The sequence below is a fragment of the Shimia sp. R9_1 genome (assembly GCF_017743775.1).
Lineage (GTDB): Bacteria > Pseudomonadota > Alphaproteobacteria > Rhodobacterales > Rhodobacteraceae > Shimia.
The window spans coordinates 173,015-230,685 of the sequence record NZ_JAGHRN010000006.1 but is presented as its reverse complement, the minus strand read 5'-3'; the positions used below and the strand labels follow the sequence as shown (position 1 = coordinate 230,685).

The window sequence follows — 57,671 nt, the reverse complement described above, 5'->3', positions numbered from 1 at the left end:
CGTCTCGGGCTGCGGGGGCCGGTGCTGATGAGGCCGCGATCATGCAGGCGGCCGATGAGATCGCGGCTGATGTCTTTGCCAAAGATATCCTTGAGACCGTCGCGGGTGATCGGTTGGCGGTAGGCGATGGCGGCGAGCACGGCAATTTCAAACTCGCCAAGGTCCACCAGATGCGCGCCCAGATGCGCGGCGGCATGGATGGCGGGCGCATAGGCCGGGCGGGTGCGCAGGATCCAGCCGTCATTCACCGCGGCAATCTCAAAGGCGCGGCCCTCAAGATCGGCGGCCAGATCATCAATCAGCAGATCCACAGAGGCCCCCTGCCCCACCACGCGGGCCAGATCCTCCTTGGGCACCGGGGATGCGGAGGCAAAGAGCACCGCCTCGATCCGGCGCATCCATTCGCGCCAGCGCAGGGCGGGCTCAACGCCTAGAAGTTCGCGATCCAAAACAGGTTCTGTGCGGTCTTTCATCGGCTCAGATCCCGTAAAGCCGGAAGCTCTCGCGCCCGGTCAATTCGCGTGCGACGCCAAGGCTCACCAGCCGGTCACAAAACCGCCGCGCGGCACGATCTGACATGAGATGGGTCAGCGCCTGAGGCGCCACGGCATCATGAGACAGAAAGAGGTCGACCGCCTGCGCCGCCCCTTTGGCGCGCAGCTTTGGCGCAATCGCGCGCAGAGCCTCCGACTTGCGGATCAGGCCAAGCGCCAGCCCGATGGCCTGCTCTGCACCGGAGGCTGCGGCCTGATGGCAGGCCATATGCAGCGCATCGCCAGTTTTGCGCAGATCGCGGGGCGTGAGGCTGAGCGCGAGCAGCGGGATCTGATAGGACCAGCGCATCTTTTTTGACAGGGTGGCATCCGCAAGCGCCAGCGCCAAGGCCTCGGCCTTTGGCTGAGCGCGCAGAACCGCCTCCAAAGTCGACGCCGCGCTGGACAGCGGGTTGCGCGAAGCCCCCTCTCCCTCAGCGGTCATCCAGGTTTCGATCTCCGCCGTGTCATATTGCGGAAAGGCCCTATGCAAGGCGACCGCGCTCAGAGGTCTTGCCGCCGCACGCCGCCAGCTTTGGTAGGTATCTCCGGCGGGACCGGCTTGATCCTCAGGGCGCAGAAACAGAACCGCGTCCCGCAGCTCCGCCAGACGCTCCGGCCGACCGGTTGCAATCACACAGGCTTCGGCCGCGCGTAGAGCCAATCGTTCACGCAGCAAGGGCTGTGGCAGAGCCGCCTGAGAAAGAACAATATTGAGCCGTGACAGCGCTGTGCCTGAAAGAAAAGCGGCATCTTCCAGCGATTGCGTTGCCAGAGAAGAGGCCGCGCGCCCCTGATCGAGCGGAGGCAGATCAAGGCTCAAATCCTGCAAAGAGAGAGAAGACGGCGCGACTATCATGTTTGAGAGCCTAATCGCACGCGGCGCTTATGGCCAGAATTTTCCAAGAAAAGCGCCGCAACATGCAAGACCCAGTAATGTCCAATAATCTTGATTTATCGGTCACAGTAGGCGAATCTCACGCTTATGAGGCCTTTAAACCGCTCATATGCCATTTATCAGGATGTCCAACGCCCTCTTCAAGGGCTCTTTATGCGCCGCCAGAGAGCCCAGAGGGCCGCTCAGCGCGCCTTGTGGCACCGCTTGCACCTCCGGCACACGCACAAGCCACTGAGCACCCTCAAACGCGACCTCAGGGGTCAAACCCGGCAGGGTCGTGAACTGCGTGGCCTCCCGCAAGGGCGCGACGATGCGCGAGGCTTCAATGCCGATCAGATCGGTCTGCAGATCCACAACCAGTTGCCCGTCCGCAAGCTGGTAGACATCAAACTGCGCCATGGCCCCCTACCCCCGATTTGGCCCCTGCTTTGGCGCCCGTGTTGGGACCGTTTCAGACGGGCTGACAGGCCCGCTGGCAACCTCCTCACCATAGGCCTCAATCGCGGCACGGTTTTCCTCGCGCCAGCGGCGGTTTTGCTCCGCCTTGCAGGCGTCAACGATGGCCGCCTCCGCAAGACGCGACATGTTCAGGCCCAGATCCCGCGCTTTGGCGACCACCTCTGCCTCCAGCGTCAGATTGACTTTGATACGGCTCATCACGGCCCTCGATATTTATACGTATGTTTTAGGAGTATATTGTGACAGAGACCTCCAAACAAGCCACGCCTTCTTCGGAAAACACCAGCAAAGCCTATGCTGCTGATTGGCGGCATTTTGCGCGGTGGTGCCGGTTGAACGGGGTGGAGCCCCTGCCCCCTGCCCCGCCGATCGTGGCGCAGTATCTGGCTGATTTGGCCAAACCCTCGGGCGGCACCCCTGCCCTGCAAAGTACGAGCATTCGGCGGCGGCTTTCCGGGTTGGTCTGGAACTATGCGCAACGCGGGCTGACCCTTGATCGCGCAGCGCCTGAAATCACCGCGGTGCTCGACACGCTGCGCCGCGCTGAGGCAACGCCGAAGCGCAAAGACCCGATCCGTCCGGATGAGATCCTAATGATGACCGCCACCCTGCCCTTTGATCTGCGCGGGTTGCGGGATCGCGCGCTTCTGTTGATTGGCTATGTCGGCGGGCTGAGCCGCTCAGAGATTGTCGGGCTGGATCTTGGCGATGCGCGCGGACCGGCGGCCACCGGCTGGATCACGATCCTTGAGGGTGGCGCGGTGCTGACCCATGCCACGCGCACCGGCTGGCGAGAGGTTGAAATCGGGCGCGGCTCTGGTGAGCAAAGCTGCCCTGTTCATGCGCTGGAGCAATGGCTGCATTTCGCAAAGATCCAATCCGGCCCGGTGTTTGTGCGCACTTCGCGCAATGGCAAACGCGCGCTGGAGACGCGGTTGAATGACAAACATGTGGCGCGGTTGATCAAGCAAACAGCCCTCGCGGCGGGCCTGCGGCCGGAGCTTTCGGAAAAGGATCGGATGGCCCTGTTTTCCGGGCATAGCCTGCGCAGCGGGTTGGCCCATGCGGCGAAGGTTGATCGAACTGTGGGGGTAAATGCGACCGGCGTGACATCCGCCGAAATGACCCGCCCCTCTGAGGACAACCGCGTCCGGTTTCAGGTGAACCTGACCAAAGCGGCGGGTCTGTAAATTTGGGTCCGCGAAACCCGCACACAGGTTTCGCGGCGAAACCCTCTTAGGGGCGTTCCAGGAAAACGCGGATCTCTTCGAGCAGGTTTTCCATCATTTCACCGTCTAGCTGACGGCCTTCAAAACGCAGCGAATAGCCATCCGCATCGGCCTGACGACGGATCGTAATGCCGTTGGATGTGACCAGTGTTTCCGCGTCGCGCCAGCCAGATACCGGCGTTGTGCTACGCGGACGACCACCGCGTTTGGGATCCCGCTCTGGCGCGTCCAGAGTTGAAATCACCCCTTCGATCACCGCCCATTCCTCATCGGCTGTGGCCGAAGACGCCGCCGCGAGGCCGTTGCGAATGCGAGTCTCGCCCCCCTGACGCAGCGCCTGCGCCAGTTTCAAGCCGCGCTTTTCGCTGAGCGCATCGGGGAATTCCAGCATGTCGCCAAGCTCTTCAAAGATCAGAGCAAAGCTGCGGACCTTGGAACGCTTGGCCTTGGAGCCGGTTGCAAAGAGCTTGTTCACCGCGTCCTCGACATTGAGGAACGCGCCTTGCTGCGCAGAGATCACCGCGATGCGGCCGCGCTCAAAATGGCTCAGCTCGGAGCGTACTTCGTTTTCTTCGACCATAGCGACAAAGGCGGCATCGGTTTCCGCCGGTGGACGGATGATGGCGCGAATGGATTTAAACTGCGCTTCCTCTGTCAGCCCCAGCAATTCGCGCACCGCCATCAGACGACGGTAACCGGACAGCAATCCGTAGCGCGGCGCGTCGGCCCGATCACTCGCGGGCAGCTCATAAACCTCGATGGGCAGACGCAGGCCGTTGGCGGAGATCGAGAGACGCAGCTCCAGCATATCGTCGGCATCCAGCGCGGCGCGGTCACGGACCATGGCGTCGGCGTCAATCTCACCCACAGGTATGTCGACCAACAGGCGGCCATCTGTCTCCGCTTCCTGCAGCTTTGCCTCGCTGGCCTCAAGTTGCGCCTGACGCGCGCGATCTGCAGTACTGGCCGGTTGGGAGACCGCAGCGGCCTCCGCAGCAATCTTGGCAATGGGGGCCACGCCGCGCACCTGCGAAGCTGCGGGTTCGGGGACGGAGGTTTCGCGGCGAAACTCCTCTTCCAGTTTGCTCAGGTCGGCGCTGCTTGGCGCCACAAGTTTTCTGCGTTTAGCCATCGTTTGCCTCCGTGTTCATCTGTTCTGCTTTGAGGTCTTCGAGATCGCGCCACCATGTGCCGACGATGATCTCTTTCACCTCGGCCCATGTGCGGTCGAAAGTTTCGCGGCCGCGTACATAGGTGTCGCGGTTGAATTCGCGATAATCCGCCTCGTAGATGCCGTTCACCTGTTCGCCGGCCTGACCAACCATGGCGGTCATGTCCTGACGGTAGGTTGTCATGAAGTCGCCGAAATAGGCCTGAATGACGTTAGCGAGGTCGGTCTGTTGCCCCGCATCAAAGCGGGTGATCAGCGCGCGCACCGCATCCCATTCAAACTTCACCTCCGGCAGGCCATCGCGGCGGCGGGCGGCGTTTTCGCCTTCTTCAACACTGGCGAAGGTGGAATAGAGCATGTCAAAGAACCGGCCCGTGGAGTCAAACTCTAGGAAAGACGCGCCGAGCGGGACCAGCAGGATGTCGGCCGCGGCAAGCGCGTTGATGGTGAGGTAGCCGAGGGCGGGGGGGGTATCGAGGAAGATGATGTCATAGTCATCCACAATGCTCTCGTTGGTCAGCGCGTTGGTGAGCGCGTCCCACAGCGGCCAGCTGCGCAGCCCCATGCGCCAGACAGGGATCTGGAATTCCGCCCAGTAGAGATTGAGCTGTGCACCGAGCAGGTCGATGTTGGGCCAGTGGGTTTCCTGAATGATGTCGCGCGCGGTGACATTGAGCGCTTCGGTCAGGGTTTCATCGAAGGGCAGGGGGGTGTCGCCGGACGCTTCGCGCACGCTGTTCTCTGCCAGAACCGCTTGGGCGTAATCTTTGGCCATGAGCGGGAAAGCGGTGGACCATTCGTCCTGCACATCGCCCCCCATGATGGAGGTGAGCGAGCCCTGGCTGTCGAGATCGATCACCAGCACCTTATAGCCGTCAAGCGCGGCCGACATGGCGAGGTGCGCCGTGGTCGTGGTTTTCGACGTGCCGCCCTTGAAGTTGGAGACAGCGACGATTTTCGCGGGGAGACCCTCAGGGCGCCAAGGCTGGTACTCACGGTCTTGCGCGCCTTCAGCGGCGAAATGTGCGCGAAGGGCCAGAACGTCCTCCAGAGAGAACCACTTGGAATTTCCTTCGCCCACGCCCTGGGGAAGTTCCGGATATTTCTTCAGCACGCGCCGGAAGTGGGCCGGTGCCACCGGGATCAGAAACTTGCAGATCTCCCAAGTGGAGAATCGGCGGAGCCTTTTCTTGCCGTCAGGGGCGTAGCCGCGTCGAGCGAGATCTTGTCGCCCCTTCGTTGCGAAGGCCGCCGCTTTCGCGAATCGGGCGGTGTCGATAGGGTCAGATAGCTTGGCGGCGGCTTCGGCTGGGTTGATGTTGAAATATGGGGGCAGGTTATCTTTGCCTGATACCATCTCAGTTCCTCTGCGATGTACTGCTTCGATCGTGATTTTGCCGGAACTATCGCACATGAATTTGCCAATGTGAATCAAAGATGGCGGTTTCGCGGCGAAACCTTCCAAAAATCACAAAAAACAGCGACGTAAAGCTTGTAGAGTCTTTAGGATATTTAGAATCTTTAAGATCAGGATCAAAAATGAAATCAAAGACTTAGACAATTTTGGGGACCTGCCTACGGGATCAAAGGGACCCAACTACAGGATAAGAGGTGCCTGTTTGCAGGGGGTAGGGGCCCGATTCGCGGGAATAGGGGTACCAGAGTCCAGTTTTGGCTCTTTCAGCCCTAGATTTGGCAAAATCCTGTGGATAACTCAGTGGGGCATCCCGTATTTGGGTCCCTTAAGGGGGGTGCCGGTCCCGGTGGAAATCCTATAGGTACCCGCCTACGGGATCAGTTATCCACAGTTTTAAGCACCCATATTGAGTTTGCGTTAAGGTTCCTTTCAGCGCATAATGTGCGTAAAAAAGGGCAGAGCGATGAACGATATTCCTCGCGACCAACTCACAGGCGCATTGCGGCGTGGAGCGGTGAAAAAACATGTGGCGGCGATTCACGTCTCCGGCAAACTGTCGCTGTTGCAGCGGAAGTTGTCGAACGTGCTGTTGCTGAACGCCTATGACACACTCACCAGCCAGAGCAAACACTCAATTGATGCGCGCACCCTGTGTATGATGATTGGTTACAACTCCAATGACATGGAAACACTCAAGGCCTCGCTGCGCGGATTGGCGGAAACGGTGGCCGAGTGGGACATGCTGGACGAGAAAGGCCAGCAGGAATGGGGTGTGTCGAGCCTTCTGAGCTATGCCAAGCTGAAAGGCGGCGTCTGTGAATACTCCTATTCCCATGCCTTGGCCGAGAAACTGCATGACCCGAAGGTTTTTGCGCTCATCAATCTCAACATTCAGCGCAAGTTCACCTCGGGCCACGCGCTGGCGCTTTATGAGAACTGTTATCGGTTTATCCGCACCGGCAGCACCGGCTGGTGGTCGATGGAACTGTTCCGGCGGCTGATGGGGCTGGATGGTTCGAGCTATTATGAGAGCTACAAGCATCTCAATGCGAAGGTCATCAAACCGGCGGTCGCAGAGGTGAACAAGACCAGCAATATTCTGATCGAACCTGAGACCCGCAAACAGGGCAGGGTGGTCACCGATATCCGCTTCCGCATCAAAGAGAACCCGCAGCTGGCGATTCTGGACATTGATGACGGGGAAGGAATGCGCCACGGGCCGGTTTATGCACGGCTGCGCGAGCTTGGGGTCAGTGACCGTCTGGCGCGGCAATGGCTGGGGGCCTATGGCGAAGAGCAGGTCATGGCCAAGCTGGACTATGTGCGCCAGCGCAAAGATGTGAAAAGCATGGTGGGATATCTGACCGCTGCGCTTAAAGAAGACTACAAAGAGGTCGAAGAGGTGGCGGCGCCTGTGGTGCCCCGCTCGGAACGGGCCGAACGGCTGCGGCGTGTTCAGGCGGCAATTGAGGCGCGCACCCCAACGCAGCGGGATGCGGACAAACGCCTGTTTGCAAGCCAACTTGAAGATGATGTGGCGCGCGGAGACTTTGAGCGCTTTGGCTGGGTGTCACCGCTGAACATCCGCGCGATCTTTGCCTTCTGGGAAGACATGGATCCGGAGATTTTTGAGGGGTTGGAGGCCGAGCCGGTCTCCTGACCCCGATTTCTGTGCGGATTACCCGCGCGCCGCTTTCTGAGCGGCGACGTTTTCGGCCACCAGCTCTTTGTAAAGCGCGCGAATGCGGGCCATCACCGGACGCTCGCCGGTGCCAATGGGCTTGCCGTCGATCTCTGCCACCGGGGTTTGCGCGCCAAAAGTACCGGTGAGAAAGGCCTCATCTGCGCCGTAAGCCTCGTAAAGGGAATAGTTTTTCTCATGCACAGGGATGTCGTTGGCGCGGCAGAGGTCGATCACCTTCTGACGGGTCACGCCGTTCATGCAGTAATCCCCGGTGGAGGTCCAAACCTCGCCCCGGCGCACAATGAAGAAGTTGCAGGCGTTGGTGGTGTTCACAAAGCCGTGCGGATCAAGCATCAGCCCTTCGTCTGCGCCCGCCTGTTCGGCCTGAAGGCAGGCAATCACGCAGTTGAGCTTGGAATGGCTGTTGTATTTTGCGTCCTGGCTCATCGGCAGGCCGCGCACCTGCGGCACGGTCGCCAAACGGATGCCCGCGTTTTGCAGGCTGTCGACCGGCTTGGAATGTTCGATGATGGCCACGATGGTGGGCCCCCATTGGGAGAGGGCAGGGTGCTGGAACGGTTTGGCCTTGCGGCCACGGGTGATCATCAGGCGGCAATGAGCATCGCCGGTCATGCCGTTGGCGGCAGCGGTGTCGTCGAGGATCTTGCGGATGTCCTCTGGGCCCATGTTGATATCAATCGACACCGACTTCAGCGAGTTGAAAAGACGGTCCATGTGTTCGTCAAAGAAGGCCCATTGCCCGTCATAAAGCCGCATTCCTTCCCACATGCCGTCACCCAGCATGAAGCCGCTGTCATAGACAGAGACCTTTGCCTCGTCCTTGGGGACGATTTCCCCATCCACATAGATCTTGATGTGATCGTTGCGGTCGTCTGACTTGGCGTCATGGGTGGAGTGGCGATCTGTGTCGGTCATGGGCGGCTCAAAGCTGATTGATGGGCAATCTGCGCCTGATGGGCACAGCTATGAGCGAGACCTTAGAGCGTTGAAATTGCTTTGGAAAGGGCGATGTTGGCGGGGGTACTCCCGGTTTGGGGGATAGAATGGCGTCAGTGGGCGACACCGGTTCCAAATGCGGTTTTGGGCCCCGCTTGCAACGGTTTTTGGCCGTCGTGACGCAGCGGATCGCGTGAGGGGGCGGGCGCACAAAACACTTGCGTGGTCTCTGACGCGGCACTAGCGTTAACTTATCTGCGCGAAATTAAATTTCGCATAGCGGAAAAGACATGTCAAGGGAGGAGTGATATGTTGAAGATCAAACAATTTTTGGGAGCCGCCGTTCTGGCGGGATGCGCCGCCACAGCCGGGGCGGAAACAGTCTTGATCCACGGTGAAGCCGGGCCGAACCGCGGGGCGCGGGCGGCGGCGTTGTCGTGGTATGCCGAACAGGTTGCGGCGCGCTCGGAAGGCGACATGCGCATTGATGTTCAGTGGGGCGGGGCCTTGTTCAAAGCCAACGCAGCCCTTGCAGGCGTGAAAGACGGCATTGCGGATCTGGGCACGGTTATTGCGGTTTACTACCCGCAGGAGCTGGTGGGCTATGGCATCGCAGATTTGCCGCTGAACAACCCGGACGCCTGGGTTGGCATGCGCGCAACCGATGAGTTCATGCGCACGAACGCGGCGATCCAGGCGGATCTGGACGCCAAGAACCTTGTCTATATCGGCACCTGGACAACCAGTCAGGTGAACATTGGCTGCAAAGACGCCGCCATCCGCACCGCAGAAGACGTCGAGAACCTGAAAGTGCGCGGTGTGGGCGCTTATGGCAAGGTCTTTGGCGAGATGGGCGCAAATATGGTGCGCATGTCAATTTATGATGCGTATCAAGGGCTTGATACCGGTCTGATCGATTGCTCGCAGGGGTATTCCTATGCGGTGGCCGCGCTGAAGCAATATGAGGTCATGGACAGCTATACGATGCTGAACTGGGGTCAGGTTGGCGGCGTTGGCATGTTCATGAACAAGGACAGCTATCAGTCGCTGAGCGCGGATCAGCAGGCGCTGTTGATGGACGTTGGCTCGGACATGGCGGATGAGTTTGGCCGCATCATCACCGCAGCCAATGAAAAAGCCATCACCCAGATGAAAGACAACGGTGTTGAGGTGATCGAACTGGCGCAGGAAGAACGCGCCGCGCTGGTGGAAAAAGGCCAGCAGTTTGTTGCGGCCTGGTCTGAAAATGCCGCCAAGGCGGGCATGCCGGGTGAAGAGATGCTTGCGGAATATCAAGCGCTGATCGCCAAGTGGACCGAAACACGGGACAGCGAGGGCTATCCCTGGGACCGTCAGACGAACTGAGCTGAAGATGATCAAGCGATGCGAGCGGGCGCTGCTGGCTTGCGCGGCATTGGCGGTGATCGGGATGGGTGTCCTGATCACAGCCAATGTGATTGCGCGGAGCTTTGGCGGCAATATCCCTGACAGCAATATCATTGTCGAAGAGCTGATGGTGGCGGCGGTGCTGCTGCCGCTGGCGATTGCAACCGCGCAGCGCGCTCATGTGGTGGTGGAGTTCGTCTCCAACCGTTTCCCGGCGAGGCTGAGATCTTGGCTGATCGTGTTTGGCTCCCTCGTCGGGCTGCTGGCGCTGGCGCCGATGATCTATGCCGGTGGGCGGGCGTTTTTGGCGGAATGGAGCTCGGGGAGCTTCTATTTTGGCGATCTTGGTCTGCCAAAATGGCCGGGGCGGCTGTTGTTTGTGCTGGGGCTGTCGGCCTGTTGGCTGAGGCTTCTGATGCTGGCCATCTCTGATATCAGAACGATCCTGAACGGGCAGACCGTTAGTGACCAAGGAGGCCATTGATGGATCCGGCAACGATTGGGCTGATCGCCTTTGCGACCGTGTTGGTTTTGCTGGCGCTTCGGGTGCCGATTGCCTTTGCGCTTGGCGCGGTGGCGGTTGTGGCGACCTTTGTCATCTTTGCGTTTCGCACCGGCACCTTCATGCCGGAACGCGCGATCCGCGCCACCACGTCGATGGTGTTTAACAACGCCTTTGATCTCATACACTCTTATTCGCTGTCGATGATCCCGCTGTTCGTGGCGCTGGGACATATCGCCTATCGCGCGGAAATCACGACAAAAATCTACTTTGCTGCCAAGGTCTGGATGACCCGCATTCCGGGTGGGGTGGCCATGGCCAGCGTGATTGGCTGTGGCGGGTTTTCGGCGATCACCGGATCCTCGATTGCCTGTGCCTCGACCATGGGACGGATCTGTACGCCGGAAATGCTGCGGATGGGGTATGATCCGCGACTGGCCACCGCCAGTGTGGCGGCCGGGGGCACGCTGGGATCGCTGATCCCGCCGTCAGTGTTGTTCATCATCTTCGGGATTTTCACCGAAACCTCGATTTCAAAGCTGTTTCTCGCAGGCATTCTGCCCGGATTGCTGACGCTGCTGGGCTTTGTCGCGGTGATCTGGATCTGGGTGCTGCGCGCGCCGCATATTGCGCCGGATGTTGGCGAAACCTACAGCACGGAAGAGCGCAAGGCCGCCGCAATTGCCGCTTGGCCCGCGCTGTTTCTGTTTGTGGTCATTGTGGGCGGCATCTATGGCGGGATTTTCACCGCGACCGAGGCGGCGGCGGTCTGTGTGTCGGCTGCCACGGTGATCGGGTTTGCCCAAGGCACGCTGACCTTGCAGGGGCTTTGGGACAGTGTGAAGGAGACTTGTGTTCAAACGGCGGCGATCTTCTTTATCGCGGCGGGGGCCAAGGTCTTTGTGTCCTTCATCGCGCTGACCGGCATTGCGCCTGCGATTGTGGAGTTTGTGTCGGCGGCGGATATGTCCGTGGTGGTGCTGATGATCTGTATTGCGCTGATCTATCTGGTGCTGGGCATGTTCCTTGACCCGATTGGCATCATGGTTCTGACTTTGCCGCTGTTGGTGCCGCTGGTGGAGAGTTACGGGTTGAACCTGATCTGGTTTGGCGTTGTGGTGATCAAGCTGCTGGAGATCGGGCTGATCACGCCGCCGGTGGGGCTCAATGTCTTTGTGATTGCCAATGTGGTGGGGAAAGAGGCGCCGATTGACCGGATTTTTGCCGGGATCGCGCGGTTCCTGTCTGTGGATATCATTGTGCTGGGGCTGATCATGGCCTTCCCGATCCTGTCACTGTGGATTCCCACCGGTGCGGGGTAAGGCGCGGAGTAGGGCGTGAACTGGCGGCCCTTGATCTGAGAGAGGATCGGGGCCGGTCGCCTAAGAGGCGGCTTTCAGGCAGCTGTCGATCTTGCCAAAAAGCACGTCGCGGCGGACCGGTTTGGCCACATGGCCGTCACAGCCCGCGTCCAAAGCGTCGCGCACATTGTGGGCCATGGCGTTGGCCGAGAGCATCAGAATGGGGGTGCGCTGTTTGTCGGTCTGGGCCTCAAAGGCGCGCATCCGGCGCACCGATTGTTCGCCATCCATGACCGGCATCCGCATGTCCATCAACACAAGATCAATCGGCTTCTTGGGGGCTTGAAAGATTTTCAAGGCCTCCAAGCCGTTGGAGGCAAAGGTGATTTCGCATTCGGCAGATTGAAGCACGAGGCTGATGACCTTCTGATTGACCATGCTGTCCTCGGCAATCAGTACGTGGCGTCCGCGCAGGTTCATATCATCGGCGATCCCCACTGGTGCTGCGACCGTGGATGTGGCGGGCTGTGCTGGTTGAAGCGGGAGCTTCAGCGTGAAGGTGGCGCCTTTGCCCGGCGCTGAGGTCACAGTGAGCGCGCCGCCCATATTCTGCGCCAGAGCGGAGCTGATCGCGAGGCCCAGACCTGTGCCGCCAAATTTGCGGCTGTCGCTTTTGCGTTGCTGCTGGAAGCGTTCAAAGACGTTGCCTTCCGATTTTGCGGGAAAGCCGATGCCGCTGTCGGCGATGACAAACGTGAGCGTGGGTTTGCCGGCGGTTTTCTTGAGGGACAGCGTGCAGGTGATTTGCCCCTGATCGGTGAATTTGACGGCGTTGGAGGCGAGGTTTGAAATGATCTGCCGCAGGCGGAGCGGGTCGCCGCCCGCAAGGTCGGTTTCGTCTAACTCACTGGTCAAAGAGAAGGTGACACCTTTGGCATCGGCCTGTTCCCGGTGCAGCCTGAGCGCGGCGGACACCTCTTTCAGCGGGGCGAAAGGAATGGTCTCAAACTGCAGTTTGCCTGCTTCGACTTTGGAGAGATCCAGAATGTCAGACAGCAGCCCTTCGAGCATGTCGCCGGATTCATAGATTGTCTGCACGAGATCCCTTTGTCGTGCGCTGAGGCCTTCGTCGCGGTGGAGACTGTCGGCAATGCCGATGATCGCGTTAAGCGGCGTGCGGATTTCATGGCTCATATTGGCAAGGAACGCGGTTTTGGACTGGTTCGCTTCTTCCGCGGCCTTGCGGGCCTGCGCCAGAGACTTTTGCCGCTGCCATTGCTCTGTGATGTCGTTGGCGGAGCCGAAGATCTGCCCCTCAAACCGGGTGAAACGCAGATCCAGAATGCGTTTGCTGCCGTGGCGATCCTGCAGCGCAGTTTGCAGGGCATTGGCCTTCTGTCCAAGCCGCGCTTTGCGCAGAGCCTTGGTGACCTTGTCGTGGTCATGGGGCGCGATGAAATCGCTGATGTGGTGATGCAGCAGGTGGTTTTTGGAATGGCCGGACGCGGCGCAGAAGGCCGGATTGACCCGCTGAATGCAGCCGTTGTCATCTAAAATGACATTTGGGGCGTGCGACACATCAAAGAAGGCTGAGATCAGCCGACTGGTGCGCACCTTCTCCGTGATGTCAAAACGTAGGGCAATAAACCGGATCGGGCGGCCATTTGGCCCCATTACGGGATAGATAATTGTGTCAAACCAGATGGTTTCGCCTTGCTTGCTACGGTTGCAAATCTCTCCGCGCCAGATTTTTCCGCGTGAGATGGACTGCCACATATGGTGAAAGAACGCCTTGCTGTGATGGCCGGAGTTCATCAGGTTGTGGTTTTTGCCGATCAGCTCGTCTTTTGTGTATCCGGACACGCGCAGCAGGTTCTTGTTGACGTGCAGAATTCTCCCGGCGGCATCGGAGACTGACAGGATCGCGGTTTCGTCAACAACGGCGTGCAGCTCCCTCAGGTCGTCCAGCGTGAGTTGGTCAGAAGGGCGATGGGTCTTGGCCGCAATGTGCTGGCCGGTTTCCAGAGGTTCGAAATGGCCAATGAGCTGTGTGGTTTTCCCATCTTGGCAAACGGGGTGGCCTGCGCTTGCGAGCTTGATTTCCTGACCATCGGGGCGTTTTGCGACAAATTCAAACCGCCAGGGCGTTGCTTCCTGAATGCTGCGGTGCAAGGCGTTTTGGATGACCTCACGGTATTGGGGCAGGCAAAATTCAAAAGCGTTTTCAAACCGTGGCTGATAGCTGGGGTCGACGCCGTGAAGCGCCTGTGCAGCGGGGCTCCACCAGACGGTTTTCTCTATCAGATCCACTTGCCAGAGCGCGGAGATCGGGGTGGAGGCTGGGTCAAAATCATCTGCCACGTCCGGCGCAGGCGCGCCAAAAAAGTCATAGGCAGTGGTCATCCAGGTCACCTCTCAGAACTTCGACCAAGTAAGGAACTCTCGGCCCAAATGAGAGCCAACCTCACGTGTCACCTTCTGGAGACCCGCAGTACGTGTGTAACAAGTTATCTATAGGGGGAAGAGAGGCTCAAATCCATGATGAATACTCGCGAAAACGTAATTACTTCAATGAGTTAAATCTGTATTTGGGGCACATGTTTTATCCGCATTTTGCTCGAAAACTGAGCGGTGCGAGACCCGCGTTTGACCCTGCGGGCGCTATGATCCCGCAAGCTTTTTCTCGATGCCGACATCCAGCAGCCTCCAGACCTCCTGACGGTCAAAGCCACGGATGTCTTTTGCGCCCAAGGCTTGCAGATCAAACTGATCTTTTAGGGTTGCGGCGACCTCGTCCTGTACAGAAATCTGCATCGGTTCGGCAAATTCCTGTAGCCGCGTGGCGAGGTTAACGGCTGGGCCGAAGATGTCATAGACGTATTTCTGGATGCCCACGACAGAGCCAACCACGGCGCCGGAGGCGATGCCGATGCGGCAGCGCCATTGGTTGGGGTGGCTGGTGTTGCGCCGCTCCAGATAGCGCACAAACCGGATGGCGGCGTTTGCCACGGCGCGGGCGTGATCCGGGGTGGGATCGGGAAGCCCTGCGACGGTGATATAGGCGTCGCCGATGGTTTTGATGCGCTCGCAGCCAAATTGCTCGCCAATCCGGTCAAAAGCGCTGTAGATGTCGTTGAGTTCGGTCACCGTGACGCTGGGATCTGCGGAGGCCACCATGTCGGTGAAGCCGACAAAATCCAGCATCAGGACGGAGACCGGATCATAGAGCTGGGGCGTGACCACGCCGAAGGCCTTATATTCCTCATAGACCGAACGGGGCATGATGTTGAGAAGCAGCTTCTCCACCTGCTCCTTTTCGCGTTTGATTTCGCGCGTGTTGCGCTCAACCATCATGGAATAGGAATCGATCATCGACTCCAGCTCGCGGATGCGGGTGATGTTCTGGCAGACCAGCACGATCAGCTCCTGATCGCCATCGGTGGCGGAGGTGAAATCCGCTGCGATCACCAGCTGGCGACGCTTTTTACGGTGGCGGATTTCAGCGGTGTATTGGCCCGCGTCATCGAGGGCGGCGTGAAGCTCCTCCGTGTTGAGATCCTCAAACACTTTGAGCAGCTCGTCGGTTTCCAGCCGGTCCTCAAACCACTCCTCAAAAGTGTTGTTGTAAAACAGGAACTTAAGGTCGCTGCGGCCGACAAGGGCGACGCCAACACCAATCGCGCGCAGGAGCTGTTCGTTGATGGCTTCGATGGTCATCTCAGGGGCTCACAATCAGGGGGCGGCGGGATTCAAACTCTTGCAGGACTGCGGTGATGTCTCTTTCGTCAAAGCCGTGATCGCGCAGGGTGCCTGACAGCACGACTTTGAGCTCGTCAAAATGCGGGTCCTGAATGTCGAGATGGGAATGCAGCTGGCGCAGCTGGTGGTCGGTGTAGGAGGCCGGACCGCCGAGCAGGGTGGCGACAAATTTTGTCTGGTGGTCGACCATCTTGGACATGTCGATGTCATCAAAGAAGGGGCCGATATCGTCGCTGTCCAAAAGCGTGTCGTAAAAGGCCATGACCACGCGGCTGACGTTGGAAAACCCGCCGTATTTCTCGAAAAGTGATTGGCTTGACATAGTCCCCCCCTTTTCAAAGCCCGAATGCTCGGTGTCTTGCATCATACAAAAAATGGTTAATTTAGGAACCCTGCGGATATCGGGGGCATTGCCGTGAGGCAGTACAGCGCGATGTCCGCAGGGGGGAGGCATGTCGTCAAGCGGGTGCCGTTACCGTTTGGTGATGACGATTTCCGCGTATTCGGATGGCACGATCATGGAGCCGTCGGTGGCGACGTTGAACTGTGCGATAGTGGCGCGCATGTCTGTTTCCAGCGCCTCTGCCGCGTCGCCAACCGCGAGGAAGGCTTTGTGCACGGGGCCATAGTAGGTGCGGAAGAAATCGATGAAATGATCCGGTGAAGCGTAGCGGAAATTGAAGTTTTTCAGTTCAAAAGCAATGGTTTCGGCAGTTGGGCCAAATTGTTCCTCGATCCAGTCGCGATTGCCCCAGCGCGCGGGAGACTGCACCCCGGCAGGGGGTGGCACATGGCGGCCAAGCGTTTTGAAGAGATGGCCGATGAAGCTGTCCGGGGTCCAGTTGGCCATGGCGATTTTGCCACCGGCGCGCACCACGCGGGACATTTCGCGCGCGGACTGTTCCTGATTGGGAGTGAACATCACCCCGAAGGTGGAGGTTGAGATGTCAAATTGCCCATCCTCAAAGGGAAGGTCTTCGGCGTCTGCCACCTGAAAGGTGACCTCAAGCTTATCAGCCTTAGCACGGATGCGGCCCGCCTCCAAAAGCGCGGGAACGTAGTCGGTGGACGTCACGGCGCACCAGCGGCGGGCAAAGGCCAGAGTGGCGTTGCCGTTGCCGCCAGCCACATCGAGCACGGTTGCGCCATGGGCGGGGGCGGTGGCCTCGGCCAGCATCTCGCCGGTGATCTGCAGGGTGCTGCCGATTTTGGCGTAGTCACCGGAGGACCAAGCGGCGTTCTGCTTGGTTTTGATGGCTTTGTAGTCAGGGGCTTGGGTGGTCATGGTGCTGTCCTTTCGGGGGGAGGTTTTGGTCAGGTTGAAGAGAGGGTTTGCGAGGGTCATGAGGGTCTCCTTTGATGAGAGGGCGGGGCGGGATCAGGCCGCGACACGCGCAGGCCAAGTGACGGGGCGCGCGGCTTTCTGAACACGCGCGATGTGCTGCAGGATGCGGGGATTGACCCAATCGGGATCAAAGATCGGCGCCATGTGGCCCATGGCGGGGAGCAGGGCGAGCTCGGCGTTCACGACCTCCTGCGCAATCATCTGTGCGGTGGCCTGCGAAAGGGTCGGAGATTCCATCCCGACCATAATCAGCGTGGGGATGCGCAGGCTCTGCAGATCGCTGAGGTTCCATTGTTCGCTTTCCAGATCCCGGAAATCCTCCAGCAGTTTGGGGGCAAGTTCGACCAGTTTGTCCTGACGCTCCGGAGGCAGGGAGGCCCAGCTTTGCGGGACGGTCCAGTAATCGACGAAACCTTGAAGATCAGAGGCGGACTTGGGCTGAGACAGCTGTGTTTCCAAGGCGCTGAACCCCTCCAGCAGAGAGCGGCCCTCGGCGTCGGCGGCTTTCAGAACATGAAAGGCTGCGGGTTCATAAAGCGTGAGGCTTTTCACCAGTTCGGGACGCAGCAGGGCGATTTTGAGCGCCACGCCGCCGCCAAAACAATGGCCGATCAGATGCACGGGCTGCTTGAGCGCCTCGATTTTGCGGATGATCGGAAGGGCGGCGCGGGACACGCCTTGGCCCTCATCGGCGCGGCCGTCTGCGCTGCCATAGCCGGGCAGATCCCAGGCGTGCAGCTCAAAGCGATCGGAAAATTGGGTGCGCAGGTCGTCCCACTGATGGGCGCCGGAGGCTGAAGAATGCAAAGCGACCACCGGAGCCGTTTCGCGGGTGAGGCTGTTGGGAAGGGGGTGCATCATCATTACTCCAAACACTGGTTACGGACCCAGATTTGGCCTGTGGCTGTTTCACTGTGATGTCTGTGCAGGCGGGCTGATGTTTCAGTTGTTTCGCGGGTCAAATGCGGGGAGATGCGGGGTAGGGCGCAGGGATTTTTGGCGTTTTTGCCTGTGGCGTGCCAAACTGCGCCCAATTACTGAAACAATTGAAACACGCGAATTTGCTTCTGAAAACCAACTGAAACCTGGGCCGGATAGGGATAAGCCATGGCCTCTGAGACAGACATGGACACAGACGTTGATACGGGTTCGGATCGTTTTCACGAGCTGCTGAGCGATGCGATTGAAAGTCTGTCAGAGGGGTTTGCGCTCTATGACGACAACCGCAAGCTGGTGGTCTGCAATCAGAAATACATCGAGATGAATGCGGGGGTTGCCGATCTGCTGCATCCCGGGCTGGATTGGGAAATCCTGATGCGCGAAAGCGCGCGGCGCGGGATTTATCGCGATGCGATTGGGCGCGAGGATGCCTGGGTCTCTGACCGGTTGCAGACCACCCATGACTATGTGACCGACTTTGAGTTGGTGCAGACCGATGGCACCCACTACCTTGTGTCGACCCATCCCACCAAGATGGGCGGGTTTGTTGTGACCCGCACGGATATTTCCGACCGCAAGAAGGCAGAGGCCGCGACGCGGGACGGGGATCTGTTGATCCGGACGGTGCTGGATGCGAGTTCGGCGATTGTGACCATGGCGCGTGTGGGCGATGGCAGCCTGATTTACCGCTCTCCGGCGGCGCGGGAGCTGTTTGGCGACACGAAGTCTGCGCGCGATCATTATGTGAACCCCGATGACCGGGCCGATTTTGTCACCGAGCTGCTCGCGATGGGACAGATCGACAATTATTACCTGCGGGTGCAGGCGAAGGGGCGTGAGTTTCCGGCCTCTATTTCCGCGCGGATCGTGGAGTATCGCGGCGAGGATGTGATTGTCTCCAGTGTTGTGGACCTGACCAAGGAGGTCGAGGCGCAGCAGTTGATCCAGCAGGTGCTGGAAGCCTGTCCGATCCCTTTGCAGATGACCAAGGCGGCCACGGGAGAGACCTTGTTTTCAAGCCCTGAGACATTGGCGCTGTTCGGGAACGGGGACAGCGCGCAGAGCTATTATGTGGAGGCGCAGGAACGGGCGCGCTATCTCAAAGAACTGCGGGCGGCGGGTGTCGTGCGCAACCGGAAGGCGGAATACATCAAAGGCGATGGCACCCGGTTTTGGGGAGCGGTTTCGGCACAGCTGATCGATTTCAAGGGCGAGGAGGTCATTGTTTCTAGCACGCGGGACATGACCGATGAGCTTGCCCTGCAGGAGGAATTGGCCGCGCAGCGGGAGCTGCTGTATCAGAATGAGAAAATGTCTGCCCTTGGGGAGCTGCTTGCGGGGGTGGCGCATGAGCTGAACAATCCGCTGTCGATTGTGGTGGGGCATGCGCTGATGTTGCAGGAAGATGTGACCGATCCGGAAACCCAGCGGCGGGTGGCGAAGATCGGCGCAGCGGCGGAGCGCTGTGCGCGGATTGTGAAGACCTTTCTGGCGATGGCGCGGCAGCGGCCCACCTCCATGGAGCGGGTCAATCTGGACAATGTGATCGGCGCCGCATTGGATGTGGCTGGGTACGGGCAACAGCAGGATGGCATTCAGATTGCCTATGCGCCGGAGACGGATCTGCCGGAAATCCACGCGGATGCGGATCAGATCACGCAGGTGGTGATCAATCTGGTGATGAATGCCGGGCAGGCGATCAAAACCTCGGGTCTGGGAGATCAGATCCGCATCTCGGCGCGGCCGGTCAAAGCGCGCAGCCAGATCGAAATTGCGATCAGTGACAATGGCCCCGGCGTGCCGGACCATATCCGTGCGCGGATTTTTGAGCCGTTTTTCACTACCAAGGAGATTGGCAGCGGGACCGGCATCGGCCTCGCGTTCTGTCATCGCATTATCCACTCCCACAACGGTCAGATCTGGCTGGATGGGCAGGCTGTCTCCGGCAGCCGGTTTGTGATCCGTTTGCCAGCTGCTCCGCAGAATGGCACGGCGCAAGGCGACAGCACCCGCGCGTCTGAGGCGCAGGCGGTGGGCCGTGTGCTGGTGGTGGATGATGAAGAAGACATTGGCGCGCTGATCGCGGAGGTTCTGAAGCGTGAGGGCTATCTTGTGGATCAGGTCGGCTCCGGCGCGCAGGCTTTGGAGCGGCTGGCGGGGCAGGGCTATGACGTGGTGCTGAGCGATCTGAACATGCCGGATGTGGACGGCAAGACGCTGTTTGTCAAGCTCAAGCGCGAGCATCCGGAGATGGTGTCGCGGATCGCCTTCATCACTGGTGATACGATGGGGCCAACCTCGCAGAAAACCCTGCAAGAAGCGGGTCGCCCGTATCTGGAAAAGCCGGTTGCGCCGGAAGAGCTGCGGCAGCTGGTGCAGGACATCATGGCGGAAGGTGGGGGGCGCGATGCGTGATCAGGCAACCAAGATTTTGGTCTGTGACGATGAGATCGATGTGCGCGAGATGCTGGCGGAATATCTGACCAAGCGCGGCTATCACGTGCTGAGCGCGGCCAACGCCGAGGAATTGCGCGCCACGCTTGGCAAAGGGCGGGTTGATCTGATTGTGCTGGATATCAACATGCCCGGTGAGGACGGGCTTTCGGTTCTGAGATCACTGCGCCCGGACAATCCGGTGCCGGTGATCATGCTCACCGCAGCGGGCGATGTGGTGGACCGGATCATTGGTCTGGAGATGGGCGCGGATGATTATCTGGGCAAACCTGTGGATTTGCGCGAGCTGGAGGCCCGGCTGAAGGCGGTTTTGCGACGGCAGGACGCGCCGCAGGCGCAGGGGCAGAGCAGCGATGGCGCCACCACCGCGCGGTTTGGCGCGTTTACCCTTGATCTGGAGGCGGCAAAAATGGTCTCGGACGCAGGCGATGAGCTGGCGCTGACGGCGATGGAGTTCAACCTCCTGAAGGTTTTTGCGCGCAACAAGGGGCGGGTGTTGAACAGGGATCAGATTCTGGAGCAGGCCCATGACCGCTCCTGGGATCCATTTGACCGCAGCATCGATATCCGGATTTCACGGTTGCGCCGCAAGATTGAACGTAATCCCGAAAAGCCGACCATTATCCGCACGGTGCGCGGCATCGGGTATGTCTATGACCCTGAGGACTGACGGGGCTTGGGGGAAAGTCGGGTCAGCTCTGACGAGAAATATCAATCTTAGGTAGAAATTGTATTTGTATAATATATTCGGCGAAGACTTGCCGTTTTATTCTTCTGATCCTTTTTGCACGGATGCCCATTTAAATCTCTGTTTTGTATATGCAATCATGCGAAATGGGTGTGATATTCACAATGCTGCAGGTGTGGAATCTCCTACTGGCCCCGGTACGCTCAGTTGCCCTAAGATACCAAAACTGTTAGAGTTTATTGAAGAATTTGAACGGCGTGCGCGCCTGAATTCTATTGCTGTAAGCCATTTGTGCGCGGCAAAGCGCATTCGCTAAATTGGACCGAACTTCTTTTGAGATGGGAGCGCAACTGTGTTTGGATCAGTTGTATTAGAGCTGTTTATTGGCGTTGCCTTTTTGTTTTTGGCATTGAGCATCGTGATCACCGCTGCGCAGGAGATGCTGACGGGATTGCTTGGTATGCGGTCTGCCAATCTGGTGGTGGCGCTCAGGAACCTGCTGGAAGATCCGGACGGAAGCTTCGTGCGTGAGGTCATGGAGCATCCGGCGATGCGCCACCTCTATCGCGGCAAACCGCGCAGCGGGGTGTTTGGCCTCATGGGGAATGGGCCGTCTTATGTGCCAAGCAGTGCCTTTGCGACGGCGCTGTTGGATGCGTTGCGCAGCAAGAATGGCAATGGTGCCACCTTGCCGGTTGCGGTGGATGAGCTGTTTGGCATGGCGCCCGAGATCGTGCGGGACATGCCGGAGGGTGTGCTCAAACGCTCGCTGACCTTGATGATCGGGCAGGCGAGCGATCTTGACCGTCCCCTGCAGCGGCGCGCCGAAATGGCGGAGCGGCGTTTGGCGCAGTGGTTTGACGAGTCCATGGATCGGGCAAGTGGCTGGTACAAACGCAAAAGCCAGTTTGTCAGCGTGCTGTTGTCGATCGGGCTGGTGGTGGCGATCAATGCCAATGCGCTGACCTATATGGAGCTGTTGTGGAAGGACTCTAACCTGCGTGAGGGGATTGTGGCGGCGGCGGAGGCGACGGCGGCTGAGGGCCAGCCGCTGCCAGACGATACGCAAGCGCGGCTGGACGATTTGGCCATATTGCCGCTTGGCTGGCAGGGGCAGAGCTTTTCCGATGCTTTCTGCACCGCGCAGGAAAGCCTTAAAACACTGGCGGGATGGGCCATCACGGTGCTGGCCATCAGCCTTGGGGCGGCGTTCTGGTTTGACGTGATGAAAAAAGCGCTCGCAATCCGTGCGAGCGGGCCGAAACCCACAAACCCCGCAGCAGGGTGAGGTGGGCGCCACCATGTCACTGGATGATACAGACCGCAGGCTGACGCTGGTTTCTCAGGAAAAATCAGACCGTTTTGAGGCGTTTCTCGGGGCGCTTGGGGCGCTGGATTACCGCGTGCAGTTGACCGGACCTGAGGCTTTGGCGAAGACCGCGGAAGGCAACAGTCTGGTCTATCTGGGTATGCGCGGCTGGGATGGGCGCACCATGCGGCGGCTGAAGGCGCTGGCGGCGCATCCGCATTGTATGCTGGCGATTGAAAAGAGCGCTTTCCGCTGGGCGGAGCCGACCATTCGCGATTGCCGTGAGTTTCTGACCTGGCCCTGTGCGCCTTCTGAGCTGAAGATGCGGCTGGAAAGATGTGGTCGCAGCGGCCCGTTGGGACGCCCTGCAGATGAGCGGGCGGCCGAGGTGAGCGCGTTGGGATTGGTGGGCCAATCACGGTGTTTTGTGGACAGTCTGGTGACCCTGCGCCGCTTTGCTGAATGTGACGCGGCGGTGCTGATCAAGGGCGAAACCGGCACCGGCAAAGAGCTGGCGGCGCGAGCGATCCATCAGCTTTCGGCGCGCAGCGAAGGCCCGTTTGTGCCGGTTTGTTGTGGCGCGTTGCCGGACACTTTGATTGAGGCAGAGCTGTTTGGCCATGCGCGCGGGGCGTTTACCGATGCGCATGAGGCCCGCGCGGGGCTGGTGGATCAGGCGCGCGGCGGCACGTTGTTTCTGGATGAGGTCGAGGCGCTGAGCGCCAAGGCGCAGGTGGCGTTGCTTCGGTTTCTGGAATCACTGGAATTCCGCCGCGTGGGCGGCAGTCGGACGCAGCGGGCGGATGTGCGGGTGATTGCGGCGGGCAACGAAGACCTGCGGCAACTGGCGCGGGACGGGCGGTTCCGTCTGGATCTGCTGTACCGGCTGGATGTGCTGTCGCTCACGCTGCCGGCGTTGCGCCAGCGCGTCGGGGATGTGGCCCTGCTGACACGGCATTTTCTGTCGCTGTTTGAGCAGCAATATCAGACCGGAGCGCTGGCGCTGGACATAAGGTCCAGCCATTGGATTGAAGAGTACACCTGGCCCGGCAATGTGCGGGAGCTGGAAAATCTGGTGCATCGCGGCGTGGTCACGGCGCAGGATGGCTTGGTATCGGTATGCCCGACGGAGCCGCGCGCGCGCGACAGTGTGGACGAGGCCTTTGGCGTGGCAAAGGCACGCGCGGTAAACGCCTTCGAGCGGCGCTATCTGGAAAGCGTGATGGCCCAGACGCAGGGCAATGTCACCAAGGCGGCGGAACAGGCGGGCAAAGAGCGCCGCGCCTTGGGTAAGCTCCTCAAAAAGCACGGCATTGATCCGGCCGGATTTGCCCAGCCCTCTCCCACAAACGGATTTTGAGCACCTGCTATCAGCGCCGTCTGTTTGAGCCGCCCGCGGTCATTTCGAGCGCCTGAGACAGGATGTCCTCGGCAAACTCTGCAGACACATCAAGGATTTCGGCAAGCTCGGTTGCGTTGCGGCGGGCCACGGCGCGCACCGAGGTGATGCCTGCGGTTTCCAGAATCGCCGCGCGCCCTTCGCCAATGCCGTGAAGCTCGCGCGTGGGGTGGTCGGGCAAAGTGGCGGCATTGAGGGTCAGATTTGTGGCTGGCGTCAAAACCCGCGCGTGGTCCGGAAGGCTGAGAAACGCGGTGCTGCTGGCATGGGTGCGCAGGCGCGCGGTGGCGCTTTCGCGGGGCAGGCGGGCCACGCGTCAAGGCGGGGCTGCGCGATGGTGCCGACGGGCAGCTCGGTTGGCAGACGGGTGATGAGCGTGGCGCGCGCGGGCGTGGTTTCGCCTTTGTCTTTGCAGGGCGCGCATTCGCAGATGTCCTCCGGTGCGGTATCGGCGGGGGTGGGCACACATGGGCTCTCTGGTGGCGGCAGCTGTGTGGCCACGGCGCGCGGTCGGAAGGCGACGGTGAAATCGCGCACGGTCATGCGGCCCGGCGCCTCCGAGAGGAAGGACACCGGAATGTTTTGCGGCGCTTCAAGCTCTGCGGAGGCGGCCACCAAGGTGAGGATGGCGCTTGGCCCGAGCTCTATCTCGATTTCCGCCGTTGCCGCGCCTGCCGGAACTGTGCCGCGCAGGCGGGTGATCTCGGCCCCCTCAGATTGGATTGATGCGGCAAGGGGCGTGTCGATCTGCGCGCCTGCGCTGTCCAGCCAGCGGGCGGCAAAAACCGCCTCTCCTTGCGAAAGCTGCGCTTCGAGAGCGGCGGCAAAAGGCGCGTCAGCGATCACCTCAGCGGATTGGGACAGGATCACAGAAGATCGGTCCGCCGTGATATTGGTGAAGGTGAGGCCCTCCGTGGCCGGAGCGATGGTCAGGGGCGGGTTCTCGAGGGTCAGCTCAGGAGAAAAGCGCCAGCCGCTCAGAAACTCAGTGAGGTCCACATCAAAGGCGAGCTCACTGAAATCGCCATTGCGCAGGCCGGTTGGCCCGCCCTCAAGGGAGATGGTGTCCACAAACAGGCGCTGGTTTGCAGGAGTGCGCAGGCGGACCTCCAGTTGGTCGGCATCCTCAGGGGCCATGACATCCAGTGAGGCAGACAGGATGGTGCGCAACTGTGGGCCAGCCACGGCGGCCAGCTCCAGGCCGCTGTCAAAGGTGCCAAGAAACGGGGGCGGGGTCAGCACATCGGTGCGCGACAGGCCACAGCCGGTCTGACGCCAGATCAGCTCGATCACCGCGCCGCGTTCAGGCGCGAAGCCCCGAAACACCGCGCGATAGGGGCAGCCGGGGGAGACTTTGACAATTTGCGACAGCGCGCGGGGGGCGCTTTCTGCGTGGCCAAGGCGCAGGAGCGTGACCGAGAGCGGCCCCGCGTCGCCGGGCACAGAGAAAGATTGCAGCGCAACCGCACCGCCGCTGACACTCCAGCCCTGCGGTTCATAAAGGTCATTTCCAGAGGCGCGATCCTCAAAGCCGCCATTGGTCAGTTGCTCGCCACGAGGGCAAGTTGTGGCGCTGCGCGCCGACAGAATGTCATTGGCCGCCTCAGCAACAGAGCGGGACTCCAGCGCAAATTCCACCCGACCAAGGGGCTGGAACCGCTCAAGAGACAGGAGGCTGCTTTCGGCGTCACGTCCAATTTCGGCTGAGACCGGGACGCGAAACACCGGCGAGGCGCGGCGGAAGCGGTGTGCGGCCATGAGCGCATCGGGCAGGCTGGCCGCGCGGGCCGGTCGCCATGACAGGCCGCCGGTGTCGCTGGTCTGCAGCTCTGCGGCTGCTTCGGTTTCCGGATGGACGTGCCAAGCGATCGGCGCAGAGGTCGGCTCGACCACAAGCCAGATACGCTCTGCGTCGGCAGGCACGGTGATGGTCTGGCCCAGAGCGGTACTGAGCCATCGCGGCCCGCCATGGGCGGAGACGCCAAAGGTACCGGTGGCGGGTTGCGCAAGAAGCGAGCTGTCGCCGGGTTTGCCGTCAAAATCTTCGCGCAGGTCAACTTTGACGTCCGCCTGTCGCGCTTGCGTGGAGAGCAGGACATCCACCGCGTCGAGAATGGTCTCTTCGGTGATTGTCACCGGCTGGGCGGCGGCGGTGCCGACCGCGAGCGGCACAGCCTCTGGAGGGGTGCGATCCATGGTGGGGCCAAGGGTGATTTCGCTGCCCTCAAAGGTGCCATCAATCGCGATGTGTGTGCCGGCGGGATCAATCTCCATATTGGGCGGCACGGTGATCTGCAGGAGGTCATCGCCTGCCTCAGACACGCCGTCATAAGTGTATTCCAACGTGCTCTCACGCAGCCCATCGGGCAGGCCGCTGCGGCGCTCCTGAATCTCGTAGAGCACTTCGACAGCCAACTGGGCGGTGGTGTCTGACTTGATGTGCAGGGGCAGAACCGCAAAGCCGCCTTCGGTTTCCGCCGCATCCAATGCGGCCTGCGCGAGCGTGGTAAGATCCGTGGTTTCGGTGACGGCGGAGAGCTCGCCGGGCAGGGCCCAGGCGGCGGGCTGTTGCCCCATGGCAAGCGTGACATTGCTGGCCACGGCGCGCAGCCACAGGGTGTTTATGATCGGTTGCGCGCCCGCTGATGTGCGGGCAATGCGCAGGCGCTGCACCGTCAGCCCCGGGAGGGGCTGTTCCCCGTCACTCAAAGTGAATGTGCCGTTTTGCGATGGCACCGTGCCATTGGCCGCAACATCGACAAACAAGCCGCCCAGATCCACCTGCAGCGTTGCCCCCGCCAAACCCGCCCCGCTGAGGCGGGAAAGGGTGCGAAAGCCACCCAGATGGATCTCCGCCCAAGGCAGGCTGCCGCCGCCGCGCACCTGAGACACGGCGGTTTCGCGACTGTCATCAGACGGGTCGCCGCCCGCGATGCTGCCATCGACCGGTGGTGCGGTAAAACTGATCTGCTCCTCGGCAGGGCCGATCCGGTTGGAGGCGGCAATCGGGGTCAGGCGCAGGCGGAAGGACGACAGCTGCGCGCCTTCGGGAAGGCTGCGCAGATAAAGGGTCTTGGTGCCACGGAAAAACCCTCTCGCCGGAAAGCGCTCGACCTGTTGCATGCGTTCATTCTCCTCGCGGTGCCAAAGGCGCGTCGCTGTCAGACCTTGAGCAGGACCATCAGGCAGACATTTGCAAGATCCTCGCCGTTGCCGATTGGGATGCGCTCGCGCAGCGTCAATGACAGTCGGTCAAAATCATGGTGTTCGACCAAGATTTCGGGCGGGTGGCGGTTGGTTGAGGTTGTATCGCGCTCTAGCGAGGGCGTGTTCACCGTCTTTACGGGCTGCATTTTGAGTTTCAGATCGTCCCAGTCTCCTTTGGCCTTGAGGCTGCCCACGGTACGTTCTTCGCGGCAGCAGCGCTCATACCAGGGCGAGTGGCAATAATCGCTGGGATCAAATGGGTCGTTGGGCGGCGCAAACATCGCCTTCCAAAGCTCGGTTTCCAGATCGCCAAGGCTGGTCTCATCGGTGTATTCGACGCCGAGGTAGTCCAGCATTTCGCTCACCGGGATGCTGAAGGGCGTTTCGCCACGCTTTTCAATCTCGACGGTCTCAGTGCCGTTTGGCCCTTCCATCGAAATTTTCTTTTCGCTGGTGTGATAGAGAAAGAAGCGCGCCTCAACCTTACGCTTGTCATCATCATCGGCGCATATCACATCGAAGCTCTGCAGCTCATAAAGATCCACCAGCGGGCAGAGTTTGAGTTCGTGTTCGACGAGATTGGGTTCGTTAAACTCCAGCACTTTGAAGAGTTTCCGATAGCCTGTGTGTCCGGGGAATTTTTGCATGGCTTGCTCCAAAAATTTGCTGAGAAGATCCTGGGCGGAATGGCCTTCGAGCGCGTTGCTGTCTTTGGACAGGTCAACTTCGGTCAGGGCGGCGAGGGCCTCGGCGATCTGTTTGTGGATTTCGGCGCGCATCTTGGATTGCATGGCATTCATGGCTGCGGCGCTGATGATCTGACCGGGTTCAAAGGTGGTGAAAGGGTCGTTGTCCAACATCAAAATCTCCTTTTCTAACAATCAATGTCTTCGGGCGGGGTGCCGTCGCGGGTGACGGTGAGGTCGATGCCTGCCGCCTTGAGGTGCTGTACGCCGCGCGGGCCTGGGCGATTGAAATCCTCAACCGTGCCGGTGAGTTCTGGCCCGTTCACCCGCGCGCGGGCGTTTTCAAACCGCGCGCCGTCAAAGGTGACGATCAGGTCGTAAATCCCCGGTGCGGTGTCACAGACCGCGATGGAAATGCGGTTGGCAAAGAGACCCGGCGCGATGGCGGAAATCTCGATGAAACCGGGCAGGCCGGGGTCATTGAGGAAGGTGCGGGCGGCCTGCGTTTCGGTGCCACCAGACAGCGCAACGGGGCGGGCGAAGGGAATGTCGGTGGCGTCAAACCCGATGGGGATCACATCGGCAGCGCGCGCCGTCACAAGCGCCGATGCGGATCCTTCGGGGGCCAGCTGTGTGGTGAAGAGCTGCGGGTCGGTGGCCGGTTCGGTGACAAGGCCTGAGATGATCTCCGGCGCGTCATCCGCCAGGGCAAAGCGGTCCTGATCAAAGCGCGCGCCAAACCGGGCGGGCATGTCGAGCGGCAGGTTGATCTGCGCCCGTCCGGGCGTGTGCTGCGCCCAGCTGAGCGTGACATCGGTGGCCGTGCCGCCGTCTGCAGGGGCAAAGACCGAGGTGGATTTTGCCCGTGGGTTTTCGGCGAAACGGCAGGCGTCAAAGACGCCAATCTCAAGGCAGTCCCCGCCGGCGAAATGGCTTTCGTCAAAATCGGCGGCGTCGTATCGGGCGGTCAGGCATTCCACAAAGACACGCCGGTTGGTGCCCGGGGAGAGCGAGAGCGCAGCCGTTTGATCGACGGCGCTGGCAAAGACGATGGGTGTGTCCTGCGTCGTTTCATTGATACGTCGCGGCAGGGACAATGCGCCAAACTCCGGCCCCTGATCCAGCACCACACCGTTGAAGACCTGCGGCGTGGCTGGCGGGATCGCGGTGATCTGCAGATCATAAAGGACGCGGATCCGGCGCGGCAGCAGGCTGTCGCCAAGGCGTTTGGCGAAAATGGCCACGGGGCGGCCGAGGAATTGCGTGGCATTTCCTTCGATCTGCACCTCAAGCTCTTTGTCGCCGTTGGTGAGCAACAGGCTTGTGCCGGAGCGCTGCAGCTGCCCGACAAACACGCCTTCGGGGAGCTGATCCGGCAAAGAGTGGGCGGCAGAGATCTGCAGCGCTGGAGCGACGTCGCGGCGGGTAATTTCGGTGAGTTCGATGACGTCTGAGCCAAAGCTGTCAGAGATCAGGATGCCGCGCCGCCCGCTGAGGCCGGGGGCCATGAAACGGGTGGAGTCTTGTGGGACTTCCAGATGGGGCAGCAGGGGCAGGCCGTAGACGCGCGGGGTTGGGCTCAGCTTGGTGGAGACGTTGAGGCCGTCTGCGCCTTCTGTGATTTCGGCGGTGTCACCGGGCAGAATGGCGCCGCGAATGCGCAAGGTGCGGCCTGTATCAATGTCGACCAAACCAGGGGAGTCTGTGCCTTGCGGCGCGGTGAAACGGACCGTGCCGGGCGCATCAGATGGCCCGGTGTTCTCGGCAAAGAGCGCATCGCCGTGGTGCAGCGCGGCGCCGGTTTGGGTGACCGGCTGTTGCGGGTAGTCGATCAGTTCGAAGTGGCGCAGGGGCTGCAGGGAAAGCGTGCTACCTGCGGGCGCGGTGAGCAGGAGCTGGCCATCAGCACTGAGGCTGGCGGTATCTGGAAGCACCCTGTTGATCGCTTCGGTGATTTCCTCAGGGGCGGTGGCGGCGGGGGCCTCTCCGGCAAGGTCGATGTCCAGCGGCAGGGCGTCTTTCAGCGCGAGGCGCAGCACGGAGCGTTCGCTGAGGTCCACACCTTGGCGCAGGTCAATGCTGCCGGTGATTTGACCGGCCTGCGCCGGTGTGCCGGTGGCGCTGCGCGGGGCCTCGCCAAGTAGCGCCTGAGTGGCGTCACCTCCGGTGGCGGTCTCCACACTCAACCGGCTTGACGCGCCAAGGGAGGGGGATGTCAGGAGCAGGTGATCCGCGCTGATCTGCGCAACGGGTGCGCCAAGGGCTGCGTTGATGGCGGCAGCGATCTCCGCCCCCGTGGTCTGCGTTGCATCGGCGGCGGCACTGGCGCAGTCGATGTCTTGTGGCGGTGTGGCGTCAAAGCCAAGGCGCAGGAAACGCGCGGTGCTCAGATCGATAGGGGCGGAGAGTTCGGCCAGCCCTGCGATTTGGGCGGGCTGCGCCGCCTGACCGGTATAGCTGCGCCCCGGGGAGACGCCGAGAATGGCGGCGGTAGCGTCTGGCTCGGACGGGAGCAGAATGTCGAGACGGCTGTCCGCGCCTTTGGTTGGGGAGGTGAGGAGCAGGTGGCGCCCGTCATGGCTAGCGATGCCCGCGCCGAGCTTGAGATTGATGGCGACGACGATCTGGCCGAGCGTTGTGTTTGCGGGATCAAACCCGCGGCAGTCGATGTCCTCAGGTGGGTTGCCGTCAATTGCCAGCTTCAGGTGGGCGGCAGCCGTCAGATCGATGCCGCCGGAGAGATCGTTGGTGCCGACAAAGGCCACTTGCCGCGCGGCAGATCCGGTGGCGTTTTGCGGGCCGGTGGCGAGCAACGCGGGTTGGGCATCGGTGGCCTGTGGGGGCAGAAGCGTGATCTGGCTTGCGGCGCCGAGGTTGGGGGAGACCAGCTCAAGGCTGCTGCCGGAGCTGCGCGCGGTGCCTGCGCCAAGCGCTGAATTTATGGCCTCAAGGACCTCATCAAGCGTGGTGTGGCGCGGGCGTGGACCGGCGCAGTTGATGTCCACAGCGGGGGCATCGTCCAGTTGCACACGCAGGAAGCCCCCTGCGCGCAGGTCGACGCCGCGAGAGAGATTGGCGTTGCCCTGCAAAGTGGCTGCGGCAGCGGGGGCGGATTGGGACACCGCGCTGAGCGTGCCGAGCACGGACTTGGCGGCGTCCTCTGCGATGGGCACGCGGGAGACAAAATTGCGCTTGAGCGTTGTGCTGATGGGGATCAGTTCCAGCTGTCCGGCGTTGCCTTCAAGATGGCTCATGAGGGTGAGCCTGTTGTCGGTGACGCTGGCCTGTGGCGCCTGCGGCTGGCTGTTGATCGCCTGCGCGAGACCCTCTGCATCCAGAGGAGCCGCTGCCGCGTCGGACAAATCAAAGGTTTGCGGCGTGCGGCCATCCTGGGCGAGTTGCAACAACGGTTGCGCGGCGATGTCGATGCCTGCCGACAGGTCGAGAGCGCCCTGCAAGGTGGCGCGGGTGGCGGCGGATCCGGTGGCGATACGGTCCTCAAGGCCCAAGAGGATCTTGGCCGCGTCGCCTTCTGGCAGATGGCCAATGCGCAGGCTGCCGGTGGGACCTGCCTCAATGCTTTTGAGGATCAGGTTGCGCCCGTTGGTGGTGGCGACATCGGCGCGCAAGGCGCTGTTGATCGCCCCGATGATTTCAGGCAGCTGCGTGTTGGCCGGGTCTGATCCGGTGCATTCGATTTCTACGTCTTCTTTGGTCTCAATACTGAGCAGGAGGCGGCTGGCTGCGCTGAGATCGACGCCTGCGGAGAGGTCCGGCGTGCCGGTGATCTGCGCCGGTTGGGCGTCGCGGCCGGAGGCGACGGTGTCGATGGGGCCAAACAGTGCCAGCCGCGCGTCCTGCGCGGCGGCGGTTTGGAAGGTGATGCCGGAGGTGGCCCCGATCGTAGGTGAGGTGAGCGAGAGATATGTGCCGTCATGGCTTGCAACGGAGAGGCCAAGGCCTGTGTTGATCGCGGCGGCAATTTCATCAAGCGAGGTGGCCTCTGCCGAAGCACCTGCGCAGTCGATTTCAGCAAGATGGGTGCCATCCACCAAGAGGCGGATGTAGCGGTTTGTGGACAGGTCGGCTCCGGCGGAGAGGTCGATGAGCCCGGTGAGCGCTGCGCCTGTGGCGTCGCGGCCCGTATAGGCGCGGGGGGCAAGGCCCAAGAGCTCTGGCGCGGCATCATCTGTGGCATCATTCAACGCGATACTGCTTGCCGGACCTGTGCTGGGGGAAGACAGTTTCAGCCGGCCCTGTGTCAGTGTGGCGATCTGCTGACCCATGGCGGTGTTGATGGTGGCAATGAGCTCTTCGGGTGTGGTGACACCAGCAAGCGCGACGGCGGCAGGCGCACCGCCGTCAATGGTGAGGTGCAGCGTGCTGGCTGTCAGGGTCAGCGGATCGGAGAGGGGCGTTTGGCCGGTGATCTGCGCCGAAGTGGCGTCGCTGCCTTGCGCAAAGGCGCGGTCAAAGCCGAATATCGCTGGACCTGCGTCGCGGCGGCTGGCGACTTTGGTGGTGAGCAGGCCGCCGCCAGCGCGCGTCCACCACGGATCAAAGGCCGCGTCGCTGTCATCAATCTCAAGTCCTGTGAGAATGGAGGTGGCGCGCAGCAGCCCGCGCACGGTGGCGGGGCCTTCGAGAATGAGGCTGACCCAGAGTTTCAGACGTCTGCGGAACTCTTCCACATCATCGCCTTCCTGCGGGGCCAGTCCGTAGAGCGCGGCGATCCTTGGCAGATCGTCAAACAGATCGCGGCCAAGATCGGCCTGTGTGCACCAATGCGCACGCAGGATGGCGGCAAGAGTGTTTTCCGCGCCCTGCAGCTCGGCCCCATAGGTTTCGATCAGCTTTTGCAGCGGCGAATGGGCGGGCTGAGCCGCGAAGGTGCCCGGAAGCAAATCCAAAATGCGCTGTGTTTTGGTGACCATCAGGATCCGGCCTCCTGCAAGGCGATGTCGGCCGCATTCATGTCGATCACGATCCAGCCCGGTTCGCCTTCAACCTCGGCTTTCACAAGGAATGCGGCGTCTTCGATGTCTTGGTCGGTGGCCGGGGCGCTGCCTTCTGAGTTCATCAGCAGGCTGCGGTCGGGGATGCGGCGTCCGGTGGGCGCGCCGGTGTCCACCTCAAAGAGCAGGGTGTTGAGTTCGGCGCGCAGGGCGGTCTGTTCTTTGGGGGCGCCGCCCGCGATGAATGCGGTGAGCGCGTCGACCACGGTTTCGCTTTGCGTTGGGGTGGCGTCGGCGCGGGCGACCTGCACGTCGACAATCTGTGCGTCCTCGAGATCCTCAACCGCTTTGATCGCCTCCAGCAGCGCGCCACCCTCAAGCGCATCGCCCGTGGTCAGCGGCTCTGCAAAGGCCTGCACGGCGGCGATGATCTCTTCGGCCACTTTGGCCTTGCCGTCAGAGGTGAGACCGCCCGCGATTTTTGCAACAATGCGCGGGGTGACAAAAACGTAGCGCGCCACGATGGTGGCGGCGATGCCCGCAGCGCGCTGGTTGTTGACCTGTGCAGACAGGCTGGCAAAGCGTTCAGGTTCGCTTTCCACAAAAAGCGCCACACGACCTGGGGCGGTGCGGCGTGCAATGGGCGCGTTGGGATCCCAGTATTCGGTGAGCGTGGCAAAGCTGTCGCGCACGCTGGCGTCGAGCGCAGGTAGCGTGGCATTGCCCAGTTTGTAGAGTTCGGCCCGCGCACGGGCGCGCAGCTCCGCATCTGTTTCCGGAGGCGCGCCAAAGACGGTTGGCTCGGTGTTTGAGACCCGCGCGATGCCGGCAAGCGGCCGCAGCTGGGTGTCGATGTCACCGGCCGCAACCTGCCCGGTCTCGCCGGGGTGATCGACGCTGGCGCGCACCGGCACATCCATGCGCGCCTGACCGCGCTGCAGGGTGCGCTGTTGGGTGGTTTCAAAGATGACTGCGCCGTTTTGGGCTGTCAGCCTGGTGCCTGAAGCGATGGTGACATCGCCCACCACCTGCGGGTCACGAAAGAAGGCCACAAGACCAGAGGCAAAATCGCCGGTTTTGCGCTTTAACCCGAGAATGGCAACCACCTGATCCAGCGCGGCGCCTTCGGCGGAATTCACAAATCCCGAGCGGTAGGTCTGATTGAGCTGTTCATAAAGCGTGGCGATTTCACGCGCGACGGCCTCTGACAAAGTGCGGGCGACGCTGCCGACATTGATGTCGGTGATCGGGGAGGAGGCACCAATGGGGCGGTAATCCACATAAAACACGCTGCCATCCACGGGTCGCGCGCCGCCCGGAAGCCACTGCACCGCGCCCAGATCGGGCTCATAGGCAAAATCAATCCCGGCCTCAAAGGTGTGATTGGCAGTCTGATCGTCAACCTGCCCGGTCAGCATGCGGATGCCTTCGGCAGCCTGCGCCAAAGGGTAGAGATCGGATTTCACGTCAAAGATAATCTGTTCGTTGACGATGCCGCCGATGAGGCTGGTGAGGATGTCGTTGGACACCTCGCCGAAATTTCGCTGAATCAGATGGATGGTGTCAGGCGTCATCAGGTTTGCTCCGTGGAAAAGAAGAACGGCACAACAAGATTGAGCGGCGTTGCGGTTTCAACGATTTTGAGCTGCATGTCGATGTCGACGCCGCCACGGTCATCGCGGCGCTGGCGCACATCTGCGCGCAGGATTTTCTCGACCCGCGGCTCCTGATTGATGGCGCGCAGGGCGTAGAGTTTGGCGAGGTTGCGGTTTGCCTCGGTGTTGGGCTCGCCGATCAGCTCATGCAGGCGGGAGCCATAGGTGGGATGGCCCAGCTGGCGCAGCTCGCCCTCTGAGGTGAGCATCCGCAGCAAGAGCGCCTGCGCCATGTTTTCCGCGCCAAAGACGGTGTCCAGATCGCGCTGGTTGGTTTCCGGACGCACCCGTGTGGAGAGGTCGCGGCCGCGCTCGCGTGTCGTCTGGTCCCGCCGGTTGCGCAAGAGCAGGAGGTCTTGCCCCAAGAGAGCATTGTCCCGTGTCATATCAAGCCTCCCTGTTTCATGGCGGCCACGTGTCGGAGATGTAGGGCGCGGCCGGTGGGCCAAGGATGGTGAGCACGCCCGGTGGAGAAGGGATGAGATCCAGCATCCGCACCAGCGCTTTGCCCGCGATGCGCACGCCGGAGCTGGCGATGGGTCCGATGACAAGCGGATAGGGCACGCCGGTCAGCGAGTTGATCATGGTGCAGAGTGAGCCTGAGGTTGCGAGCGGAAGCCCTCCGGCGGTGATCAGCGGCGGGAAGATGCCCACGATCGTGCCGGTGTCCGGTGGCCCCGCAGCGCCGGGGGTCACGATGACCGCACATCCAATTGTGACCGGTGGTCCCGGCATGGTTTCCTCCTATGGGCTGAAGTTGGTGACGCCCTGAATGTTGACGATCCCGCCTTTCAGCGTGGTCGGGCCGCTGCCTTCGACCTGTGTGATCGTGCCTTTGAGGGAGGCCTGCACACCGGCCTCCACCTCGGTGTTGATCTGGCCTTTGATTTTCACATTGAGGCCCTCGATGGTGACGTCCTGCTGCGCTTTCAGATTCAATGCGCCGATGGCCTCCACGGTGGCGTCGCCGTCCTGGTTGAGCGTGATCTTGGTGCCGCCGGTGACCACGGTGACGGTGCCGCCGGATGCGCCGGTCTGATCGATGAACAGCTCTGACGGTCCGGCGGTGGCGCGCACGGTGCCGTCGGTCACGCGGATGGTGATTTTCGGATCCATCTCGATGATCAGCTCGCGCGGCGGGTTGTCTGTTTGATGATTGCGGATCGCGGCCTTGATGGTCTGATCGTCGGCTTCGGCCAGCGGCAAACGAAAGATCACCTCATCTGAGGTGTTGATCGGCGGGCGGTCCTCATCGTTGTAGAGACGGCCGGTGATGATCGGCTGGTTGATGTCGCCGCGGTCAAAGGCGAGCAGCACCAGATCGCCGACATTGGGGATCGCAACGGTGCCGATGTGGCCGGTGGCGACGGGCACGCGAGGCAGCTCCAGCCCGGTGTTTTTGAGGCGCACATCACAGCTGTAGTTGTCGCTGTCCCCGCCATCCGCATGGGGGTGCACCGCCGTCACAATGCCAATCTCGGCAATGCGCAGGGTTTCCAACTCGCGGCGGATGATGGCCTGCAATGTGGAGACAGTGTCGTTCATAGGCTCAGCTCCAGCGCCTGAAAGGTAAGGTGGGTCAGAAAGCCTGTGGCCTTGGTGATCCGGTGGCGGACGCCGCGGATCTGGAAAGTGGCGTTGAGGTCAGGCTCGGGCATGGACTGCAGGCGGATCGTGTCGCCAAGGGTGATGGCCGGATTGCCAAGCACGGTGAGCTGCCCCCGGATGCGGCGGTTCTCAATGCGGCGCAGCAGAGCACTTGCGGCGCGCTGGGCGGTTTCACCCGTGCGCAGCGCGGCGTTTTCCAGAACATGCAAACTCCCGCTGGTGCCTGCGCTGCCTTTGCGCGCTTCAAAGTCTTTGGTGAGCCAGGCCCAGCTGTCTGCGCCCTGTGCCGCGCCGGGGCTTTCGCCCCAGGCTTCAACGCGCTCGGCAGAGGCCAGAGTGCTTTCGACCTGATAGGCGATCACGTCTTCGCCGTAGTCGAGCGGGAAGAGTGTTCGGCCATTGCCGAAGCCCTTGAAGAACAGCGCATTATCTGTGTCACAATAGAGATCAAAGCCAGTCAGCTCGGAGAGGGTGACCATGTGCTGAAAGGCGCTGAGGCGGGCGTCTGCGATATAGGTGGGGAAGATCTCGCTGGTCTCGGTGTCTGCCACTTTGACACCGGAGGTGTTGGCAAGATCGCTGACCATATCGGCGGCGGTTTTGTCTCGGAAGCTGTGGTTTTCCTTGCTGCGCGAAAGGAGGGCACCGGCGCCAAAGCCGACAATGCGGGTGTGCTCCGGGCCTGCGTCGACCTCTTCGATCTCGCCAGTCATGACGCGCTCAAGACCGGTGTCTGACCCGGCAAAGCCCAGCTCGATCTCTGCCGCGTCGCCGCGTTTGGGCAGGCGCGTGCCAAGCTTGGCGATGGTCAGCTCAAACCGATCCACCAGCGGCGCCATGGCGCGCTGCACATCGATCTGGGTGACGGTGCTGGCGCGCGGTTCGCTGCCCATGTCGATGCGCTGATCACCTAGGGTGAGCCGGTATGTGGGGGACAAGAGGCTCATGGCGCAGCCTCCAGAAGCGGGCGCAGGCGGTTGCGCATGCGGTCAAGGCGCTGATGCATCGCGAGAACATCATCAGGCAGCAGCGCCTCAAGCTGGGTCTTGTCGGTCGCGCTGTCATAGATCACCAGCAGGCCATCAAGATGGGTGAGCAGTTTTGCCGCGGTTGCGCCGGTGGTTTCCGGATCGCTTTCCGCCAGCAGCTCAAGCGCGGCACCGGGACGCAGTCTGGAGAGCATGCGCGCGTCAAAGTCGCCGCCGAGATAGGTCTGGATCAGCGCGTTGAGGTAGCGTTTGGGCTCGGCCTTGGCGCGGGCCGCGACTGCCTCAAAGGCGGCGGGACCAATGCCGTCAGGCGTGAAGCCTCCGCCGACGATCAGCGCCAAGTCTTCGCGAATTTTTGCAATGGGCGTGGTCATGTCGGGTCCTTAAAACGGTCCAACCAGCGTGTTGCCGGTGGTGGCGTCAGGGGCGGGGCCGGGACCGGCCTGAGCGGGTTGGCGGGCGGTGCGGGTGCGGCGCACCCAGTTCAGGATGTTGTCGTTGTTGGGGTCATTGTCGGGGTCGGCGCTGTGCTGGTTCTGGATGCGGCGGTAGATGCGGGCATCGGGCAGCGCGATGCCGCGTGCCGCCCCAACAGCGGTGCCGGGACTGGTGTTGAAGGCAAAGAAAGCGTCGTTCACGGCCCCGTCAAAACGGTTGAAGAAGATGTGGTGCATCTCGTGGCCCAAGGTGACGTCCTGCACGTCCAGAGTGTTGTCAATGAAGACAAAGAAGCGCGCATCCAGTGTCAGGTTTGCGCCGGGAGGATTGGGGATGGGGGCGCGGTTGGCCACGGTGGCGTAGGCGTTTGATCCGGCGACGCTGGTGAAGACCACGGTGAGCGTGTTGTCGGGGGTGATCGGGATCAAATCGCGCAGCGCAGCTTGCTCAAAGGCGTTGTTGGCCTGCCCGCCGTAGTCGCCGCCCCCATCCAGCGCGGCGGCGGGGATGGCGCGATCCACGGTGGCCTGCGCGTCGATTTGCACGCCCACGGCGTTCCAGCGCCGGTTGGCCTCGGCAAACTGATCGGCGATGCGTTGATCAGTCACCGGCGCATAGGTGGCGGAGGTGTAGCGGATCACGCGCACCGAGATGCGGCGGCGCTCATCTGGGTTGCGCGGGAAAACCGGCAGGGTGATGCCAAGGCGGGTGCCTGGTTGCGCGGCGGGGCTGTATTCGGTGCGCACAAAGCCGTCGATGCGCGCGCGGCGCAGGCGGTGGTCGCTTTGTCCGCGGTTGCGCGGCTCCGCCAGTCCAGGCTGCGCGGGCAGGCCGCTGGGGACAGCGACAGCGGCGTCGGTGTCATCGGTCACCAGCATCACACCGTTTGAGATGAAATGCCCGCTGCCCGCTGCGGTTTCCGGCAGGGTGAGCTCTTGTGAGGCGGGGGCGTCGTCACTGGTGGCTTGGTCTGCCAGCAGGCTGCGCCAGGTGACAGCGATCGGGCCAGCGCCCGCGCCGGCGTCGCGCACGCGGTAATGCAGGCGTCGCTCATCTGCGGCGATGATGTCGGCGACAAATTCCCCTGCGCCATTATAGGCCTGATCCCAGACCCCGAAGCGCGTGGCGGTGACGGCGGCGGTGGCGGGCAGGTTGTCGGGGGCGGTGTCGAGGCGCACCATGGTCATCGGGGCGCGGTCGCCATCGGGCTCGCCGCCTGACAGGCCGAGCATGAAGCCGCTGTCGCGCACAGCGGCGCTGTGATCCAGACCTTCTGCAAAAAGCGCAAGGCCGGTGGCGGGGATGCTGGCCACGGGGATCACATGCGGATTGGCCAGCACCGCCTGACCTGCCGCGGGTTGTTCGCTGGCAAAGAGCGCAGCGCGCGGGCCGATGGGCGCCAGCGCCAGATCGCCGGTGAAATCCGCAGGCTCCGGTGGCTGGACACGCAAAAGCGAGCGTTCGTGGCTGAAATTCGGGTCCGCAACCTGTGTGAAGCGACCGATGGCGATCCTGTCTGCCGCGCTCATTTCTGGAGCGTCGCCGCCGCCGACGGGGCGGGAAAGGGCCACATCCAAAGTGAGGCGCATCACTGTCATCTGGTGATTGACCGACAGGCCGGGGGTGCCGCCCACGGTGAGCTGCAGAGTGGCCGTGACATCCCCAGCCGTTGCGCTGGGATTGGGGCCGCCTTCGCAAAACAGGGTGACGCCGGCGGTGAGCTGATCTGAGGTGAAGACATTGTCGGTGCCATCAAAGCTGAGCTCGGTGCCGCCCGCGGCCGCATCAAAGACGCGCAGACGATCTGTGCCGTTGGTCAGTGTCAGCGTGCCTGTGCCCGCAAACGTCTGGTTTGCGCCTAGCGTCAGGGGCGCGCGCGCGGGTGTGGTGTGGGCACGGGTGACAACCACAGCGTCCGGTCCGGTGAGCGTGGGGCGGGAGTCAGCAACGCTGCGGTCGGTGATGACCACATCAAACCGGTCCTGCGGCCCTGCAAGCCGCTTGCAAACCACGGGGCCTTTGGCCTCTGTGATCGGCGCACCGGAGGGGCGGGCAATCACGTCGGCCTCCAGCTCCAGAATGAAAATGCCGGGTGTCTTCAGCGGGGTGTCATAAGAGAAGCTGCCATCGGGCGCGGGTGTTTTGGTTTTGGGGGTGCCGGCGCGGGCGCTGCCTGAGGTTTTCTCACGCTCGCCAGCCATGTACTCGCCATCAGGGGCGGTGATGAAATAGGTGCCGGTGTAGGGCTTGCCGTCTTCAAAGCGGATGGAGCCTTGTACCTTGAACTGGGGCGTCGGCTCAATTGGTTCGCGGGTGAAGGCGGGGCCGCGCGGCAAGGTGCCGGGGCAGGTTTCATGGCGTTTGCTTTTCACATTGGGGGCGACAAAGCAGCTACGGGCGGAGCTGCTGCTTTCATTCAGGCACCAGTCGCTGCCAACCGCGCCGGGCGCGGGGAGCTCAAATGTGATCGGTGTGTCGATGTCGGCGGGGAGCTCGGTGGCGCGGGTAAACAGCACCTCGGTGCGCCGGTTGGGGCGCCATGCGAAGGTGACATTGCGCAGCGGATCAAGCTCTCCGCAGCCAAGCCATTTCAGCCCTTCGCCGGGGCAGTTGGGCAGGAGGCGCTCGTCTGGCACAGACAGGGCTTCGGCAGCAAGATAGGCGTCAATCAGGAGGGGCCATGTCGCGCCGTTCATGGTGCCGGTTTCGGGCAGGCCGTTGGCCGCTTGGAACCGGCGCACGGCGGCATCTGTCATCGGGCCGTGATCGCCGTCGATGCGGCCATTGTAAAAATCCCGGTCCTGCAGCATCTGTTGGTATTCGCGCGCGCGCCAATTGTCGTGCAGATTGGTGGTGCGGGCCTGTCGCAGCTCATTCCACTCGGCAACGGCGCCTACTGGATCATTGCCATAGCGCAGGGCGGCAAAAACACTGCGCGCGCGCCGTTCTGAGAGCGCCTGATTATACTCTTTTGTGCCGACCAGATCGGTGTGGCCCACCACCAGCATTTTCTCGTCCGGATGGGCGCTGGCGTGATCGGCGACCTGTTTGAGGACTTGCTTGAGGCAAGGCTCCACAAAGGCGCTGTCAAACCGGAAATGCACAAGGAACCGTTTGGCGATGGTGGCGGCATCGCGCAGGACAATGGTGACCTCGGTGGTGGCGCCTGCGCGCACGGTGGCTGTTGCCGATCCGCTGAGGTCGCCGCCATCCGCCGCCGCGCCCGTCGCCGTGGCGCGCAGAGTAAAATCTCCGGCGGGGAAGGGCTCTTCGGTCCAGCGGGTGTCTGTTTGGCCGGAGAGGGCGGTTTCAGGGAAATCGCTGCCGTCCTGCAAGGTGCCTGCGGCCAGCACGGTGGTGTTTTTAGCGGCAAAGGCGGGATCACCCTCTTTGATGACATTCACCACCAGCACGCCCTCATCCTCTGTGACCTCAGGCGGCTCGGGCGGCTCCGGTGGGTCTTGCGGATCGGGGGCTGGCGCCGGGGTGCATTCGCGCAGAAGCAGGCGGTATTCAAAGGCGTCGGGCAGGCCCGCGTGTTCGCTGATCTCAAAATGCTCGATCAGCACATCATCCAGCGTGGTTGCGGTGACAATATCGGCGGCAAAGGTCAGCGGCGCGGCGGCGCGATAGGCGTCACGCAGTTTGGTGAGACCTTCGCGGGCGTCAGGGCCGCTTTGCACGCCGGTGAGTTCAATGGCGGTGCCAGCGCGCCCAAGCCTTTGAAAGAAATCACCTTCTAGTGCGGGGATGTCGTGCCGTGTCAGAATCTGATCTTCGTCTACCTGCACAAGCTGGACCTGTGCAAGTTCAATCTCGCCAAGCATGGGACGGATTGGACGGTTCACGACAGCCTCCCCGGATTATGCGTTTTTCAGCGCGTTGAGATGGCCGACGATGGCGTCGATCAGAGACAGAATTTCGCCTTTCACCTCGTCAATGGAGGGCAGGCCGCCCACCACATCGGCCACATCGGTGATGGCGTCAAAGTCATCGGCGTTGTCAGGCAGCAGGGCTTTGGCGGAATTGACAAAACCTTTGACCTGATCTGTGAATTCTGCCGCTTCGGCGAGACCGGGGATGGCGGAAACGTCGAGTTTCTCAACCTCGGATTTGAGCAGGTTCATCAGCTCGATCAGCTTGTTGAGCAGATTGTCGATCTGATCAGGAATGATGGCGCGCAGGGCGGCCACGGCGGGATGGATCACCCCCACTTTGTCATCGAGAAAATCCTTGAAATCTTGCAGGACCTCTTTGAGGTCTTCGAAGAGATTGTCGGCCATGGCATCGATCTCCTTTGTCAGGCGTTGGAGGTGTTGTTGAGGGCTTGCAGGCGGGTCAGCAGACCGGTGAGCGGTTCCACAAAGCGCTCAAGCCCGGTGTCAAATTCCGGCAGCAGATCGAGACCGTCGATCAGATCATCGGTGAGGCTTTGCGCTTCGCTGAAGATGTCATTGTCCAGAAGGCCCACGGCCTCAGGTTCCACCGGTTCCTGATACTCGCGCAGCACCAGCGCGTAGGCGTAGCGGCCGGGTTTGCCAGCCACTTCGCGCAGGCGGAAATCGTCGATCAGGACGTTTTCAATCTCCGCGTCCGCAACGATGTCGGAGATGAAGCTCACAGGTGCGCCGGCGTCAAAGGTTGCAGTGAGTTTTTCGAGGGTGTCTTTCGCATCGCGCCCGCTGGCCACACCGGCCACAAGGATCGAGGTCGCGTGGCGGCCCATGTTCTGACAATAGCTGCCGTCCATCCCCGGGGCGCGGTGTTCGGCAAGGGTGCGGATGTCGCGCAACTTCAGGGTCTGAACCTGTGGGAGCGGGATATCATCAAGCATCGGACGCATGGGCGGGCTCCTCACACATCAATGCCGTGGCGGCGGGCTTCGTCCCGAAGGATGAGCGCCAGCGCGTCTGTCAGCGCCTCGCGGTCAAAACCCGCGGTGGCGCGAGGCGTGGAGCGGTCTGGCAGTTCGGTTTGCGGCTCATCGGTGACGGCCTCTTGAAAGCGGGTGAGATGGGCGCGGTCGGATGGCGGCAGGATTTCGGCAAATGGCGGATCAAGATCGGGCTGCGCGGGCAGGGGCACCGGGGTTGCGTGCGGCGGGCGGGACAGGGTTTCGCGCGACAGCGGGTCTGCGCCATGGACGGGTTCGCGGTGAAGCTGCACCGGATCGGGGCTGTTTGAAGCGCGTGGGGGCGGAGAAAGCGGCGCGGCATTTGCAGGCTTGGGCAGCTTTGGGGATTGGGCAAAGGCGGATTGGGAATGTTTTCCTGCAGGCTTTGGGGCTTGCGCGCTTTGGGGATCTTTTGAGGCGCGCTGCGGAGGCGTCGCGGTGTCGCTTTGCTCGGCTTTTGACCGCAGCAGCTCGCGCGATGTGAGCGCGCTGAGGGTGGTGTGTGACGCCTGCGGGCCAGCGAGCAGGGATTGCCAAGGTGTTTTTGACGGCTGGTTGGATGAGACGGGGAGGGCGCGCGGATGTTTTGGCTGCGTTGTGTGGGTGCGGGGAGCAAGCTTTTGCGCCGTTGTCTTTGCCAAAGGGTAGCTCTGCGCGGTGGGCAGAGGGCTGGCAGGTTTTGCCGTAAGAGGCTGTGCGGAAGGTTTGGAACGCGGTGTGATCGGGCCTTTGCCGAGATCTTCCGGGTCGGTGCCTGCATGCAGCCTAAGCGGGCCGCCGGAGAGGCGTGTTGGCAGTGTCTTGGCGGTTTCACAGCGGTGCGCCTCCGGTCTGGGGCGGGTGTCCGCTGGCGGGTGATGCCATGCTGGGGGCTGGCGTTTCTGCTTCGCCGCTAACTTCTGCGCCGGGGTTTGTTTGTAAGATGGCGTTTCCTTGGGGGCAGGTTTGCGCTCCGGCTCTGAGGTTTCCCAACGGGTCAAGCTGCGTTCCATCGCCTTGCGATCAGACAGCTCGGCGCAGGTTGAGAGCCATTTGAGGTCCGCGCCCGACGCTGACACGCGGCGCGCGGTGGCCTGCATCTTTTGCACGCGCTGAGGCGCGAGTTGGGGCACAGAGCCAGCGGCGGCCAATGCGGCTTGGCGCAGGCGTTGGGGGGCAGCGGAGGCGAAGGCGCGGGTCATGCTTCTGCCGCCTCCCGCCGTCCCATTTCAAGATAGAGCAGGATTTGCCCGATGGTGAGGCCACTGACCTCTTCGGGTGTCCAGCCAAATTCGCGGGCCAGAACAAAGCAGGCTTTGGCCAAGGGCGCCTGCACCATTTCCTCCAGCGCGTCGCGGGGCAGATCAATGCCGCTGATGCGGTTGACCTCCTCCACTAGATGGCGGGCCAGCCCCGCCGGAAGCTGACGCACCTCATCCAGAGACAAAGCGGGTGCCACCAGCGCCTGCTGGATCATCAGCGCGGCGGAGAGGTTTTCATCCTCCTTGGCGGCGCGGGCGATCAGTTGCAGGTCTTTCACCGACAGGGGGCGCAGCTCCACCTGCTGCTCCCCGTCCTCGCCTTTGATCAGGTCGGCAGGGAGATCATGCAGATGCGTGGCCGAAGACCCGGCCAGAAGCGCTTCGCTGGTGAGCGTCATGGCAGATTACTCCTGATCCACGAAGGCCGGGCCAGCCGAGACGCCGCTGTCATCGTCAAAGTCGGCGATGTCGATGCTCTTGGCGCGGAAGCTGACCTTTTCCATGATGATGTCGTCTTCGGGCAGGGCAAAGGACCAGGTCTGGAATTTCACGCCATTCAGCGTGAGCCGCGCTTGGCCTTCGACCGCTGGGTCATTGAGCTGCAGCGTCATGTTGAATTCGGGCTGAAAGGTGCGGGCGTTGTTGTCCAGAAAGGACTTGCGCCCCATCAGCAGGCCGAGCAGCGCGCCGTTGATATAGGCGCGGTCGCATTCGCCACAGATGTTGATGTTGCCCTCATGCAGCGAGGTCACATGGCGAAAGCCGATTTCGTGAAAGGAGCGCAGGTCGGTGTCGACGGTGAATTTGACGCCGGTGACCCGGCCCACAGCGGTGGCGATTTCATAGCGCGCGATGATCGACTCGGCGTCGACGCCCGGCGGGGTGTCCAGCGGCGCAAGGGTGAGCGTGGCATCCGCCCCCGTAAAAACATTGGTGTTGGCCATTTATCTGGTCTCCTATTCGAGGAACATCGTGACTTTGATGAAGTCGATGCTGAACGTGGGGCGCAGGACGATGGTGACCCGGGCGATGCCGCGGATTTCGTCGTCGCGGGTGGCGGACACGTCGAGCTCGTAGCTCACCAGCTCTTCGTCCAGCACCATCTCTGCGAGGAAGGAATTGATCGTGGAGCGCATGGCTTCGCGGACGCGCTCGTTGTTGAGCAGACCGATGTAGGGGGTGGCCGCCGAGCGCACGCCGATTTTGGCTTTGTCCACTATGCGCCGGGTGGTGATCTGATGCCAGGCGGTGTTGGTGGAGGTGGTGATGCCTTTCACCGTGCGGAAGCCGAGGCGGCTTTCCAGCGCAAGCACGCGGTTTTGCACCATCTGGCGCAGCTCGGCCTGGGTGAAGACATCTTCCAGACCTGCGACATTCAGCACCTTATTGGTGAGGCTGCGGTTGACCGGCGCGCCGGAAATCATCCCTGCAACGCAGGCCGCCGCATAGCCGCCGGAAAGGGTCACCGCATCTCCGGTCACCACGTCAGAGACAGTGACGCCCGGCGCGACAAAGACGATGCGATCGGAGTTCAGCGTGTGATCCAGGATGTCATTGAGGGAGGCCCCCGGCGCGGAGCCGATCACCCCGATACGCTCACGTTTGTTCGCATCAGAGCTGGCTGCGGCCACATGGGCGGAAAGGTCCGCGCCGATGGTGCCGGAGTTGTCCTGTCCGGCGGCGACAATGATGAAGGCCGGTTCGTTGGCCAGCTGTTCAAAGCCGTCAGTGTAGTTGCCACCTGTGGCCCCGTCGGTGCCGGTGGTGTTGGTGCCAGCGCCAAAGGTTTCAAAGGTGAAGGCATCAGCAAAGGTTGTGGGCGTCTCCGCTGCGTTTGCGAGCGCGGTGCCGTCCACAAGATCCGAGCCGCCGGTGGCCTGATTGACCAGATCGACGAGATGCGCGCCGCTTGCGGCGGTAAAGACCTCTTCCAAAGCCTCGGTGCGCAGGGTGACCTTAACGCTGTCGGCCGCTGGGACAACATATGTGACTGTCACGGTGTCGCCGACGGCGGGGGCTTCGCCTGCGGCAAAGACTAGAGCGCCGCTTGCGGGGTCAATTTCCACTTGGCCTGCTGCCGGGGTGCCGGTGGCTCCGTGGACAACGGCGGGCGTGGTGGGCGTTGAGGCACCTGCCGCGAGGACAGACACGCTGTTGCGCACGCTTTCGGCAATGGTGGTGTGGGCGAGTTGCAAACCAACCGCGCCGGTACCTGCGATTTCTTCCCCACTCACAACCGCGCTTTCCTCTGCGGCGGTGATGTTGATTTCCATGGCGTTGGCCCAGGAGCCGGGGGTCGCGGCGGTCAGGCGGCAGCAGTCTCCGCCCGCTGAGGCGATGAGAAAATCTGCGGCTGCGGTCGCGCCTGCTATGCGCACGGCCCAGACGTCGCGCGCGCCGTGGTCATAGGCGAGATCAATGGCGCGGATCAGCGTGAGCTCCTGCCCGGGCGTCACGATTTCATCGGCGTCGCCGAACACCTCGCGGGCGGCTGCGGGGGAGCCAATGAGCACCGGCGTGTTGACCGGCCCTTTGTTGGCTGTCCCGACCATTCCGATGGCGCTGATGGATACAACGCCCGGAGTGATCAGGCCTTCTGGGCGGACGGCAATCGACACGCCGGGTAAGATCTGTTCCATGGCTTACTCCTGATTTGACCGGTTCCTAACGACCGGCTCGAAGGTGATCCGCCTGCAGGCGGAGGTAGAGTACGGCCGGGGCTGCGAAGGCCGGCGCGTCATGACGGATGGCAAGAAAATCGCGGCCCGAGCGCAGGGTGACGGGCGTGTCAAAGCGGCGCGCGTGGGGCACATAGAGGTCGCGGATGAGGTTGGTGTCCCAGTCGCCAAGCTCAAACGGCGCACCGGCGGGACCCAGCGCGGCGAGGAACGCGGCTGTGCTGGGCAAGGTGACAATGGCCTGCAATTGCGGGTTGGGACCGTCAGCGATGGCGTTGAGAAAACTGTCGAGCGTGGCATGCAGAACCGGCGCGCCGGTGGCACCGGACACCCCGCGTTCGAGCGTGACGGCGCCGCCTGGAATGCCGTTGAGAAAGGCTATGGCGTCCAGACCACTGAGGCGCAGGGCGCGTGGCCCGCCGTTTGGCCGCAGAATCAGCGAGGGCGCGCGCTCATTGTCCCAGCGCTGCATTGCGCCGGAGAGGATCTCAAGGCTGCTGTTGGTCCCGTCGCGTTCCTCCAGATCGGTGCGGTTGGGAATGCGCACGATGAAGCTGTCTGCGTCATCAGAATCCCGCGCGCGGTATTCATAGAGGAAAGGCAGCTCCGCCGTGCGTCGCCATGCATTGAGCGCAGAGACATGTTCCGCTGGCGCGCTGTTGCCGAGCGCGAGGCGCAGAAACCCCATGCTGCGCAGGCTTGCGGCGGCCCCCAGAACATTGGCCTGCACCGCATCAATGGAGGTGTTCACGGCATCGGGGGTGGTGTCCCAGAGTTCAAACCGCGCCACCCCATCCAGCTGTATCCCGCGCAGGGCAGAGACGGTGACACCAAAGCGCGTGTCTGAGCCACGGCGATCGCCAAGGCCGACTCCACGCCGCTTGGCTTCAAAAATCTGGACGGTGTTGTTGGGAAGACCACCCGGTGCGACGGGCAGAAACGGGCTCAAATGGACGTTGAGCACTTCGTTGATGGCGTCATCAAGTGGCAGCGGCGGCATATGCCCGCGCTCCTCTGTTGAAAATTGGTTTCTTAAAATCCATGCGCGGTAAGCGCGCTTACCTGACATCATGCAACTTTCGTGCCAGCGCGCATTTTGGCGTCAGTGGTCTGAAATCGCTGGGAAAGGTTGAGGCAGATGGGGCTGGTCGGGTCAAAAGTGACCCACGGGCTGCCCATCGGGTGTCGCTGTTCATGCGGCGATGCGATGATTTTAATGAGAGCGGTGTTGCCTGCGTGCGTGCGCCGCCGGGATGTTTGCCTGCGCACGGTATTTCGCGATGGTGCGGCGCGGGATCGCAATGCCTGTGGACGCCAGAGCCTCGGCAAGCTGGGCGTCGCTCAGCGGATGGGTGCTGTCTTCATCAGACACCAGTTGTGTGATGCGGTGCATCAAATGCTCCGGTGACAGGGCATGGCCGCGCAGTTTCGGGCCGAGCAGGTGGCGGAGGGGAAGGACCTCTGCGTCGATCTCCACCGTGGCCCACTGAAAGACCCGGCTGAGCGTGCTTTTGTGGCGAGCCACATCGGGTGCGAGGGCGCACATGGTGATCGGGGTCAGAGGAGCTTTGGAGGTGAGATGGGTCTGTTGCAGCGTCACCAACCGTTTGGCGATGGCCAGCAGGGTGGCATTGCGGGCGGAGAGCGCGTTTTCAAAACGGTCGGCTTCTTGTTGCGCCTGTGGGTCAATCGACGGCAGACGCCTGAGGTGCGTGGCAGAGTCCGGATGCAGGCTGACAGACCAGTGCCCCTGCTTGCATTGGAGCAGCAGGTCGGGAACGCGGGTGGGCGGTGGCGGGGCGATGGCAAATTGCAGGCCGGGTTTGGGATCGTAGCTGCGCAGTTTCTTGAGACCGTTCAGGATGTCCTCGACGCTGCAGCCACAGAGGGCGGCCAGCTGTTTGGTGGTCTTGTGCTGCACTTCCGGCAGATGGTGCAGAAGTTGTGCGACAATCGGGTCGGTGTCTCCTGCGGCTTTGACCTGAAGGGCGAGGCACTCGGTAAGGGAGCGGGCAAACAGACCTGCAGGTTCGATGGCTTGCAGCCGCGCAAGCACGGCGGAGCCAGTGGTGATGCTCACGTCTGCGGTGGCGCAGATGCTTTCAAGGTTTTCACTGAGCCAGCCCCAAGGTTCCAGCGCATCCAAAAACTGCAGCGCTGTGGGGCGTTCGACTGCCGAAAACTGCGCGTTGATCCACAGGGCGGCGTGTTCATAGAGGCCGCTGGTCTGCGCGATCTGCTCTGCTTGGGCTGCTGGCGCGACACTGGGGTTTGTCAGCCCAAACTGGCGTATTTTGCGCGCGGTGGAGGTGCCGTCCATCGACAGACACTCAACGATCTGCCGCATCTGCGGCGTCATGGTGAGTTTCTGCTGTGTCTGTGTGGTCTGGTCGAGCGATAGGGGCATTGGGGTGTCCCTCATGTCAGACTCTGAGTGTGGCATGGCTGCGGGCGGCGCGAAAGTGCGGCGATCCTGAGTCGTCTCAAAGGCAGGCATCAATCACGGCAACAGCCTTGTCCTATCCGCGAATTTCAGACCGGTTTTCTGATCACCTTGGCTGACCTTTTTGTGAATTGGCACCAATGAACAGTTTCTCAATTTGCACTCATAGCGCCTAAGCCCTTGAAAAATATGATGACGCCTTTGCGGGACTCTCACGGGGTGCGTGAGTATTTCTCTGGGTTATGGCCACCATTCGGACGAAGAATTTCAAAGTCTAACTGTCTTGGGCGCTTGCTGTTGTCAGCGGGGAGGCCACGTCAGGGCTTTGATCTCCGCACTCAACATAGTCAACGCGGAGTTCTTTTATGCTTTCCGAGATTCTTGCCAGCTTGCGCGCCAGATTGATGACGTCTTCGTCACTGGCCCAAGAAACCGTCCGTGACGGACAGACTCTGACCAACGGCTTTTTCCAAAACACTGTGGTCGACAACACCCCTGCCTTTGTTCTGAACAACGACCTCGCACGGTTGCTGAACTTTGGTGAAATCGAAACCAATGACGCGCCATCCGCCGTATCTGTCGACGCCGAAGGCGTGCAGGTCTTCAACTTCCGCACCGGCAGCATTGAAGCCAATGGTGACGTGGCAACCGGCGTCGAAGTGACCGACGGTTCCAGCGCGGACATCCGCAACTTCGGCAGCATCGCAGGTGAGCTGAACGGCGTGGAATTCTCCGGCGCAAACAGCTCCGGCTCGCTCGACAACTTCAGCGGCGGCGTCATCTCCTCTGACAGCCGTGCGGTCGAAATCGAAGGCCAGGGCATCAGCGTGCGCAACTTTGGTGACATCGTTGGTACCGGCGATCAGCGCAACGGCACCATCTACACCAATGCCACCGCCGAAGACGTCAGCATTTCCAACTTCACCGGCGCAACCATTGACGCAGGCGCAGAGAACAGCGGTGCCGGTATCTCCTTCCAGGTTGGCGATGAAGCCGGTGACACGGTTTCCAACACGGTCTTCAACGGCTTTGGCGCAACCATCCAAGGGCGCGGTCAGGCGGCCTCTGATACAGGTGGGGCAGGCGACGGTATCCGTCTAAACAATGGGGCCGAAGGCGCGGTGTCTGACACCGACATCACCAACAGCGGCCTGATTTCCTCTGAAAGCAACCAAGGCACTGCCGCGGGTATCCGTGTTGCGGATGGTCTGGCGGCTGAGGGGCGCATTCTGAACACCTCCACCGGTGTGATCGAAGGCGTGCGCAACGGTCTTTATATCGGTGAAGCCGAGCATGATCTGGATGTGCTGAACTTTGGCACCATCCAATCTGACAGCCGCGCGGTGAACATCGACGGCACCGGCGTCGACCTGCTGAACGCAGGCACCATTCAGGGCACCGGCGATCAGCGCAACGGTACGGTCTATGCCGATGGCACAGCCGATGACTTCTCCGTTTCCAACCTCGTGAACGGCACCATTGATGCGGGCGAAGGCAACCAAGGCTCTGGTTTTGGCGCTGAGATCGGTGGCGCAGAAGATGGCGCAAACACCTTCACCCTCAACAACGCCGGAACCATCCAAGGCCGTGGCAATGCCAGTGCCGGAACAGGTCTGGCAGGTGACGGTGTGCGGGTCGGCAATCCTGGCAACCAAGGCACCACAGATGCCACGATCACCAACAGCGGCTCGATCCTGTCTGAAGGCGCAAATGGCACAGTTGCCGGTGTGCGCTTTGTCAACGGTGTGAACTTCCAAGGCACATTCACCAACTCCGGCACCGTCGCAGGTGTGCAGAACGGTGTATACTTTGGCACCGGCGATCACTCTGGCGGTTCGTTTGTGAACTCCGGCGTGGTGTCCTCTGACAGCCGTGCACTGAACATCGATGGCGAAGGTCTGGAAGTGACCAACTCCGGCGCAATCCTCGGCACCGGCGATCAGCGCAACGGGACCGTCTATGCCGATGGCACCGCAGACAACTACACCTTCACCAACACCGGTCTTGTAGACGCGGGTGCGGGCAACAATGGCTCTGCCGTTTCGCTTCAGACAGGTGACGAAGCGGGTGATGTGGTTTCTGCAGCGGTTGTGAACGAAGGCATCCTGCAAGGTCGTGGCGATGCCACCGAAGGCAACACCGTTGGTGACGGTCTGCGTCTGTTCAGCAATCAGGAAGACGCAAGCTTTGCCGGTCTGGTGCAGAACTCTGGCGTGATCGCGGGCTCTGAGGACAGCGACGCAGCGGCGGGTATCCGTGTGGACGGCGGCCTGAACATCCTTGGCGCGATTGTCAACGAAGGTCAGATCACCGGTTCTGTAAACGCGATTGATGCGCGTGATGCGGGCTCTGTGACCTTTGTGAACGATGATGACGGTGTGGTTGATGGCAACGTGCTGCTGGGTGCAGGCGAAGACATCGTGGTCAACCTTGGCCAGATCGACGGCGTGATTGACGGCGGTGCCGGCAACGACGTTCTGATTGCTGGTGACGGCGACAATGTGATTGTTGGCGGTCTGGGCAACGACTTCATCGAAGGTGGTGCAGGCAGCGATACCGTTGACTTCTCCGATCAAGATGTGGCGGTGAAAGTGGATCTTGGCTCCAACGGCACTGGCACAGCCACCCGTGAGACAGGCTTCTCCGTTTCGGTACAGAATGTGACCGTGGGGGCTTCGCTGCAGCCGACGCCAAACATCAACGACGGTGCTGGCTTTGTGTCTGAGGCGCTGGCTGGAAATCTCTACTACAACATTCACACCTCCGATTTCCCGGCAGGCGAAATTCGCGGGCAGTTTGAAGTGGTTGGTGATGTGATGGACAGCCACAACGCACGGGTCATCACCCTGCGTGCCGAGCTGGATGCATCCCAGGAACCTGGTCCGACATCTGACAGTGAAGCAACCGGTACAGCGACGCTGACCATCGTGCAGAACCCGGAAACCGGTGAGGTGGTTTACTCCTCCGAGCTGACCGTGACCGGCCTGAACGAAGCGGATCTGCAGACACCGGTGCCAGGCGTTGTTTCGGCAATCCACCTGCACAATGCGCCTGCCGGTCAAAACGGCCCAATCGCGCAGGACACGCTGGTGGACGCAGGTGCGACGATCGATGCGGACTCGCCGACAGGTGTGTCCGGTGCGGATGTCATCAACGAAGTCTCTGAAACCGACACGCTCAGCTCGATTGAGAATGTGATCGGCTCCAACGACGGAGACACCATCAACGGGTCCGATCTGGCCAACACCCTATCGGGTGAAGACGGCGACGACCTGATCAACGGTGAGGGTGGCGACGACATCCTGATCGGTGGTGACGGTGCGGACACCTTCCTCTTTGAAGGCGACTTCGGCAACGACACCATCCGTGACTTTGAGACTGGCGTGGACCGGTTGGATTTCTCCGACTTCGGCCCGGACTTTGCCACTCAGCTCACTGTGTCTCAGGACGGCGACGACACCCTGCTGACCTTCTCCTCAGATGCCTCTGTGCGCCTTGAAGGGGTCCTCAGCACGGATCTGACCGACGACGACTTCATCGCCTGATCGCACGCAACAGTGGGATGGCAGCCAAGGCTGCCATCCCCTTCACCCTGAAAAGAGATCACCAAAATGTTTCAGAAAAAATCCTTCGTTAAATCCGCATGGCGCTCCCTGCGCGGCGGTTTCATGGCTGTCGCCTTCTTCAGCATGATCCTGAATTTGCTCGTTTTGGCCGCGCCTCTCTATATGTTGCAGGTCTATGACCGGGTGCTGACCAGCCAGAACATGGACACGCTGATTGCGCTCAGCATCCTTCTGGGTGGCGTCTTTATTGTCAGCGGCATGCTTGATCTGGTGCGCATGCGCATCCTGAGCCGCCTTGGTGCGCGGTTTGAGCTGAAAGTGGGCGCTCCGATCCTTCAGTCTGCCATGCGCAAGCGGGTGCAGGGCAAAGGTGCGGGCGACAATCCGGCGGCCGATGTGACCGGCCTGAGAGATTTTATCTCCGGCCCCACGCTGACCGCTTTCTTTGATGCCCCCTGGATCCCTCTGCACATTGGTGTGCTCTTTCTGCTGCATCCCTACCTTGGCGCTCTTGGTCTTGGCGGTGCAATTTTCCTTACCATTATGGCCCTTGTGAACAACGCACGCGCATCTGATGTGATGCAGGATGCCGCCCGCGCCCGCGCAAGGTCCGACGCTTTGTTCACCACAAGTGAACAAAATGCAGAGCTCGTCCAGGCAATGGGTATGACTGGTGATCTCGCTCGTCGCTGGACGGCTCTGCAACATCAGGCCCATGAGCTCAAAGCGCGCGTGTCTGACCGGATTGCGAGCTTTTCGGTGATTTCCAAGACCACACGTATGGCATTGCAGTCCGGCATGCTGGGCCTTGGGGCCGCGCTGGCGATCACCGGACAGGCCACCGCAGGTGTGATGATTGCCGGCACCATCGTGCTGGCCCGTGCGCTGGCACCAATTGACCAGCTGATCGGGCAGTGGCGCACGTTTTTGGCGGCGCGCGGCTCCTACAAAACCCTGCGGGCCCTGTCTGAAGCCTACCCGGAGCCTGCCAAACGTCTGGCGATGCCACGCCCGCAGATCTCGCTGAACGCCACCATCGCGCAGGCGGGTCCGCCGCTGGCACAGAATGCCACCATTGGCGGGATCGACTTTGTCCTGTCGGCCGGAGATGTGGTTGCGGTGATCGGGCACAGCGGATCGGGCAAATCCACCTTGGCGAAAATGCTGGCCGGGATCTGGGTGCCGCAACGCGGGGCGATCCGTCTGGATGGCACGCCGATGGCGAAATGGGACACAGAAGAGCTTGGCCAGCTGATTGGCTATCTGCCACAGGATGTGCAGCTGTTTGACGGCACCATCCGGGACAATATCGCGCGGTTTTCCACCACGATTGATGACAGCAAAGTGTTGGAAGCGGCGATTGCGGCGGATGTGCATGGTCTGATCAGCAGCCTGCCGGATGGCTACGCCACCGAGATTGGCAACGGCTATCATCTGTCCGGCGGTCAGCGTCAGCGCATCGCACTTGCGCGCGCGCTTTACAATGATCCCTTTGTGCTGGTGCTGGATGAACCCAATTCCGATCTGGATGCCCAGGGGGAGCTGGCGCTGCGCAATGCCATTCGCGGCGCAAGCGCGCGGGGCGCGATCACCTTTGTCATGACCCACCGCCCGAGCACGCTTGAGGCTGTCAACAAAGTGCTGACGCTGAACAAAGGCGCGCAAACCGGCTTTGGCGACAAAGAAGACATTCTGCGCCCCCGCCAGCAGACCTCTGTGGCGCGTGCGGCAAACCTGCGGCTGGCGGAAGGCCAGGCGGCACCAGCGAGCAAGAAAGGAGCGAACCAATGACCCCTGCTTTGAGAAAACAATCCAACGGCGGCGTTCTGCGCCTTGAGGACTACAACCGCGTGCAAACAAAGGCGGCGGGCATCGGGATCGGAGGCTTTGTCTTCTTTGGCATCCTGACCGTGGCGGGCTTTCTTGGTGGCGCGGCCTATTGGGCGAGCACCTCGCAGCTTGACGGTGCGGTGGTGGCCCCGGCCTCCTTTGTTGTGGAAGGCAACCGCAAGACTGTTGAGCATTTCGAAGGCGGTGTGGTGCGCAATATCTTTGTCAGTGACGGCGATCTGGTGGAGGCGGGTGACACGCTTGTGGAGCTCGACAACACCGATCTGGGGGTGGATCTTGATGTGCTGAGCAGCCAGATTGGCGATCTCTCTGCGCGGCGTGCGCGTCTGGAAACGCAGCTCGACAGCGCGCCTGTTTTTGCTGAAGAGCGTGTGGCAAATGCGCTGCCGGTGGCACTTGAGCCCGAGGTCTGGCAGGCGTCATTTGTGCGGCAAAAGGCCTTGTTTGATGCGGAACAGCGCTCACGTGATGCCGAAGCGGCACTGATTGAGCAGCGCTTGGAGAGCCTTCAGGATCAGGTGGAGGGGTTGCAGGCGCAGCAGGTGTCAAACCGCCGTCAAGTGGAGATCACGCAGCAGGAGCTGGTCAATCTCGAAAGCCTTCTGGATCGCGGTCTGGTGGCCGTTACCCGTGTGAATTCCCGCCGTGTCGAGATTGAGCGCCTCAATGGTGTTGAAGCGGCCCTGCGCACTGATGAGGCGCGGGCGCGCAATGAAATTAGCGAGTTGCGCCTGTCCCAGATTGGCACAGAGCGCCTGCGTCAGGAGACGGCCTCCACTGAAATCGCGCAGATTGAAGCCCAGCTAGAAACGCTTGAAGTGCAGTATCTTGGGGCCAGTGAGCGCTTCAATCGTGTGGCGATCACCGCGCCGGTCAGCGGGCGGGTCGTGGAAATGACGGTGTTCACCAAAGGCGGCGTGGTGCGTCCGGGTGCGCCGATCCTCGATATTGTGCCGCTGGATCAACCGCTTGTGGTTGAGGCGCGTGTGGAGACCGGGGACATCGAAAAACTGCATGTTGGCCAATCCTCACGTGTGCGCCTGTCGGCCTTTGATCAGGGCGATGTGCCGGAGGCCAATGGCATGATTGTCGACATCTCCGCTGACAGTCTGGAAGACGAGCGCACCGGGCAGTTCTACTATGTGGCCAAGGTGAAGCTTGATGAGGCGCAGCCGCGTGAGGTTGCCGCTCTTGAGATTGTGCCGGGGATGCCTGCGGATCTGTTTGTGAACACCGGAGAGCGCACCGCGCTGAGCTATCTCACCAAACCTCTGAGTGACCGACTGGCTCGGACATTCATCGAGTAAACACCTGTGTCACGCCGCAAATGTCGGCGTGACACCCTTTGGCGGGTTCTCGGCGATGTAGGCGCCGATCTTGGCCAGGAGGGGTTTGCGCGGGCAGGTCAGGCGCGAGGCCGCACCGAGATTGCGCAGGTTGCCTGGGGCCTCAAAAGGCACAAAAGAAAGCGGCCAATTGTCTTCGCGAAACTGCTCCGCGGCCAGCGCTGAGACAATGGTGCAATCATCAGAATGCATGATGTGGCGGCAGATGGTTTCAAACCGCAGGGCCGTGAGATCAAACCGCTTGGAGGCACGGGATTCCGGTCGGGGCGTGGGCAGGCGATCTTCCAGTTCATAGCCGAAGGAATGCGGCAGGCGGATGAAATCGCTGACCGGCACGTCTTCGGGGTGAATGGCAGATAGCGTCGCAAGCGGATGGCCGTGGCGCATGGCCAGATACAGCGGCTCTGTCCAGATCGAGGTGAAATCCAGTGTTGGATTGTGATTGAGCTGCGCCACCAAGGCGACGTCAAGCTCGTGGTTTTCCACCATTTGCAACATGTTCTGCGGCAGGTCTTCGATCATCGTGACCCGCATACGGGGGAACAAGTTATTGAACAGAATGGAGAAATACTGCGTGAGATAGGGCGCAAGCGTGGGGGTGAGACCAATTTTGAAGGGCACGGCCTCTGGGTCGCGGAACTCGGTTGCGGCGTCCTTGATGCGTTGGGCATCAGACAGCATACGGTCGGCAATGCGGGCCACCCGCTCGCCAAAGGCCGAGAGCCGGGTTTCACCGCTCATGCGGATGAAAAGGTCCGCGCCCAGTTCCTTTTCGAGTTTGCGAATTTGGTTGGACAGGGCCGGCTGCGTCACGTTGCAGGCCTCGGCAGCGCTGCTGAAGTTTTTCAGCCTCGCAACCGCCGTGACATACTCAAGGTCTCGCAGGTTCATCTCTCAGCGCCATCACATGTGATCCTAATGCCGAATTTAACTCGGCTGAGGCACCCTAAGTCGCTCAAAGTCCTTACGATAGGGTGCACACAGGCCTGTGATGGGAAGTGAGCTATCGCGCCGAGGGGCCAAAGCTCTCAAAATGGATCTGCTCAGCGGGCACGCCTGCCGCTTCAAGGCCGCTGCGCAGCTCTGCAATGAAGCGCGCGGGGCCGCACAGCAGGTAGTGCGCCGTGGCACCGGCCTCCAGTTGCAAAAGTGCCTGCGCGGTGATCCGGCCGTGGTGGTCAAAACGGCCTGCAGCCTGATCCGCTGCGCTGGGGCGGCTGTAAAAGAGGCGCTGGTGGAGGTGGTCGTGTGCTTCAACCAAAGCATCCGTTTCGCTGCGCAGCGCGTGGTGCGCGCTGTCTTTTGCGCCATGTACAAACCACACCGGTCGAGCCGCTTTGTCTTGCGCAAGGGTGTGCAGCATGGAGACCATCGGGGTGAGCCCGACACCGGCGCTGACCAGCACCAGCGGGGCGCTGTCTTGAGGGATCACGAAATCCCCCGCAGGCTGGGACGCGCGCAACACTGCGCTTTCGCCCAAGGCATCATGCAGATGACGGGAGGCCAGCCCGTGGCTTTCTCGTTTGATTGTAAGGCGATAGGCCGACTTGTCGCTCGGATCACCCGAGAGGGAATAGCTGCGTTTCACGGGGCCGGTGTGGCCCGGCACGTTGATTTCTATCGGCAGGTGCTGACCAGCGGCGTAAGGCGTGACTCCCTCGCCATCTACGGGGGACAGATAGAAAGACGTGATCTCCTCGCTTTCCTTGATGCGCTTTGACACCGTGAATTGGCGCAGGTCCGCATCCGGCTTTGACCAGCGCAGACCAAGTGCGTTGGGGCGCTCGATCACCGCGTCGATTGTGACGTCGATCACGCGGTGGGCCTCAGGGTCTTGTTTTGGATCAGGGTGCCAATTGATGCTGGCGCGTCCGGAGACGTGCAACAGGCTTCCACTGTCAAAATCGACAAAGACCAAGCCCACACGCGGATCGGCGAGCAGGTTGCCGATGGTGTTGAAAAAGTTGTTGCCCGCATAATCCGGGATGTGCAGATGTGTGGCATCTGACACGCGCACAAACCCCGGCAATCCGCCCCGGTGGGAAGCATCAAAGCCGCGCGAGGGCACGTCGGCACCGTGCTGATGGCCGGAGCCGATGAACAGCGTGTCAGCACCGGTGATCCACGCCGTTTGTGACGGTGTGAGCGCCTCCTTGCGCTTGGCTGGCGCAGGGGTATTGGCGGGCACACGGCGCAAACTACGCTCGTGGATGTATTGTGGACAATTGCCAAAGGTCTGTTTGATATCAAGCGTATAGGCAGCACCTGATCGCTTGAGGCGTCCGCTAAAGCGGTTGCGGCGGCGGCTGTGCAGCTCGATGCCGACAGCGCCGATGTCGGTGCCCGCATCCACGACGGCGCGCAGCGGATCCTGTGCATTAATCTCTGTGTTCAGCGTGAGCGCGCGCGGGTTTGGCGAGCGGATGAAGCCGTCCGGCCCGTCAATCAGCGTGACCCATGTGTGGCCATCTGCGCCAGCGCCAGACACCACCAGAAACGGCAAAGACGTGTGAAAATCCCGGTGCTGTTGCGGTAGATAATCGCGGATGAAACCGCTGGCCCATTGGGCCACGTCACCGGCGCCTGCGCGTTTCTGGGCGGCGCGTTCTCCGGCGTGAAACGGGGTGCGTTCTGAAACGGTGTCCATGTGATCTACCTTTCTGAAAAGGGGGCTGGCGCTGAGG

General features: G+C 61.4%; 45 protein-coding genes (1 of these 45 cut by a window edge). 12 read left to right on the top strand and 33 right to left on the bottom strand.

All coding sequences use genetic code 11. The features are described from left to right. The 4 genes from J7399_RS18280 to J7399_RS18265 all read right to left on the bottom strand — a co-directional run. Positions 1-473: the 5' portion of an SMC-Scp complex subunit ScpB gene (locus tag J7399_RS18280; RefSeq protein ID WP_209088559.1), read on the bottom strand. Its footprint begins 121 nt before the window's first position; only the first 473 of its 594 coding nucleotides appear in the window; its start codon is at positions 471-473; its stop codon lies off the left edge, out of view. Between the two features lie 4 nt (positions 474-477). Further along, positions 478-1,392: a DUF1403 family protein gene (locus J7399_RS18275; RefSeq protein ID WP_209088556.1), complete on the bottom strand. Its 915-nt coding sequence runs from the start codon at positions 1,390-1,392 to the stop codon at positions 478-480. A 144-nt stretch (positions 1,393-1,536) separates the two neighbouring features. Next, a complete protein-coding gene (locus tag J7399_RS18270; protein ID WP_209088553.1) occupies positions 1,537-1,830 on the bottom strand; it encodes a CcdB family protein in 294 nt (97 codons plus the stop codon). A 6-nt stretch (positions 1,831-1,836) separates the two neighbouring features. Beyond that, positions 1,837-2,088, bottom strand: a complete 252-nt coding sequence (locus J7399_RS18265; RefSeq protein WP_209088550.1) for a type II toxin-antitoxin system CcdA family antitoxin — start codon at positions 2,086-2,088, stop codon at positions 1,837-1,839. Positions 2,089-2,129: 41 nt separating this feature from the next. On the opposite strand from J7399_RS18265, the gene J7399_RS18260 reads away from it, so the two are divergent. Continuing rightward, positions 2,130-3,080 (top strand): integrase, encoded by a 951-nt coding sequence (locus tag J7399_RS18260; RefSeq protein ID WP_209088547.1) that lies wholly within the window; start codon positions 2,130-2,132, stop codon positions 3,078-3,080. 46 nt (positions 3,081-3,126) lie between these two features. Here the strand turns inward: J7399_RS18260 and J7399_RS18255 are convergent, their stop codons facing one another. Together J7399_RS18255 and J7399_RS18250 are read right to left on the bottom strand one after the other, a co-directional pair. Next, positions 3,127-4,251 carry a ParB N-terminal domain-containing protein gene (locus J7399_RS18255; protein ID WP_209088544.1) on the bottom strand — a complete coding sequence of 375 codons (1,125 nt, stop codon included), beginning with the start codon at positions 4,249-4,251 and terminating at the stop codon, positions 3,127-3,129. After that, the gene (locus J7399_RS18250) at positions 4,244-5,647 is read right to left on the bottom strand and encodes an AAA family ATPase (protein WP_209065449.1); all 1,404 of its coding nucleotides are present in this window, start codon (positions 5,645-5,647) and stop codon (positions 4,244-4,246) included. The genes J7399_RS18255 and J7399_RS18250 overlap by 8 nt, the downstream gene beginning before the upstream one ends. Positions 5,648-6,170: 523 nt before the next feature. Here J7399_RS18250 and J7399_RS18245 point away from each other — a divergent pair. Beyond that, complete coding sequence (locus J7399_RS18245) at positions 6,171-7,367, top strand: replication initiation protein (protein ID WP_209088541.1); 1,197 nt, start codon at positions 6,171-6,173, stop codon at positions 7,365-7,367. Between the two features lie 18 nt (positions 7,368-7,385). Here J7399_RS18245 and J7399_RS18240 read toward each other — a convergent pair whose 3' ends face one another. Further along, positions 7,386-8,327 carry an aminotransferase class IV gene (locus J7399_RS18240; protein WP_209088538.1) on the bottom strand — a complete coding sequence of 314 codons (942 nt, stop codon included), beginning with the start codon at positions 8,325-8,327 and terminating at the stop codon, positions 7,386-7,388. A 330-nt stretch (positions 8,328-8,657) separates the two neighbouring features. On the opposite strand from J7399_RS18240, the gene J7399_RS18235 reads away from it, so the two are divergent. From J7399_RS18235 to J7399_RS18225, 3 genes are read left to right on the top strand one after another with little or no spacing between them, the layout of a single operon-like run. Then, the gene (locus J7399_RS18235; protein WP_209088535.1) at positions 8,658-9,713 is read left to right on the top strand and encodes a C4-dicarboxylate TRAP transporter substrate-binding protein; all 1,056 of its coding nucleotides are present in this window, start codon (positions 8,658-8,660) and stop codon (positions 9,711-9,713) included. Between the two features lie 7 nt (positions 9,714-9,720). Continuing rightward, positions 9,721-10,218 (top strand): TRAP transporter small permease, encoded by a 498-nt coding sequence (locus J7399_RS18230; protein WP_209088532.1) that lies wholly within the window; start codon positions 9,721-9,723, stop codon positions 10,216-10,218. Further along, positions 10,218-11,558, top strand: a complete 1,341-nt coding sequence (locus tag J7399_RS18225; protein WP_209088529.1) for a TRAP transporter large permease — start codon at positions 10,218-10,220, stop codon at positions 11,556-11,558. Before J7399_RS18230 ends, J7399_RS18225 begins: the two co-directional genes overlap by 1 nt. Before the next feature lie 60 nt (positions 11,559-11,618). On the opposite strand, the gene J7399_RS18220 is transcribed toward J7399_RS18225, so the two are convergent. The 5 genes from J7399_RS18220 to J7399_RS18200 all read right to left on the bottom strand — a co-directional run bounded on the left by J7399_RS18220 (position 11,619) and on the right by J7399_RS18200 (position 17,502). Continuing rightward, positions 11,619-13,940 carry a PAS domain-containing hybrid sensor histidine kinase/response regulator gene (locus J7399_RS18220; RefSeq protein ID WP_209088526.1) on the bottom strand — a complete coding sequence of 774 codons (2,322 nt, stop codon included), beginning with the start codon at positions 13,938-13,940 and terminating at the stop codon, positions 11,619-11,621. Positions 13,941-14,198: 258 nt separating this feature from the next. Next, positions 14,199-15,254: an adenylate/guanylate cyclase domain-containing protein gene (locus J7399_RS18215; protein WP_209065456.1), complete on the bottom strand. Its 1,056-nt coding sequence runs from the start codon at positions 15,252-15,254 to the stop codon at positions 14,199-14,201. Between the two features lies 1 nt (position 15,255). Beyond that, positions 15,256-15,618, bottom strand: coding sequence for a group 1 truncated hemoglobin (locus J7399_RS18210; protein ID WP_209088523.1), 363 nt, complete (start codon positions 15,616-15,618; stop codon positions 15,256-15,258). Between the two features lie 150 nt (positions 15,619-15,768). Further along, positions 15,769-16,641 carry a class I SAM-dependent methyltransferase gene (locus tag J7399_RS18205; RefSeq protein WP_247742955.1) on the bottom strand — a complete coding sequence of 291 codons (873 nt, stop codon included), beginning with the start codon at positions 16,639-16,641 and terminating at the stop codon, positions 15,769-15,771. Positions 16,642-16,674: 33 nt separating this feature from the next. Beyond that, complete coding sequence (locus tag J7399_RS18200) at positions 16,675-17,502, bottom strand: alpha/beta hydrolase (protein WP_209088520.1); 828 nt, start codon at positions 17,500-17,502, stop codon at positions 16,675-16,677. A gap of 246 nt (positions 17,503-17,748) precedes the next feature. Between J7399_RS18200 and J7399_RS18195 the strand changes: the two genes are divergently transcribed. The 4 genes from J7399_RS18195 to J7399_RS18180 all read left to right on the top strand — a co-directional run bounded on the left by J7399_RS18195 (position 17,749) and on the right by J7399_RS18180 (position 23,391). Beyond that, positions 17,749-19,995: an ATP-binding protein gene (locus tag J7399_RS18195; RefSeq protein ID WP_247742954.1), complete on the top strand. Its 2,247-nt coding sequence runs from the start codon at positions 17,749-17,751 to the stop codon at positions 19,993-19,995. Further along, positions 19,988-20,704, top strand: a complete 717-nt coding sequence (locus J7399_RS18190) for a response regulator (RefSeq protein ID WP_209088517.1) — start codon at positions 19,988-19,990, stop codon at positions 20,702-20,704. The genes J7399_RS18195 and J7399_RS18190 overlap by 8 nt, the downstream gene beginning before the upstream one ends. A 370-nt stretch (positions 20,705-21,074) precedes the next feature. Next, positions 21,075-22,010: a hypothetical protein gene (locus J7399_RS18185; protein ID WP_209088513.1), complete on the top strand. Its 936-nt coding sequence runs from the start codon at positions 21,075-21,077 to the stop codon at positions 22,008-22,010. 13 nt (positions 22,011-22,023) lie between these two features. Beyond that, on the top strand, positions 22,024-23,391 hold the full coding sequence (locus J7399_RS18180) for a sigma-54 dependent transcriptional regulator (RefSeq protein WP_209088510.1): 1,368 nt from the start codon (positions 22,024-22,026) through the stop codon (positions 23,389-23,391). A gap of 10 nt (positions 23,392-23,401) precedes the next feature. On the opposite strand, the gene J7399_RS18175 is transcribed toward J7399_RS18180, so the two are convergent. The 19 genes from J7399_RS18175 to J7399_RS18085 form a co-directional block, all read right to left on the bottom strand. Further along, positions 23,402-23,650 carry a DUF4332 domain-containing protein gene (locus tag J7399_RS18175; RefSeq protein ID WP_209088507.1) on the bottom strand — a complete coding sequence of 83 codons (249 nt, stop codon included), beginning with the start codon at positions 23,648-23,650 and terminating at the stop codon, positions 23,402-23,404. Next, positions 23,647-26,553, bottom strand: a complete 2,907-nt coding sequence (locus tag J7399_RS18170; RefSeq protein WP_209088504.1) for a hypothetical protein — start codon at positions 26,551-26,553, stop codon at positions 23,647-23,649. The genes J7399_RS18175 and J7399_RS18170 overlap by 4 nt, the downstream gene beginning before the upstream one ends. A 38-nt stretch (positions 26,554-26,591) precedes the next feature. After that, positions 26,592-27,497, bottom strand: coding sequence for a hypothetical protein (locus J7399_RS18165; RefSeq protein WP_209088501.1), 906 nt, complete (start codon positions 27,495-27,497; stop codon positions 26,592-26,594). A gap of 14 nt (positions 27,498-27,511) precedes the next feature. Then, positions 27,512-32,257, bottom strand: coding sequence for a hypothetical protein (locus J7399_RS18160; RefSeq protein ID WP_209088498.1), 4,746 nt, complete (start codon positions 32,255-32,257; stop codon positions 27,512-27,514). Next, positions 32,257-33,852, bottom strand: coding sequence for a hypothetical protein (locus J7399_RS18155; RefSeq protein ID WP_209088495.1), 1,596 nt, complete (start codon positions 33,850-33,852; stop codon positions 32,257-32,259). Before J7399_RS18155 ends, J7399_RS18160 begins: the two co-directional genes overlap by 1 nt. Then, on the bottom strand, positions 33,852-34,319 hold the full coding sequence (locus J7399_RS18150) for a hypothetical protein (RefSeq protein ID WP_209088492.1): 468 nt from the start codon (positions 34,317-34,319) through the stop codon (positions 33,852-33,854). Before J7399_RS18150 ends, J7399_RS18155 begins: the two co-directional genes overlap by 1 nt. A 16-nt stretch (positions 34,320-34,335) precedes the next feature. Beyond that, entirely contained in the window at positions 34,336-34,668 is a 333-nt protein-coding gene (locus J7399_RS18145) for a hypothetical protein (protein WP_209065468.1), read from the bottom strand. A 9-nt stretch (positions 34,669-34,677) separates the two neighbouring features. After that, complete coding sequence (locus tag J7399_RS18140) at positions 34,678-35,478, bottom strand: phage baseplate assembly protein V (RefSeq protein ID WP_209088489.1); 801 nt, start codon at positions 35,476-35,478, stop codon at positions 34,678-34,680. Then, positions 35,475-36,488, bottom strand: a complete 1,014-nt coding sequence (locus J7399_RS18135) for a hypothetical protein (RefSeq protein WP_209088486.1) — start codon at positions 36,486-36,488, stop codon at positions 35,475-35,477. The genes J7399_RS18140 and J7399_RS18135 overlap by 4 nt, the downstream gene beginning before the upstream one ends. Beyond that, positions 36,485-36,904, bottom strand: a complete 420-nt coding sequence (locus J7399_RS18130; RefSeq protein ID WP_209088483.1) for a hypothetical protein — start codon at positions 36,902-36,904, stop codon at positions 36,485-36,487. Before J7399_RS18130 ends, J7399_RS18135 begins: the two co-directional genes overlap by 4 nt. 9 nt (positions 36,905-36,913) lie before the next feature. Beyond that, positions 36,914-40,816 carry a peptidoglycan-binding protein gene (locus tag J7399_RS18125; protein WP_209088480.1) on the bottom strand — a complete coding sequence of 1,301 codons (3,903 nt, stop codon included), beginning with the start codon at positions 40,814-40,816 and terminating at the stop codon, positions 36,914-36,916. Positions 40,817-40,831: 15 nt separating this feature from the next. Then, positions 40,832-41,251, bottom strand: coding sequence for a hypothetical protein (locus tag J7399_RS18120; RefSeq protein ID WP_209088477.1), 420 nt, complete (start codon positions 41,249-41,251; stop codon positions 40,832-40,834). A gap of 17 nt (positions 41,252-41,268) precedes the next feature. After that, a complete protein-coding gene (locus tag J7399_RS18115; protein ID WP_209088474.1) occupies positions 41,269-41,811 on the bottom strand; it encodes a DNA circularization N-terminal domain-containing protein in 543 nt (180 codons plus the stop codon). 11 nt (positions 41,812-41,822) lie between these two features. After that, entirely contained in the window at positions 41,823-43,043 is a 1,221-nt protein-coding gene (locus tag J7399_RS18110) for a hypothetical protein (protein ID WP_209088471.1), read from the bottom strand. Next, positions 43,040-43,501, bottom strand: a complete 462-nt coding sequence (locus J7399_RS18105) for a hypothetical protein (RefSeq protein WP_209088468.1) — start codon at positions 43,499-43,501, stop codon at positions 43,040-43,042. Before J7399_RS18105 ends, J7399_RS18110 begins: the two co-directional genes overlap by 4 nt. Before the next feature lie 6 nt (positions 43,502-43,507). Further along, entirely contained in the window at positions 43,508-44,047 is a 540-nt protein-coding gene (locus J7399_RS18100) for a hypothetical protein (protein WP_209088465.1), read from the bottom strand. Between the two features lie 12 nt (positions 44,048-44,059). Next, entirely contained in the window at positions 44,060-45,742 is a 1,683-nt protein-coding gene (locus J7399_RS18095; RefSeq protein WP_209088462.1) for a phage tail sheath subtilisin-like domain-containing protein, read from the bottom strand. 25 nt (positions 45,743-45,767) lie between these two features. Beyond that, entirely contained in the window at positions 45,768-46,781 is a 1,014-nt protein-coding gene (locus J7399_RS18090) for a hypothetical protein (RefSeq protein ID WP_209088459.1), read from the bottom strand. A gap of 213 nt (positions 46,782-46,994) precedes the next feature. Continuing rightward, positions 46,995-48,188, bottom strand: a complete 1,194-nt coding sequence (locus J7399_RS18085; RefSeq protein WP_209088456.1) for a hypothetical protein — start codon at positions 48,186-48,188, stop codon at positions 46,995-46,997. A 401-nt stretch (positions 48,189-48,589) separates the two neighbouring features. Here J7399_RS18085 and J7399_RS18080 point away from each other — a divergent pair, with 401 nt between their 5' ends. From J7399_RS18080 to J7399_RS18070, 3 genes are all read left to right on the top strand, one after another. After that, on the top strand, positions 48,590-51,769 hold the full coding sequence (locus J7399_RS18080) for a CHRD domain-containing protein (protein ID WP_209088453.1): 3,180 nt from the start codon (positions 48,590-48,592) through the stop codon (positions 51,767-51,769). A 66-nt stretch (positions 51,770-51,835) separates the two neighbouring features. Further along, positions 51,836-53,581, top strand: coding sequence for a type I secretion system permease/ATPase (locus J7399_RS18075; protein WP_209079788.1), 1,746 nt, complete (start codon positions 51,836-51,838; stop codon positions 53,579-53,581). Next, positions 53,578-54,948: an HlyD family type I secretion periplasmic adaptor subunit gene (locus tag J7399_RS18070; RefSeq protein WP_209088450.1), complete on the top strand. Its 1,371-nt coding sequence runs from the start codon at positions 53,578-53,580 to the stop codon at positions 54,946-54,948. Before J7399_RS18075 ends, J7399_RS18070 begins: the two co-directional genes overlap by 4 nt. Positions 54,949-54,957: 9 nt before the next feature. On the opposite strand, the gene J7399_RS18065 is transcribed toward J7399_RS18070, so the two are convergent. Next, complete coding sequence (locus J7399_RS18065) at positions 54,958-55,878, bottom strand: LysR family transcriptional regulator (RefSeq protein ID WP_209088447.1); 921 nt, start codon at positions 55,876-55,878, stop codon at positions 54,958-54,960. 112 nt (positions 55,879-55,990) lie between these two features. Continuing rightward, positions 55,991-57,634 (bottom strand): pyridoxamine 5'-phosphate oxidase family protein, encoded by a 1,644-nt coding sequence (locus tag J7399_RS18060; protein WP_209088444.1) that lies wholly within the window; start codon positions 57,632-57,634, stop codon positions 55,991-55,993. Positions 57,635-57,671: the final 37 nt, after the last annotated feature.

Excerpts from the sequence above, each read along its gene's own strand:
- J7399_RS18080 (WP_209088453.1), top strand. The coding sequence starts at position 48,590 with ATGCTTTCCGAGATTCTTGCCAGCTTGCGCGCCAGATTGATGACGTCT.
- J7399_RS18230 (WP_209088532.1), top strand. The coding sequence starts at position 9,721 with ATGATCAAGCGATGCGAGCGGGCGCTGCTGGCTTGCGCGGCATTGGCG.
- J7399_RS18225 (WP_209088529.1), top strand. The coding sequence starts at position 10,218 with ATGGATCCGGCAACGATTGGGCTGATCGCCTTTGCGACCGTGTTGGTT.
- J7399_RS18060 (WP_209088444.1), bottom strand. The coding sequence starts at position 57,634 with ATGGACACCGTTTCAGAACGCACCCCGTTTCACGCCGGAGAACGCGCC.
- J7399_RS18240 (WP_209088538.1), bottom strand. The coding sequence starts at position 8,327 with ATGACCGACACAGATCGCCACTCCACCCATGACGCCAAGTCAGACGAC.
- J7399_RS18270 (WP_209088553.1), bottom strand. The coding sequence starts at position 1,830 with ATGGCGCAGTTTGATGTCTACCAGCTTGCGGACGGGCAACTGGTTGTG.
- J7399_RS18145 (WP_209065468.1), bottom strand. The coding sequence starts at position 34,668 with ATGCCGGGACCACCGGTCACAATTGGATGTGCGGTCATCGTGACCCCC.
- J7399_RS18195 (WP_247742954.1), top strand. The coding sequence starts at position 17,749 with ATGGCCTCTGAGACAGACATGGACACAGACGTTGATACGGGTTCGGAT.
- J7399_RS18105 (WP_209088468.1), bottom strand. The coding sequence starts at position 43,501 with ATGACGCTCACCAGCGAAGCGCTTCTGGCCGGGTCTTCGGCCACGCAT.
- J7399_RS18090 (WP_209088459.1), bottom strand. The coding sequence starts at position 46,781 with ATGCCGCCGCTGCCACTTGATGACGCCATCAACGAAGTGCTCAACGTC.
- J7399_RS18070 (WP_209088450.1), top strand. The coding sequence starts at position 53,578 with ATGACCCCTGCTTTGAGAAAACAATCCAACGGCGGCGTTCTGCGCCTT.
- J7399_RS18065 (WP_209088447.1), bottom strand. The coding sequence starts at position 55,878 with ATGAACCTGCGAGACCTTGAGTATGTCACGGCGGTTGCGAGGCTGAAA.
- J7399_RS18115 (WP_209088474.1), bottom strand. The coding sequence starts at position 41,811 with ATGCGTCCGATGCTTGATGATATCCCGCTCCCACAGGTTCAGACCCTG.
- J7399_RS18250 (WP_209065449.1), bottom strand. The coding sequence starts at position 5,647 with ATGGTATCAGGCAAAGATAACCTGCCCCCATATTTCAACATCAACCCA.
- J7399_RS18275 (WP_209088556.1), bottom strand. The coding sequence starts at position 1,392 with ATGATAGTCGCGCCGTCTTCTCTCTCTTTGCAGGATTTGAGCCTTGAT.
- J7399_RS18155 (WP_209088495.1), bottom strand. The coding sequence starts at position 33,852 with ATGACGCCTGACACCATCCATCTGATTCAGCGAAATTTCGGCGAGGTG.
- J7399_RS18140 (WP_209088489.1), bottom strand. The coding sequence starts at position 35,478 with ATGAACGACACTGTCTCCACATTGCAGGCCATCATCCGCCGCGAGTTG.
- J7399_RS18190 (WP_209088517.1), top strand. The coding sequence starts at position 19,988 with ATGCGTGATCAGGCAACCAAGATTTTGGTCTGTGACGATGAGATCGAT.
- J7399_RS18200 (WP_209088520.1), bottom strand. The coding sequence starts at position 17,502 with ATGATGCACCCCCTTCCCAACAGCCTCACCCGCGAAACGGCTCCGGTG.
- J7399_RS18135 (WP_209088486.1), bottom strand. The coding sequence starts at position 36,488 with ATGAGCCTCTTGTCCCCCACATACCGGCTCACCCTAGGTGATCAGCGC.
- J7399_RS18075 (WP_209079788.1), top strand. The coding sequence starts at position 51,836 with ATGTTTCAGAAAAAATCCTTCGTTAAATCCGCATGGCGCTCCCTGCGC.
- J7399_RS18160 (WP_209088498.1), bottom strand. The coding sequence starts at position 32,257 with ATGGTCACCAAAACACAGCGCATTTTGGATTTGCTTCCGGGCACCTTC.
- J7399_RS18210 (WP_209088523.1), bottom strand. The coding sequence starts at position 15,618 with ATGTCAAGCCAATCACTTTTCGAGAAATACGGCGGGTTTTCCAACGTC.
- J7399_RS18245 (WP_209088541.1), top strand. The coding sequence starts at position 6,171 with ATGAACGATATTCCTCGCGACCAACTCACAGGCGCATTGCGGCGTGGA.
- J7399_RS18110 (WP_209088471.1), bottom strand. The coding sequence starts at position 43,043 with ATGACCCGCGCCTTCGCCTCCGCTGCCCCCCAACGCCTGCGCCAAGCC.
- J7399_RS18205 (WP_247742955.1), bottom strand. The coding sequence starts at position 16,641 with ATGACCCTCGCAAACCCTCTCTTCAACCTGACCAAAACCTCCCCCCGA.
- J7399_RS18265 (WP_209088550.1), bottom strand. The coding sequence starts at position 2,088 with ATGAGCCGTATCAAAGTCAATCTGACGCTGGAGGCAGAGGTGGTCGCC.
- J7399_RS18165 (WP_209088501.1), bottom strand. The coding sequence starts at position 27,497 with ATGTTGGACAACGACCCTTTCACCACCTTTGAACCCGGTCAGATCATC.
- J7399_RS18095 (WP_209088462.1), bottom strand. The coding sequence starts at position 45,742 with ATGGAACAGATCTTACCCGGCGTGTCGATTGCCGTCCGCCCAGAAGGC.
- J7399_RS18120 (WP_209088477.1), bottom strand. The coding sequence starts at position 41,251 with ATGGCCGACAATCTCTTCGAAGACCTCAAAGAGGTCCTGCAAGATTTC.
- J7399_RS18150 (WP_209088492.1), bottom strand. The coding sequence starts at position 34,319 with ATGACACGGGACAATGCTCTCTTGGGGCAAGACCTCCTGCTCTTGCGC.
- J7399_RS18220 (WP_209088526.1), bottom strand. The coding sequence starts at position 13,940 with ATGACCACTGCCTATGACTTTTTTGGCGCGCCTGCGCCGGACGTGGCA.
- J7399_RS18215 (WP_209065456.1), bottom strand. The coding sequence starts at position 15,254 with ATGACCATCGAAGCCATCAACGAACAGCTCCTGCGCGCGATTGGTGTT.
- J7399_RS18255 (WP_209088544.1), bottom strand. The coding sequence starts at position 4,251 with ATGGCTAAACGCAGAAAACTTGTGGCGCCAAGCAGCGCCGACCTGAGC.
- J7399_RS18130 (WP_209088483.1), bottom strand. The coding sequence starts at position 36,904 with ATGACCACGCCCATTGCAAAAATTCGCGAAGACTTGGCGCTGATCGTC.
- J7399_RS18170 (WP_209088504.1), bottom strand. The coding sequence starts at position 26,553 with ATGCAACAGGTCGAGCGCTTTCCGGCGAGAGGGTTTTTCCGTGGCACC.
- J7399_RS18085 (WP_209088456.1), bottom strand. The coding sequence starts at position 48,188 with ATGCCCCTATCGCTCGACCAGACCACACAGACACAGCAGAAACTCACC.
- J7399_RS18235 (WP_209088535.1), top strand. The coding sequence starts at position 8,658 with ATGTTGAAGATCAAACAATTTTTGGGAGCCGCCGTTCTGGCGGGATGC.
- J7399_RS18100 (WP_209088465.1), bottom strand. The coding sequence starts at position 44,047 with ATGGCCAACACCAATGTTTTTACGGGGGCGGATGCCACGCTCACCCTT.
- J7399_RS18180 (WP_209088510.1), top strand. The coding sequence starts at position 22,024 with ATGTCACTGGATGATACAGACCGCAGGCTGACGCTGGTTTCTCAGGAA.